Below are 57,671 nucleotides of genomic sequence, written 5' to 3' on the forward strand. Positions count from 1 at the left end.
GAACCTTTTTCTTTTTCTAACGGACCTTGAACTAAAAGACGGCTGGAGATAATTCCAATTCCTCCATTTACTTTATATTCTTCAAAATCTCCAGTTTGCTGCGTTACATCTAAAACAGAAGAAACACGTCCTCCAAATTTGGAAGGAATCCCTCCTTTATATAAATCTAAACCGTTAATCATATCGGCATTAAAAATAGAGAAGAAACCAAACATATGCGAATCGGCATAAACCGGAGCGCCATCCAAAAGAATCAAATTCTGATCGGCAGCACCACCTCTTACATTAAAACCCGAAGAAGCTTCTCCCGCATTGGTAACTCCAGGAAGAGTCAAAATTGATTTTAATGGATCTGGCTCACCCATAGCAACAGGAATTTTTTTAATTTCCTGCATCGAAAGCTTATTAACACTCATTTGAGTTGCTTTAATATCGGCAGCTTTATTGTTCATTACAATAACTTCTCCCAATTGCTGGCTATCTGGATCTATGTTGAAATTGACTTTATTGTCATCTGTAACAGAAACTCGTTTTTCTTCATTTTTAAATCCAACATAACTTACTTGAACCGTGTAATTTCCGTCAGGAACTTCAATGCTATAATTTCCATTAACATCTGTTACAACACCTGTTTCCAATTCTTTAATAAAAACATTGGCGCCAATAACGGGTTGTCTTTCATCGTCAAAAATGCGACCTGTCAGCTTATTTTTTTTTTTAGCTGTTTTTTGAGTTTGAGATTTCTGTTTGACAAAAATATTATTGCCCGAAATAGAAAACTGTACAATCGAAGTTTGATTTAATTCAGAAATAATCTTCTCAATTTCGATAGTCTTAAAAGTGCTTTTTTTCGTAAAATATTTTTTATTCGTATCAATTTGATCTGTAAAAGCAAATTTAAAATCGGTTTGATTTTCAATCTGCTTGAAGAACTCTTTTAATGTCGTATTTTGATCTACAGTTATGGTAACGCTCTGAGCGGACATACATAAACTGAATAAAAAAAAGCATGCTGAAATTATATGCTTCATGAAATTTTGTATTTTTGAATATTATTAAATGGAATAACCTCGTGTTATCCTGAATATTAGGAGGATGTGGAGTTTCGCGGCTTACATCCTTTCTTGTTTTTTATTGAAAAGTGATCTGTTTTAAATCTTCATTTATTTCAAAATTTAGGTTATACATTTCTGATATTAATTGTAAAATTGTTTTTAAATCCTCTTTTTTATTGATTCGGATTGTAATTTTCTGATCAAGATTTTCTTTCGGAATATTGACTTTATAGCCATAGTTTTCTTCAATGTATTGACTGATAATCGACAGTTTTTCGTTATCAAAATCTATAAATCTGCTAAATTCTGTTACTGAAGCCGTTTGGTTTCCGTAGGTAAATTTATCACCAGGTTTCAAAATCCATTTTTGATTTTGGCCTTTTACATTCATTTGAACGCTTCCTTCAAAAAGTTCAACGGTCACTTCTTCATTTTCAGATTCTTTAACCGTAAAAGAAGTTCCTAAAACGGTAGTTGTCGTTTCATCGCAGAAAACCTGAAAAGGATGCTGTTTGTCTTTTTTAACTTTAAAATAAGCCTCACCATCAATTTGAATTTTTCTGTTCAAGGCAAAATTCTGCCCAAAAGAAATTTTAGAATTCGGACCTAATTCTACTTTTGAACTATCTGGCAAAACAACATACTTTATGGCTGAGGTAGTATTTTCGATTACATTTTCGGCAAGAACTATATTTTCAGCAGCAGTTTCCTGGTTGAAATAAATTCCAGTTCCAATAAGTGTAAAAAGTAAAACAGAAGCCGCCGCATAAAGATGCCAAGGTTTAAATTTCCTTTTCTTCTCAGAAAATGTTTTAGCATGGAATTGTTCCCACGAAGCTTGTTTTTCGCTGTCCGAATGAGAAAGGGGAGACTCTTCCCATAACTTTTTAAATTCCTCGTCAAATTTTTCCTGATCCATTTTTTTAGGTGTAAATGATTTGACAATGAAATCCTTGTTTGTTAAAAACACCGTAAACCATTTCTTTAATGTCTCGATTAGTTTCGATTTTAAGGATATTTTCTTGTCCTTGACGATCAAAATTTATGATACAATCAGAAATAATAAACTGTAAATAAGCTACAAGTAAACTTGCATCTTTCTTTGTTTTTACATTAGTTTTATACGCTTCGATATGCATTTTTAGTTCTTGTTTTTTAGTATAACAAACGAGAACTAAAAAGTTCCTAATGGTTTTCGATTTTTTTTCGAATAAATTTACTGGCGAGATAAATATGATTGGCAATGGTCTTTTCAGAAAGATCCGTTATTTCTGCAATCTCCTTATAGCTAAGGTTTTCCAGTTTGTGTAAAGTGAATATTTTTTGCTGCTGCTCGGGCAGCTGATTTATGAAATTTTGTAGTTTTTCTTGTCTTTCTTCAAAAATTCCAGTGTCAGTTTCTTCATCTAGCATTTCAACTTGAGAAGGATCAAGCTGTATTATTTTATTTTCTCTATTAACATGATTGATAATGATGTTCTTGCAGATAGTAAAGATCTGTTTATCGAACAGTACCTCTTCGTTAAGCAGTTCTCTTTTATTGTATAATCTTATGAAGGTTTCCTGAACAAAATCTTCGGGAGTAAGTACAGAAGAATGGAATCGTTTGGCAATATTTATAAGTTTATCGTAATAGTTGAAGTAGACTTCTTTGAAAGCTGCTTCATTACCTTTTTTTAAACTTAAAATAAATTTTTTATTGTCCATAACGAAAATATCGTGACTAGCTTCCTAGTTCTAAACTCATTGGAGTCAATATTATTGTATTCAGAAATTGAGTTGTCCCAAGTGAGAATGTAATAAGTTACAAAGAACCGTAATTTAATTTAAGATTTGACGCTTTTGCATAATAAATGTTACAATTTATACGCTTCTTTTTTTATGTATAAAAACAAATTAGCAAAGGAAAAGCAATGTTAGTATTGGTGTTTTTCGAGCCATTACTGCGATAAACCGATTTTTATCCTTAAATTGTTGGTTACAAAAATTAACTGCTATGACTTTGCAAAGACTTTTAGTTTTAATCCTTATTCCTTTTTTGATTTCCTGTGATAATAAAAAAGAACAAGAACTCACACAAAGAGAAAACGCGCTTCTGGAACGCGAACAGAAATTTGCCGACAAAGAAGCCGAATATGAATTATTGTTGAAGATGAAAGACAGTCTTCAATTGGCTGTACAGATAAAAGATTCGGTGCCCAAGATTCAGACTTGGCCAGATAGCCTAAAGATTAAATGGAACAGTAAAATGATTTGCCGAGAATCCAATTGCAGTAATTATGTTATTGGAGATCAGCGTACAGAAGTCTGGGAATTTGCATCAGATTCTACAGGAATGTACGCGAATGTATTGAGCAATAATCAGATTAAGAGAGTTTTTAGAGGACAATATTTAGTCAATAAAATAGTACTCGATTCAGCCAAAGAGAGTTCTGCTAAAAGCAATATAAAAATTAATGTTGTATTGGACGATATCAAAAAAAATGTCATTAAAGGAACGCAGACCATAACTGGACAAGACAATTGCACTACAAAATTCTCGGTCGAACTTACGCCATCTAAAAAATAATTTATGTTTTTGAGTATACATCATATAACTCTCCCAATAGAAGATCCGCTTTTAAAATTTCTTATCGAAATTATCATCATCTTGTGCATTCCTCTTTTATTGAATAAAATTAAGGTGCCACATTTGCTTGGGCTTATCATTGCTGGAGCTGTTGTTGGTCCTAACGGTTTTGGATTGCTTTCAAGAGACAGCAGCGTTGTGGTGACGGGTACAACAGGATTGTTGTATATTATGTTTTTGGCTGGATTGGAAATTGATATGGCCGATTTCAAAAAAAATAAATGGAAGAGCATCACCTTTTCTCTTTACACTTTTGCCGTTCCTTTTATTTTAGGACTTGTTGGTGGTTATTATATTTTAGGTTTTTCGTTACTGACTTCGGTGCTTTTTGCCAGTTTGTTTTCATCGCATACTTTAATTGTATATCCAATGATCAGCAGTTTAGGAATTGCTAAAAATCTTGCGGTCAATGTAACGGTAGGCGGAACCATGATAACAGATGTTCTTTCTCTTCTTGTTTTGGCTGTTGTAGTCGGAATGTCGCAAGGAGAAGTTGGAACAGCGTTTTGGCTGAAACTTTCCATTTCGATGGTTCTATTCACTTTGATTGTTTTATTAGTGTTTCCCATAATTGCCCGATGGTTTTTTAAGAATGTAGAAGATAAAATTTCGCAGTATCTTTTTGTTATTGTAATGATTTACCTTGCCGCGCTTCTAGCTGAACTTGCTGGAATTGAATCGATAATTGGAGCATTTTTTGCCGGATTGGCGTTAAACAGACTGATTCCGCATACTTCCTCTTTAATGAATAGGGTAGAATTTGTAGGGAATGCCATTTTTATTCCTTTCTTCTTGATAAGTGTGGGAATGCTTATTGATTTTAGTGCTTTTATACAAAGTTGGGAAACCTTGTGGGTAGCTGCAATTATGCTGATTGCTTCAATTGGCGGAAAATATTTTGCAGCAATCTTAACTCAGAAAACATTTAAATTGACCAATGATGAAGGTAAACTGATTTTTGGAATGAGTTCGGCTTCTGCTGCGGCAACTTTAGCATCAGTGATGGTTGGGTACAATATCATTATTGGAGAAAATGATGCAGGCGAACCAATAAGACTTTTAAACGATCATGTTTTAAATGGCAGCATACTTCTGATTTTGATTTCCTGTACTGTATCTTCTTTCGTTTCTATGGCAACTGCCCAGCGTATAGCAGATGCAGATAAAGACAATAAAGTATCGGGAAATAGTGAAGAAAAAGAAAATATACTTTTGGCGCTTAACCATGAAGATACCGTAGATAAAATGGTCAATCTGGGACTTATGGTAAAAACTTCGACCAACACAGATCGAATTTTTGCTGTAAATGTTATTAATGAAGAAGAAAATGAATCGTCGGTGAAAAATGCAGAAAAAATTCTAGAATCGGCAGTTAAGGCGGCTTCGGCGGCCGATGTTAAACTAAATCCCATTACGCGCCATGATAATGATACCGCCAGCGGAATAAGTAATGTTGTTAAAGAAAAAGAAATTACCGATCTTATTGTAGGACTGCAGGGCGGAAAAGGTTTTTCGGCTTCTTTTGTATACAATTTGTACAACGGATACCTTCGAAATAAAAATATAAATCTCATGGTGTATCATGCAGTTCAGCCGGTATCGACAATTAAAAAATATGCTGTGCTGATACCTGAAAATGCAGAAATGGATGCTGGATTTTTTCATTCGATGTTAAGGATCTGGAATATCGGACGTAATTCTGGTGCGAAAATGAGTTTCTACGGAAAAGACAAAACCATGCTCATTTTAAAAAGAATTGTAAAAAAAGCATCAATTGAAGCTACATTTGAAACCATTGGTTCTTGGCAAGAAGCTCAAGAAATTGCTTTCGATTTAGGACAAGACGTTGGATTGATAATTATGATGGCCGATAAAGGAATGCGTTCTTATGTTCCGCATATGAAGGATGTGCCAGATCTGCTTAATAGTAGAGCGAGCAATAATAATTATATACTCATTTATCCTTTTAGCAAAACAGAAATAAATACTACAGAAAAAAGAGCTGTAAGCAGTCACGACGATTTTGTGGAGATTGGTAAAGTCATTCGAAATATTTTTAAATAAGGATAAAAATAAAACCCCTTAAACACAGATAGATTTAAGGGGTTTTGTTTTTTTGGGATATTTAAGAATTCAGCGTAAGCATCATTTGAATATCTACTCTGTCGTAAGATGACGAAATGCCTGTTATTTCTTTAAAACCTAGTTTTTCATACAATTTAATAGCGGGTTTCAGTTTGGTGTTGCTTTCCAGATAGATTTTAGAAGCGCCTTGTTCTATAGCCCATTTTATTGCCGATTCAGCCAATAATAGTCCAACACCTTTTCCTTGCGCTTTCGGACTTACAGCCATTTTGGCCAATTCGTAATCATACTCTTTTCCATCACTTTTGATTAAGGAGCAAACGCCCAAAACTTCATCATTTAAAATGGCAGAAAATATTTCTCCGCCTTTATTTATAATATATTCTTCGGCATGATCTAGTGCTTTTACGTCATTAGGTTCAACTACAAAATAAGTCGAAATCCACTCTATGTTTAAATCCTTAAAACTTTTTTGATACTTCGGGTTATAAGTAACTATTTCTACATGGTCTTTATTCTTCATAATGCTATTAAATACTGTTTTTTATTATTCTGCCCAATTTTTCCAAATCAGAATCGACGCGTTCATTCCATTCTAAAACATACGTTAATCTCATGCAGTTGTTGTATTGATTGTACTGCGAAAAAATTCTTCCCGGCGCAAAGACGATTTTTTGGGTTAGGGCAGTGTTGTATAATTCTGTTGTAGAAATTCTTTCATCTAATTCTAGCCATAACATAAAACCTCCTTTTGGTTGTGCTATTTTAGTGTTGTCCGGGAAATAAGATTCTACAGCTCGGTTAATCTGGAGATAATTAGCATAAAGCTTATTTCTAAATGTTCTAAGATGATGATCGTAACGTCCGTGTTCTAAGAAATCTGCAATAACATCTGAGTATAAAGAGGAATTACAAACTGTTTGAACCAGCTTTTGACGTATAATTTTGTCTTTAAATTTTCCAGGAGCAATCCAACCAACACGATAACCAGGCGCAAGAGTTTTAGAAACAGATCCGATCCACAAAACCAAACCAGCTTCATCATAAAATTTACAAGGTTTCGGGCGCTCTGAACCAAAGTAAAGATTACCGTAAATATCATCTTCAATTAACGGAATGTTGTATTGAGTAATTAGCCTTACCAATTCCCGTTTGTTTTCATCAGGCATTTGAAATCCCATTGGATTATTGAAATTGGTAACAAAACAACAAGCCTTAATCTCAGGCAGTACTTTTTTCAAGGCATCAAGATCTAATCCATACAAAGGATGGGTTGGAATTTCAACAGCTTTAAGGCCTAATGCCTTAATTGCTTGAAGTATTCCAAAATAGGCTGGACTTTCTACCGCAACGCTATCTCCAGGAGATGTAACGGCCATAAGGGCATTGTACATTGCGTGCATGGCGCCAGAAGTAATTACAAGATCATCTTCCGTAATTTTTCCTTCCATAACCAATGCCCATTTTGCAATGGCTCGTCGAAGTTCTTCAGATCCCTGAACAGGTTCGTAGGCGGTTCCTGCATCGCCTCTATTACGAACAGCATTGATGATTCCTTTATTAAGTTTAGCAACTGGAAGAAAATTCTTTCCGGGTAATCCGAGTGCAAATTGTGTTACATCGGTTTGATTGATGGTGCCGAAAACTTTATCAATAAGATCTTCAGGGGTGTTTTTTGTTTCGTGATTGTTTATACTCGCAATTGTGGGAAGTGCCGTCGTTCGCTGCGAACTTTTACTCACATAATATCCTGTTTTTGGGCGAGATTCTATAAGCGAACGGCTCTCCAATTCCAAATACGCTTGCTTAATGGTGTTTAAACTAACATTATACAGCTTTTGTGCACTTCTAACAGAAGGCAGTTTGTCGCCAAGCGAAAGAGTCTCATTGTGAATTTGATCCTCAATAATTTTGGCAATTTTAAAATATAATGTTTCGTGATTTTTCATTTTTTCTTTTCCGTTAAGCGTCTAAAAGCTCAGGCAGTGAACAAAATGTTCTGTGCTTTGCCTTAATTGTTCGGCGTTATTGAAATTTGCATTCCTCTTTTTCTTTAAAAAATTCAGAATGTATTCATTAAATATTATTCTGTCTTCATTAGTCAGACTTCCGTCATCATATATTTGAAATATGATTTCGTTCTTTTCATCCAATATTAAACTAGCAAACGAATTAATTTTATTGTCTTTTTCGCAAAGAAGAAAAGGAATTCCAAAAAGCATTTTATCTTCAGCTTTCACATTACTATTTTTATTGAAGATGTTTTGTAAAATCTCCATGTCAAATATATATACCTCTCTAAAAGTTATTTTTTTCTGTGTAGCTGCTTTAGATTCCATATCTTTTTTTAGCAAAATTATTGCTCTTAAAGATTTGGGTACAGATACAGAAAAATATTTTTTTAAGGGTACAGATAAAATTACTGTTTTTATTCGAGTCGGTACAAACTGTTTGCAGACTTTTTACAGTAGGAGGAATTAATTGGGAATTACAGTTGGATTTGAAGTTATTTTATCCATCCTGTTTTTCTTCTCCATTCAAGTGCTTCTTGTTTTCGTTTTTCGAAATCTTCGGGAGGTAATTGATTTTCTTGTATTATTCGATTTCGAATAATTTCGGTTTGTTCTTCTAGAGAGTTGAGTCCGATAGATTGTCTTCTTTGATTTACCATTTGTAAGTCATCGAATAAATTTGGACTTAAATTTCCTTTTTCATCCCAATCAAATTGAGTTCCGTAAAGTTGTGGATTTACTTCCAAGGTGGCTATTCTATCTGTTAAATAGGCAAGATTAATAGGGTCTGCTTGATTTTCTTTGACTGCATTTTGCAATTGCTCCGCACATCGTTTCATAAAATCTGGAGATCCAATAGAATGCTGTATGATTAGCCAAGCAGCTTCGCTGGCTTCTTTCCCAACTTTATCAATCGTCGGATAACCGATTGTGTTTATGATTTCATTTAAGATTATTGCATTTTGTTTATGCAGCTTTTCCATTTCTTCATCATATCCTTCAAAAAGTTTTTTGTTTTCAATAAGCTTGTTCCTCAATTTGAGATCAGCATTTTTTAACTCAATTATTCTTTCGGAAATGATTTTGTTATCCATTTGATATTGGTTAAAAGGATTAACTGGGAATGGTTTTTAATTTGAAAAAAGGGTCTCCGAATAAAATTAATTATCCTCCATTTCCAAATCTGCTGCAGAAATCTGATCTAATATATTGGTTTGATTTGGCGAAATGTAGTTTTTGTTTTCGCTAATTTGCTCTTTCTTAAAAAGAAGATCTAATGCATTGTAAAGTTTTAATAAAACATCTTTGTCTTCTTTGGCAATATCTAAAGCAGTATTGAAATTAAAAACATAATTATTAGAATTACGTACTTCTACTTTTATAGTTTTAGATGTGATCTTAAATTTTACTATGTCCATATGTTATAAATTACCTCTGCAAAATAACTATTTTAATGGCAGTTTTTATGGTTATTTTTTGATTTTTTAATTACAAAGAATTTTTATTTTCTTCTTTCAATTTCAGAAGTACATCCATTGCTTTCAGAGCGTCATTTTCGTCAACAAATATGTGGTCGTGTAAGTATGCTGCGACAACATTGCAACTAATATTGGAATTTCCTAGTGCCTGAGAAAACACAGCGGTCAAACCCACAGCGGCTAAAGAAGAATGAACTTCTAAAGTAATCCAAGAAGCAATATAAGAGAAATGAAGATTAAGCTCTTCTGCAAAATGTTTTTCTAATACTACAGTAATGCATTCTTTTTCTTTAAATAGAAATAAAATTTTTGAAAAAGGAACCTGTTCTAGAGAATCTACTTTTGTAAAAACATATTTTCCTTCATTAAGAACAGGATTAAGATTCTCCAAAATAGTATTTAAATTTATTTCGCCTTCCATAAAATGAGGAGTGTTTTTTATTTAAAGATAATGAAAAAAAAACCTTAAATGTTTCTGTCTAAAGGTTTTACCTTTTAGTAGCGAGGACGGGAGTTGAACCCGTGTCCGCGTTGGCGGATAAGAATCCTGCTGTAGTTGTTGCTGAATCAATTTTTTTATGAACTCTCTTCCCATCCCAGTTTTTAGAAATTTCTCTCTTTTCATCGCATCATTCTTTGAATTGAAAAACTCAACATAGATTATTTCCCAAGGTCTAAACTTGATAGTGTAACCTTTTTTTGCCAAAAGATTGTGAGATTTAAATCTCTCTATCAAGTTGGAAGTGAATCCAGTATAGTTCTTTCCGAATTTTTTAGAATAAAGTATGTAAACTACAAATTCTTCCATAACTTTTAAGATGGTAATGGTAAAAAAAAACACCACTTCGAAAAATGGTGTTTACCTGTAGCGAGGACGGGAGTTGAACCCGTGACCTCAGGGTTATGAATCCTGCGCTCTAACCAACTGAGCTACCTCGCCTGGACTGCTATCATGAATTCCTGATTGCGGGTGCAAAGATATAAATATTATTAAAGCATACAAGCATAAAATGAAGAAAAAAAAATATTTTTAAAAATGCATTGTTTTTGGACATATATTCTTATATTTCGAAAAAAATTAAAGTAGCACATGGATTCAAAAATACGTTACGAAATAGAGTTTCCGATCAATTCTTCGCCGCAATTATTGTATCAATATATATCAACTCCGTCAGGTTTACAAGAATGGTTTGCTGACAATGTTAATTCAAGAGGTGAATTTTTTACATTTATGTGGAATGATTCACAAGAAAAAGCGCGTCTAGCATCAAAAAAATCTGGAGAAAAAGTAAAATTCAAATGGGTTGATGATAGCAGTAAAGATACTGAGTACTTTTTTGAACTTCATATTTTAGTCGATGAGTTGACTAAAGATGTATCGCTAATGGTAGTCGATTTTGCCGATAAAGATGAATTAGGCGAAGCTAAACAATTGTGGGAGAATCAGATCTCAGATCTAAAACATCTTATAGGATCTGTTTAGCAAAAGTCTATTTTATACCTTATATTTGCCCTGAACAAAATTCAGGGTTTTTTTATGATTAATTTTAACGGAAATATAGCGCAGGAAGACAATATGTTAACTCTAAATCGCGCTTTTTTGTATGGTGACGGAATATTCGAAACAGTAAAAATTGTCAATGGGAAAATCTTGTTCCTTGAAGATCATTATTTTAGATTAATGGCTTCAATGCGTGTGGTTAGAATGATGATTCCGATGGATTTTACAATGGAGTATTTTGAAGAACAGATTCTTAGTTTGGTAAAAGAACAGGGAATTGAGGCTTCAGCACGAGCAAGAATTACAGTTTTTAGAAACGATGGCGGTTTATATCTTCCAAAAAGCAATGATATTTCATTCTTAATCAACGCCATTTCTCTTGGAAATAAATCCTATAGCGTAAATGCAAACGAATACGAAGTAGATTTGTATAAAGACTTCTACGTGACAAAACAATTATTATCGTCTCTTAAAACGACCAATAAGATAATTAATATTACAGGAAGTATTTACGCGAGTGAAAATGATTTGGCAAATTGTATCTTACTGAATGATAGTAAAAATGTTGTAGAAGCCCTTCAGGGAAATATTTTTATGGTAATGGGTAACAAGCTTATTACGCCTCCGGTTTCAGAAGGTGCTTTAAACGGAATTATGCGTAAACAGATTTTAGCTCTAGCTAAAAAAATAGAAGGTATAGAGGTGTCAGAAGAAATAATTTCGCCGTTTGATCTTCAAAAAGCAGACGAATTATTTCTAACTAATGTAATCATGGGAATACAGCCGATAACTAAATATCGAAAAAAGGAGTTTACAACAAATCTGGCTCATTTATTAGTGCAGCGACTAAATGAATCCATCTCTGAAAATTAATTCAGATATGGATTTTCAGGTGCGTTAGACCAAATAAGATAATCGCCGCCAAGCTCAATAATCTGCTCTTTCCAAAAATGGGTAGTAGATTTTCCGATAATTTTATTTTTGTAATTATTATCAGCAATAATCCAAGAGTTTCCCTGCATTTCATTCTCAAGCTGATTTTCTTCCCAACCAGTGTAACCTAAGAAAAAACGAATATTATTTTTGCTAATAGATCCGTTGTTTATTAAGTCCTTGGTTGACTCAAAATCGCCACCCCAATAAATCCCGTTTGAAATCTCAACACTATTTGGGATTAACTCAGGAATATTGTGAATAAAATAAAGGTTGTCTTGTTCTACAGGGCCGCCGTTATATATCTTAAAGTTAGCATCAATCTCGGGTATTAAGTCATTAATAGTATATTTTAATGGCTTATTAATTATAAAACCTATTGATCCTTCTTTGTTATGGTCTGCTAATAAAATTACCGATCTATTAAAAGATAAATCTCCAATTATTGAAGGCTCGGCAATAAGCAGGTGTCCTTTTTTTAATTTTTCTGAAATCATACGGTTACAATTTTTATTAAATTTAATCATAAAAAAATTAAAATCACAAAAAAAATCGTTAAACCGCATAAAAAAACCTTCCAGAAGGAAGGTTTTAATTATATTATAAGTTTAGAGAACTTTCTTACTTAGTTCACTGCACCTTCTAATTCAGCACCAGCTTTAAATTTTACAACGTTTTTAGCTGCGATTTTGATAGTTTTTCCTGTTTGAGGGTTTCTACCGTCTCTAGCAGCTCTTGAAGACACTGACCATGATCCGAAACCTACTAATGAAACTCTTCCACCTTTTTTCAAAGTAGTTCCTACATTACCTAAAAAAGACTCTAAAGCTAATTTCGCCGCAGCTTTTGTAATTCCTGCATCAGCAGCGATAGCATCGATTAATTCTGATTTGTTCATAATAATTAGTTATTAATTGTTGGTTAAAAAAAATTGTTAATACACAAATTTAGTAGGAAATCCGTTGCGTGCAAGTGTTTTCTTTATTTTTAGCAAAAATTGTTAATAACTTGCTTTTTTTGTTCATAAAGAGTGTTGTTCATCGATGAAAAACAGGTACAAACCCCTGTTTTACTGACCTTAATACACTTTTGCAGCTTCTGAAAAACTCACCCCATTTAATAATTCTGAAGCAAGCATTCTCTTTTTTCCTGGAAATTGTAGACTTAATAACTGAATAAAGCCTTCTTTTATTGCAATCTTGATTTCTTTTTTAGTGCTAATTAGCTTTCCAATCTCATAAGAGTGTGATTCTGAGACTAGTTTGGCTTCGTAAATTTTGATGTTTAATTCTTCATTTTGATCTTTTAAAAAACACCAAGATGCAGGATACGGACTTAATCCTCGAATTAGGTTATTAATCTCTGCACCAGATTTTGTCCAGTCGATTTTGCAGTTTTCTTTATTTAATTTATAAGCGGTTTTAATATCGTCGTTGTCTTCTTGGATTGTTGTGGTAACATTTCCGCTTTCAATAACTTTTAAAGTGTCAATTACAGTAGTGCTTCCTAATTCCATTAAACGATCGTGCAATTGACCTGCCGTTTCTTCTGGCTCAATATTGATCTCCGAATTTAAAATCATGGCACCGGTATCAATTTTATCATCAATAAAGAAAGTCGTAACTCCAGTTTTAGTTTCGCCATTAATAATAGCCCAGTTAATAGGAGCGGCCCCACGATAATTTGGCAATAAAGAAGCATGAAGATTAAAAGTTCCTAAACTCGGCATTTCCCAAACTACTTTTGGCAGCATTCTAAAAGCAACTACAATTTGTAAATTGGCATTTAAAGCTTTTAGTTCGGCTAAGAAACTTTCGTCTTTTAAATTGGTTGGCTGTAACAAAGTAAGATTGTTAGCGAGTGCATATTCTTTTACAGCCGAATATTTTATTTTTTGTCCGCGTCCTGCTGGTTTATCTGCAGCAGTAATTACGCCAACAACATCATAGTTATTTTTAATAATGGTATCCAAAATGCCAACGGCAAATTCTGGCGTTCCCATAAATATAATTCTCAATTTCTCCATTATGATTTTAAAGTGTATTTATTATTCGCTTGTATAATGATATGATTGTTTTCGAGCAATTCCTGAAGAACCGATAAAATGTCTTTTGTGTCCATTTTTATCTGATTTTCTATTTCTCTAGAAGTCAGAGAAGCGGTTCTGAGTAAAGATAAAATCTTATCTGCAATGGAATCGGCCTCGGTAATTTTTCCTTTTAGTGTAATGCAGTACGAACAGATGCCACAGTTTTCTTTTGTTTCTTCTCCAAAATAATCCAAAACCAATCTGTTTTTGCAGGTTTTATTGTCTTTTATATAATGAAGAACCGATAAAAGCTGTTCTTTTTTAACTTCATTCTGTTTTTCTAAATATTTCGAAACTCTATTTATAGTATGGTCATCTTCACGGACTTCATTAAACAAAATTGTAGCGTCGTTATTTTTAGATTTATATTCAATAATTTCTTTTTCTTTTAATTTTTCTAAAACAGCAAGAACCTGTTCTTCAGAACGATTTGATTTTTTAGCAATCAATCCCAGGTTTAAGTTAGATTTTACCTCATAAACTCCCGGGTAAGTTCTTAGAATGGCCAAAATGATTTCTTCGTCATTTGGGTTTAAACTCATGTATCGAATGACTTCTTTAGATTCGATCAAAAACTGAATATTGATTTTTTCTGAAAACTCCTGAGACATGGTAATAATTCCCTGCTGATTCAGAAACTGTAAAGCATTATAGGTTTTAAGAGTAGGGAAGTCGTATTTGTTGCAAAAATGATTCAGTTTGAAAGAAAAAGTTTCGTCTAAACCTTCTCCGTAAGCAATCTGAAAGTAGTTGCAAAGTTTGTTGTACATCGTTTTCAGAAACTTTTTGTCTGGCAAAATATTTAAAAATTGCTGCTCGGTCTGAATAGAATCTGAATTGTTATACAAAAGAACCGAAAAAGCTTTTGCGCCATTTCGTCCTGCGCGCCCAGATTCTTGATAATAATTTTCTAAGTTTTCTGGAAGTTGTGTATGAATAACGGTTTTTACATTGTCTTTGTCAATTCCCATTCCAAACGCATTCGTGGCAACAATAACTTGCGCCTGCTCAGACATCCACAACTGCATGTTTTTGTCTTTTTCTTTAGATGAAAGTCCGCCGTGATAGTAAGTTGATGTAAAACCTAACGATTGCAATTGCGAAGACATGTTTAAACACCCTTTGCGATTTCGCACATATATAATAGAAGGCTGCGGATTTTTTTTAAGAATCTGTTCGGTGCGGTATAATTTATCTTCCACTTCAAAAACCATGTAAGCGATATTTTTTCGCTCAAACGACTGCTGAAAGTGTCTTGGATTTTTTAATTCTAACTGCGTTCTAATATCTTCAATAACTCTCGGAGTTGCTGTAGCGGTCAAAGCTAAAAACGGAATTTTCGGAAAGAACTTTTTCAATTCCGAAATTTTAAGATACGCAGGCCTAAAATCATGACCCCACTGCGAAACACAATGCGCTTCGTCAATAGCAATTAAATTGATAGGCAGGTTTTTAATACGTTCCAGAATCCAATCCGATTGCAAACGCTCTGGCGATAAGTAGAGGAATTTATAATTTCCGTACTGGCAATTATCCAAAAGATCAATCAATTCTTCGGTATGAATTCCGCCCGTAAGCGCAATTGCTTTGATGTCTCTTTTCTGCAGATTCATCACCTGGTCTTTCATTAAGGCAATCAAAGGCGAAATAACGAGACAGATTCCTTCTTGCATCATGGCCGGAACCTGAAAACAAATTGATTTTCCGCCGCCCGTAGGAAGTACGGCAAAAGTATCCTGTCCTTCCAGAACCGAATCGATAATTTCTTTTTGCAACGGTCTAAAACTGTCGTGTTTCCAGTATTTTAGAAGAATATCCTGTGCTCCGAGCATTGCTTTGGTTTTAAAGTTAAAAATTTAGAAAACAGTTTCTAGTTTTGCAACTTTAAACCATACCGCTAAATTTTGTCTAAGATATAAAGAATTCTGTTTTCAACTGTATCTTTAGGAACTTCAATCAGTTCGTAACCATATTTTTTGTAAGTTTCAACAAGGTGCTCTTGGATTTTTACTGCCTGATCAAAATTTTCATAACGTTCAGAATCACTTTGGTAAATTTCTTCCCAAGGCGGTAAAATAAAAGTTTTAGAATATTTATAATCTTCGCATGCTTTAACGAAACTTTCCGGATATTCATCGCCAATATAATCCATATAAGCTACCACATCTGGAATTCCTCTGTCAATAAAAACCACATTATCAGGTTCTTCAAGAGCATTTTTATATTGATCGATACGACCTTCCAATAGCATTTCGCTAAACAAAAGAGGCTGTTCTAGAAACAACTGCTCAATGCCTTGTTCTTGCGCTTTCATGGTAACCTGTCTAGAGATTTCTGGATAGCAGCAAAAGCCACGAGCTACCAATTCGTTAATAAGTGTTGATTTTCCAGTACCAGGTCCGCCAAGCAAGACTATAATTTCTTTTTGCACTATTCTAAAAATAAAGCGCAAATTTACCTAAACTTATTTATAATTAAAAAGAATATTTGCTTGAAGCGAAAGATTTGGCATTTTTTCTAGTCATGGGTTCCTGCTGTACGCTGCAATCTTTTGCTTTTTAAAGGAAAAAGCAAAAGGATTTCCGCTTCCATCAGGGCTAAAAAGGAGAGATGGTTTTGTTTTTGGAATTATTTTGTGTTTTTTTCTCTTGCAAGGTTTTTAAAACCTTGTAGGTTTCTAAATATGACTTATTAATAGGTGAAAAGAGAAAAATAATACCTACAAGGTTTTGAAAACCTTGCAGGAAATCAAGAAAAAATTTGCATTACAAATATAAAACTTCAGCGGAGCGACAAACTTTTAGTAATTTATATGTCGCTCCTCCGGAGCTTTTTGATATGTGGTAAAAATTGTATTTTCAATAAATATTTTGCTCCGTTGGAGCAATTTTTATTTGAATTGCCGTGGGTTTTAACCAACGGGTTGAATGATTTGTAGATCTTGGCTTTAGCCAAATATCTGTATCTATTTCTTTCTTATTGTTTTGGGATGTCTTCTAATAATTTTCCATCAAAATCAAGAATATATCTATTAGATTCAAAATCTACTAAAAGTATAACATTATCTTTAATAGTAAGCTCTTCACTGCCTTCAGGATTTACCCAAATATCTCTTCCTCCAAAACTCCAAATAATCTCTCCATTTTTTGTTATTCTGAAAATTTCCAATTCTCCATGAATAAGGAAATCTTCTTCAAGTTTGTAAAGACAAAAGTTGGTGAATTGATCAAACTCTTTTTGCCATATAATTTCTAATGAAGGAATCTTTAAACAGTAAATTTTATTGGAAACTAGAATCCATATTTTATCATCTTCAATAATGCATGAGTTTTCATGTATTCCTGTTGCGCCCTCAGTTTCACAAATTATCGCACTTGAAATCTCGATTCCATGTTCTTTAATAATGACAGCGTGCTTACTACTAGAGCGAAATTCATTTTCTTCACAATAAACTTTTTGATATTGATGTAAATTATTGCTTGAATTTAAAATATAATTTTTATCGTCAATAACTTCAATTTCAAAATTTTTATAAGAAACATTCATTGTCTTTATTTTTAGAATTACTCACAAAACAAATACTTCTCAGAACTTTTTCCATTTTTAGAAGGCATAATCAAATGTGATTGGAATTTTTTGCCCTTCAGAACGTCATTCACAAAATCTAAAACATATTGTTGTCCTTCGTGAAAAAGATAGCCGGAAAATTCATGTCCGCCACCGCAGAAAGTAATCAGTTCGATGTCTTTATGCAAATCGTTCATTTGATTATAAACGGCATAAGAACCAAAAAGAATCAACCAGCCAGAAGCATTTGTTGGACAAGAGCGATGTGAACCTGCAGCGTATGGAACCGTATCATCATTGCTTCCGTGCGCCAATAACATCGGAATTGCTTTTTCTTTTGTAATCAAATTAATATCCTGAATCGCTCCCGAACCTCCAATGAAACCTTTGTATTTAAAGTTATCAGGCAGATTGCTTTTGTATAGATTCATTAATTTATAATCCCAGAACGAAGCGTGAAAACCAATTTCTGCCCCAGCGCTAATTCCAGAAATAAAGATTTTTGAAGTGTCAAGATTATATTTGTCAGCATTCTCAACTAAGAAAGCTGTCGCCTGCCACATGTCGCTCACACCAATTTGTATTGCTTTTATTTTTTCGATTAAAGTTCCTTTGCATCCAAAATCTTTTCCTTTCATATATAAACTGTACGAAATACTGGCAACGGCATAACCGTTTTGAGCCATAAATTTTCCGAATTCTTTTTCGCTTGTTCGTTCTCCGCCAGAAAATCCACCACCGAAAGCGAACATGATCAACGGAATTTTTTCGCCAGCTTTTTTCTTAGGCAGATATAGATCTAAATCCAGTTTTAAAGTGTCATTTTGGAAATAGGTTAAGGTTTTGACTTCTTGTGCTTGAATTGAATTTATTGTTAAAGCGATAAAAAGTAAAAGGAGTTTTTTCATTGTAGTATTTTTTAATCTCGCAAAGTCGCAGAGACGCAAAGTAATTTCTTAAAAGCTTAATTAGTAAAAAAAAACTTTGCGACTCTGCGACTTTGCGAGAGATTTCTGTGGATTATTTTCTCAAATATAAGCGTAAATTTTACAAAGAAATAATCTTCGAATACTTTTTTCTATGCACCTTTGAGCCTTTGTAACTTTGTCCCTTTAAAACAAAGTTTTAACCCCGAAAAAATTCTAAAATCTAAACTCAGAAATCTAAAATCAAAAACCGTATATTTGCGTTTATTTTTAATTACAAATGGAGAACGATAAAGAAAAAAATACAGCCGAATTTTACGAAAGATTAAAAGTGGAGCTTGATAACGCAAACACTTGGCCGGCAGAATATTTGTACAAATTTATTGTACCTTCTGTAGCAGATAATGTAGAGCGTGTTGAAAAAGCTTTCGATAGAATGGGAGCGGTGATTAAAACAACAAAATCAAAAACTGGTAAATTTACCAGCGTTTCTGTAGATGTTACTATGCACAGCTCAGATGATGTAATCAGTAAATACAAAGAAGTTTCTACAATAGAAGGTATAGTTTCATTATAAACTTATGATCGAAAAATATAAAAGAGAAGCCGCAAGTGACGTTGTTTTCAATTTAGAATACAATTCTGAAAGACAGCGTTTAATTATTCCGGAGTACGGTCGTCATTTGCAAAAATTGATTGATCAGGCAACTGCAATCGAAGATGATGAAACGCGCAATAAAGCCGCAAAATACATCATTCAGGTTATGGGAAGTCTGAATCCGCATTTGCGTGATGTTCCAGATTTTCAGCATAAACTTTGGGATCAGCTTTTTATTATGTCTGATTTTAAACTTAATGTAGAATCACCATACCCGATTCCGTCAAGAGAAGTTTTGGAGCTAAAACCAGATGCTTTGCAGTATCCGCAGAACTTTCCAAAATATAGATTTTATGGTAATAATATCAAATATATGATTGATGTTGCCAATAAATGGGAAGAAGGCGAAATGAAAAATGCACTGATCATGGTAATCGCCAACCACATGAAAAAATCGTTTTTGAGCTGGAACAAAGACACCGTAAAAGACGATGTAATTTTTGAACATTTATATGAATTATCGGGAGGCAAAATCAATTTATTGCACAGTACTGAAGAACTGTTAAACACTACAGATTTAATGCGTACCAATAAACGCATGTCTAATAAAACAGCTTCTGGTATACAGCCGAAAACTCAGAATAACAAAAACAATAATAAAGGCGGTCAAAAAAAGACATTTCAAAAAAATAATAATCAAAAGTAAAAAAAGGTGCTAAGAGGCTAAGCCCCTAAGTTGCTAAGTTTTTTTACTTAGATGCTTAAAAAATAAACAAAAACAAAAATATAAAAAAAGCTGCTAAGCTACTAAGCTACTAAGTTGCTGAGTTTTTTTACTTAGAATCTTAGAATCTCAGAATCTTAGAAACTTTGAAAGAACCTAAACAAGATCTATGGGAATTTTTAAAATCGAAGGAGGAACTCCTTTAAAAGGAGAAATCACTCCGCAAGGAGCAAAAAATGAGGCATTACAAATTTTATGTGCCGTGCTTCTAACAGGAGAGAAAGTAAAAATTAATAACATTCCTGACATTATAGACATCAATAAATTAATCACTTTGTTGGGTAATTTAGGGGTAAAAATTCAACGTAACGAACCAGGTTCGATCACTTTTCAAGCTGACGAAGTTAATGTTGGATATTTAGAAACTGAAGCTTTTAAAAAAGAAGGAGGAGCGCTTCGTGGTTCTATTATGATTGTTGGTCCGCTTTTGGCTCGTTTCGGAAAAGGATATATTCCAAAACCAGGAGGAGATAAAATCGGTCGTCGTAGATTAGATACACACTTTGAAGGTTTTATTAACCTTGGAGCAAAATTTAGATATAACAGAGAAGATCATTTTTACGGAGTAGAATCTCCAAAAGAGGGATTAACTGGAACAGATATGCTTTTAGACGAAGCTTCTGTAACTGGAACTGCAAATATTGTAATGGCAGCAGTTTTAGCAAAAGGAACAACTACAGTTTACAACGCTGCTTGTGAGCCATATTTACAGCAATTGTGTAAAATGCTAAACTCTATGGGAGCAAAAATCACTGGAGTAGGATCTAACTTATTGACTATCGAAGGTGTTGAAAGCCTTGGAGGTTGCGAGCACAGAATTTTACCAGATATGATCGAAATTGGTTCTTGGATTGGTCTTGCAGCTATGACAAAAAGCGAAATCACAATCAAAAATGTAAGCTGGGAAAATTTAGGTTTGATTCCGAATACTTTCAGAAAATTGGGTATCACAATCGAAAAACGTAACGACGATATTTACATTCCTGCTCACAAAGATGGATATGAAGTGAAAACAGATATCGACGGTTCTATCTTAACTATTGCTGATGCTCCATGGCCAGGATTTACACCTGACTTATTAAGTATCGTTTTAGTCGTGGCAACGCAAGCAAAAGGAGACGTTTTAATTCACCAAAAAATGTTCGAAAGCCGTTTGTTCTTCGTGGATAAATTAATCGATATGGGAGCAAAAATTATGTTATGTGATCCGCACAGAGCTGTGGTTATGGGGCATAATTTCGAATCTCAATTGAAAGCAACTACAATGTCTTCTCCTGATATTCGTGCAGGAATCTCATTATTGATTGCGGCGCTTTCTGCAAAAGGAACAAGCACGATCCAGAATATCGAACAAATCGACCGTGGATACGAGCGTATCGACGAGCGTTTGAGAGCAATCGGCGCAAAAATCGTGAGAGCTTAAAAAGTTGATAGCCTTGAATTCACAAATTTTTATTTTCAAAGATTATAAAAAATAATTCGAGAATTCGTGGCGAAAAAAAAATAGTCTAAATGACAAACGAACAAAAAGCTATAAAAGCTACTATCTTTAGTATAGTTGGAAACACCTGCTTGGCCCTTGTAAAAGGTCTTGCAGGTTTTTTTGGCAATTCTTATGCCTTGATTGCAGATGCGATTGAATCGACGACAGATATATTTGCGTCCTTCTTGGTGCTGTTTGGAATCAAATATTCGAATAAACCGGCAGACGAAAATCATCCTTATGGTCATGGTCGCGCAGAACCTCTTATTACGTTTTTGGTTGTTGGATTTTTAATTACTTCAGCAACAATTATTGGCTACGAAAGTATTGCCAATATTGGGACTTCGCACGATTTACCGAAATCCTGGACTCTATATGTTTTAGGCGCAATTATTATCTGGAAAGAGTATTCTTTTCGTTTGGTAATGAAAAGAAGTAAGCAAACAAATAGTTCGTCTTTAGCAGCCGATGCTTGGCATCATAGAAGTGATGCCATTACTTCTGTGGCTGCTTTTATCGGAATTTCAATTGCCTTAATTATGGGCAAAGGTTACGAATCTGCAGATGATTGGGCTGCGCTTTTTGCCGCTTTTTTTATCTTATATAACAGTTATAAAATTTTCAGACCAGCGCTTGGCGAAATCATGGATGAAAATCTAAATGACGATTTAGTAGAAGAAATTCGTGTTGTCGCTTTAACTGTTCAAGGAATTCTTGGAACCGAAAAATGTTTTATTCGTAAAGCAGGAATGCGTTATCATGTTGATCTTCACGCCATAGTTTCGGCAAAAATTTCAGTAAAAGAAGGACATGATTTGTCTCATAAATTGCAAGATACTTTAAAAGAACAAATTCCGCAGTTAGGAAATGTTTTGATTCATATTGAACCAGATGATTATCATTGTTAAAGATGCTAAGGTTCTGAGATGCTAAGATGCTAAGTTTTTTTCTTTGTCAAAGTTTTAAACTTTGACAAAGATTAATTTATAAATCTGCTTAATTTACAATCTAGTTAAAACAAGATTATAAATTAAGCAGATTTTTTTTAAGATTGAAAATCTTTGCGCGGGCTTCGACTTCGCTTAGCCTGACAAAATTAATATTAAGTACTAAAAGAAAACTTAGAATCTTAGCATCTCAGAACCTTAGAACCTTAGAATCTTTTTTTTAATCTAACGCATTCAAAATCTTCAACCCAAAGACAACACCATTTTGCCGAATTCCTCCTTGATAAGAATGCACATAATCTACTCTGAATAATTTAAATTTTCCGAAACCTAAATTGTCTAAACCAACAGTGAATTCAGAATATGGTTTTTTGTCTGGAATCGCTAAAGCATGAAAACCAATATTCATAGTCGATTTTAAAAGATTCAATAACGGAATTTTATTCATGATAAAACCAGTGTCATTGTATTCAGTATGCATTTCAAAATAACTGTCATTTGTACTGTTTGAATAGTATGGCATCATATTAAAAACATTCAAATAACGTTCGCTTGTTCCTATATGGGTTTGGTTTCCGTTGAAATGTCTGTAATCGATAAACGAAATATTTTTTGCATTAAAGAACTTGCCTCCTCTAAAATTGGTTCCTAAAAGACCTTTATTTCCAAGAGATAAATCATATTGAATAGAAGCACCTATTCTTTCGTATTCGTACTTTTTTTCGCTTGTCGCGAATGCTTTTTCGAATGCTAAATAAACGGTCGGATATTTATCATCTTTAAAATTAAATCTGCCGTCTGGTCTTGAAATGTATTTGTTGCCAAAGTTGATTCTCGTTGTCACAAGCGCTTTAAACAAGTGATGCTGATCAAAAGCGGGAGTTGTAAAATCGTCTGGAGCCAACGGATTATTGGAAGAATAAAGATCCTCTTTTTTAAAGAACGAATAATCGGTGGTGTTAAAAAGTGGTTTGCGTTGTTCGTAGCCAATTTTTCCGGTAAGATTTACTCCATTCGCAATATCTTGACCGTAATTGATTTCAACAAATTCTAAGTTGTACAGCTTCATATAGTTGTCTTTAAAAAACAAAGAACTTATAGAGTTGATCAAATTAGAAATAGGTTGTGCGCTATTAAATTGCGCTGTTTTTGTTCCGCCTGAACCCCAAATTGTAGAGTAATTGATCGTGTTGAATCGATGGCTGAATTCGCCAATGGCACGAAAACGTTCATCCGAAAAGCCGTAATTAAAAGTGGTGCTTATTGAAGTGTTTGTTCCTTTTTCCTCATCCCATTTTTTAAAAGAGAAACCAGAATCGAGATTGAAACCCTGAACCGTATTAAAACTTAAAGAAGAAATATTTAGCAAACCTTTATAATCAAAAGAATATTTCTTGAAGGTGTTTTTATAATCATAACCCATTAAAACATCCCAAACTTTAAATTTATTGTTTTTTGCGTCTAGAGAATCGGTATGTTTTTTTGATTTTCTAATGGTTTGCAAACTGTCTTTTTTGGTGTAATCATTGCTTTCTTCCATAGTTAACGGAATCGGACGAATTTCATTCCAGAAAGCATCATCTTTTTTATTCGCATTGAGGTCAAAAGCCACCAGTTCGTTTCCGAAAGTTTTCTTTTCAAACGATGCTGGAAATTCATAATTCGAATAAACATAATTGAAATTTCCAGAAAACTTTACGCCAAAAATACCCGCATTAAAAGAAAGTGTCTGTGCATTTTTGGACCATATTTTATTTTTGGAGTTATAACTGAAACTCTGTTTTAGATTCATTATTTCAGTAAATTCATTTTTCATTCTATACCCTTTGATATCTAAATCGATGGCATAAATGGCAAAACTATCGTCTACAATATAAATGTAACCTTCAAAAACGGGTTCTTTATCGCGTTTCGGAATGACTTTAATTTTATTAATCTGCTGATTGTTATCGTCGTAAAAAGTGCTTTCTAATTTGTATTTGTAGTAATTAAAAGCATTGTCTGCGATAGGAGAGATGAGTTTAACATCAAAATCTAAAGCATTATCATAAAAATCATAATTGGATAATGCTGCTGTATTGTAACTGTAGCCACGGTTATTTCCAGAAATTTTAGAAGCTATAATGTTTTCTTTAAACTTGTTTGGTTTTTCAAGACTAACTTTAGATATTGTTTCAGATAAATATAAAATTCCTGCTCCTGTCGAATCTAAATTAGCACCCATATCGCTGCCCAATTCTACTTTTTTGCCTAGAATTTTTTTAGGAAGATCTTTGACTTTAAGCATTCCTTTCGAATAAAAGTCGGCGGTATATCTTCCTGTTTTATCTGAGTTTTCTTTTTTATTGGCAATGGCACTTTTTATAATTGCATTTGCGGGATTATTTTTAGGATCAATCACAACTTCATTTAATGCGAAGCTTTCTTCTTGGAGCTGAACATCCAAAATGACTGTTGTTGTTGCTGCGAGAACAATTTTCTTTTGAGTTTTATAGCCTAAATATTGAAAAATTATTGTGCTTCCCGCAATTTCTTTTACGTTAAGCTGATATTTTCCTTGTTCGTTAGAAGTGGTGCCGTGATAGGTGCCTTCTTGAAAAATAGAAACAAATGGAAGCGGATTTCCCTTTTCATCGGTTACAGTTCCTTTGATTTGAGCGAAATTAGAAATAGAAAATAATAAAAAAGCGAGTAAAGTATAGTTTCTCATGAAAGTGGTTTCTCTCACAAAAATAAAAGAAGTTGAAAATGAGGTTACTAATAATTTGTTAAATTCGATAAGAAACTACTGACTTGTTTGTCAGGCTGAGCCAAGTCGAAGCCTCATCTGGTTTCCATTAGCTTTCGACTTCGCTTAGGATGACATTTGTTTAAAAAAATTACAAAAATGACTGAATCGCTAATTCGTAACTTTTTAAACCAAATCCTAGAATAACACCTTTGGCATTTCCGGATAAATACGACTGATGTCTAAAACTTTCTCTAGCGTAAGTATTAGAAATATGAACTTCTATTACAGGAGTTGTAACGGATTTCATCGCATCTCCCAAACCAATAGAAGTATGCGTGTATGCGCCTGCATTTAGAATAATTCCATCATAACTAAAACCGCATTCTTGAATTTTACCAATTAATTCGCCTTCAATATTACTTTGATAATACGAAAGTTCGATGTTTGGGAATTTTTGTTTCAACGTTTCAAAATAATCTTCAAAAGTTTGGCTTCCGTAAACGTCTGGTTCACGTTTTCCTAAAAGATTCAAGTTGGGTCCGTTGATAATGCAGATTTTCATATGTGTATGTTTTGTTTTGAGATATTGACATTGCTATTGATTTTTGCAATTGTCATTGAGCTGTGTAAAAATAAAAAAACCGCACTAATAAATAGAGCGGTTTTTGTAAAAGTATGTGATATATTTTTTAGAACATGAATCCAGCAGAAATCTGGAATACAGAGTTTTTGATATCTGCATTTTTAGAAGCCTCTGTCAAACCTAAACCATAACGACCTTGTAAAAAGATGTTTTCAGTAAGTTTAACGCCTAAACCTGCATTTACACCGAATTCGAATGTTTCACCATTTTTAACATCGAAATCATTTCTTTCACTTACTAAGAAAGAAGCTTGCGGACCAACTTCTAAGCTGAAAGTGTTGTTTAAGTAAAATTTAGCCATTACAGGAATAGCGATATAACCTAGTTCATTTTTAACATCTTCACTCACATCGCTAAATTTATAAGATGCACCTGTAGTAGAGTACAATAGCTCTGGTTGAATAGAAAACTTGTCTAATAATTTTACTTCTGCAACTAAACCAGCGTGGTAGCTAGTGATTCCTTCTTTATCGATTTGATCTGGAAAATCTCCAGTTTGGCTTGCAAAGTTAACCCCTGCTTTTACTCCTAATTTTAGTAATTGTGCTTGTACTGCTGCTGATGTTGCTAGAAACAAAACAGCTGCTAAAAGTATTTTCTTCATAAAAAGGTTTTTAAAAATTGGTATTTTAAAATGTTATTTAAAGTTCAAAACTACATATTTAGCATTTTATTGCATTATAATTTTGATTAAATAATTACTAAAATTCCCACTCAAACTGTTTTTTCAATTTAGAAAAACTTCTTTTCTTCTTTCAAAGCTTTGATTTTCAATTGGTCTATATCGATTTTATTTTTGTCTTATTCTAATACTTTTTAAACTTATCGCGGAGCATTTTTTGTAAGTCTAATCTTAGTTTTGTCGAATATTAATCAAATAATATTTTAAAAATTATGAAAAAAATTGTTTTGGCTGCTATTGCAGTAATGACTTTCGGATGGGCAAATGCTCAAGAACAAACAGCAAAAGGAAAATGGTTAATTGAAACTAATACTTCTTTTGGAGCTACCAATGTAGGTAATACAGGATTCTCATTATCGAGTGTTGATGGAGAAACTACTTGGGGATTAGGAGCAGAAGGAGGATATTTTGTAGCTGATAATCTAGCAGTTAAAGTTGGTCTTGGCTATAATGATTTTGGACACAGTGACAATGCATTTTCTTATAAAGTAGGGGCAAAGTATTATTTATTAAATAAATTTCCTTTAGAGGCTTCTTATACTGGAGCTAGTATAAAAGGTTATGATGAAAACCCTTCTTTTGTTGGTTTACAAGGTGGCTATGCTTGGTTTCTTGGAAAAAATGTTTCTGTTGAACCAGGTCTACGTTACAATATTGGTTTGAATGACTATAAAGATGTTTTCCAATTCAACGTTGGTTTCGCTTTACACTTCTAAGTATTTAGTTAATCAAGTGTTTTTTAAAAGCCTCTTCGCTAAAATGAAGAGGCTTTTTGTATTATGGAAATTCTAATTTTTAAATTGGCTTAATTCAAAATTAACAATTACTCTAATATTTACTATTTTATTTGTTAAAAACCTAATATAGATTTATGAAGAATATTTTTATATTTGATGTGATTAATTTAACCCAAAACAAATTAAAATGAAAAAAATTATTTTATCTGCCATTGCAATTATGGCTTTTGCATTCTCAAATGCTCAGGAAACAAGATTTGGAATAAAAGGAGGTCTTAATATAACAAGTTTTGCTGGTGGTAACTATTATGATGCGAACTCTTTAGTTGGTTTTCAAATAGGAGGTTTTGCTGAAATTAAAGTTATCGAGAGATTGTCTATTCAGCCAGAGCTTTTGTTTTCTACTCAAGGTGCTAAACTTGAATTTGGCAATAGAGATTTTGATACTAAATTAAACTATATTAATGTTCCTGTTTTAGCTAAATTTTACGTTACTAAACAATTTACCGTTGAAGCTGGACCACAATTAGGATTTTTAGTTTCTGCGAAAAGCGAAGGAGAAGATGTTAAAGATGGTTTTAAATCTGTTGATACTGGGTTTAATTTTGGAGTTGGATATAACTTTACAGATAATTTTTCAGTTGGCGCTCGTTATACTGTGGGGTTATCTAATATTGCAGATAATGATGCTGACACTTGGGATGAGTATTATGATAGCCCAAAAAACAGTGTTTTAGCTATAACTGCTGCTTATAAATTCTAATCTGAATTTCAAAATATTTCAAAAGCCTTCCTTAAACAGGAAGGTTTTTTTATGCCAAAAAATTACTTACTTTGTAAATATGAATTGGAGCAGATACATAAAAGATTATCAGTCGTATTTGAGGATTGAGAGAGGTTTGTCTAAAAATACGATTGAGAACTACGGCTTTGATATCGAACGTTTGTGCCTTTTTTTAGAAACCAATCAAATAGATGTTTCGCCAATAAAAATTTCAGATGAAACATTACAGCAATTTATTTATTCGGTCGCTAAAGAAGTAAATCCGAGATCGCAGGCAAGGATAATTTCTGGACTCAAAAGTTTCTTCAATTATCTGGTTTTTGAAGATTATCGAAATGATAATCCTTTAGAATTAATTGAAGCCCCAAAAACAGGCCGTAAATTACCCGATACTTTATCGCTTCAGGAAATTGACGCTTTGATTGAAAACATCGATTTAAGCACCAACGAAGGCGAGCGAAACCGCGCCATGCTGGAAACTCTTTATGGCTGTGGACTTCGTGTTTCTGAGTTGATTTCGCTAAAAATATCAGATCTGTTTTTTGATGAAGGTTTTATTAAAATTACGGGTAAAGGAAACAAGGAAAGGTTTGTTCCGATAGGATCATTAACTCAGAAATATATTGATATTTATAGAAATGCAATTCGTTGTAATCTCAATATAAAAAAAGGAGCAGAAGATACTTTATTTTTGAATAGAAGAGGAAATCAGTTAACACGTGCGATGGTCTTTACTATCATTAAAGATCTTGCACAAAAAATGGGGTTGAAGAAGAATATAAGTCCGCATACATTACGCCATTCTTTTGCTACACATCTGCTTGAAAATGGTGCAGATTTGAGATCAATTCAATTAATGTTAGGGCATGAATCTATTACAACAACAGAAATTTATGTTCATCTGGATCGCAGTTTTTTAAAAGAGGTTATGCATAGTTTTCATCCGAGAAAATAATTTTTTATCGTATTGTGCGTTTTTTGTTTTGAAAATTTATATATTGTGTTAAAAATTTGCGTTAAAAGGAATTAAATATAGCAAAATATGATGTTTTGTTTTGCTTCTCTCGCATAAGTTCTCAATATCTTATTTACATAAAAAAGTAGTATATGGTTTTTGATTTATATGGAAATGACGATTGCTTGGAGGTAAATAATTTTTATAAAAAATTGTTGGCCGAAATGCCCGACCTGCTTTTTCAGTTTGTTAGTGATGCTGATAATAATTACACCTTTCCACTTGTAAGTAAATCGGCCGATGAAATATTTGAACTTTCAGCAGTGGATTTTAATAATGACATGAAGTTTATAGTTTACGATCGAATTCTACCACAGGATCGCGAGCTTTTTTTTCAGTCTTTAGTCAAAGCTAGAAAAGAAATAAAACCTTGGGAAATTGAGTTTAGAGCTGTTCTTCCAAAAAAAGGAATGCGTTGGTTTAGGGTTTCTTCTAAAACAGAATCTTCTGCAAATGGAAATGTAATTTTCTATGGACATGTTTCGGATATTACGGAATTGAAAGATAAAGAAGAGAAACTTAAGATTTCTGAAGAACGTTTTCAATTTGCTCTGGATGCTTCTACGGTTGGAATTTGGGACTGGGATATGGTTACTAATAGTGTTTTTTATTCCTCCTTGTCTCTTAAAATTTTAGAACTGGAATCTACCGATATTTTTGATGATCCAGAACGTTGGGATAAAATCGTTCATCCTGATGATCTACCAAAATATTACTCCGATATTCATGAACATTTTGATAATAAGATTCCGTTTTATGAAAATTATCATCGTGTAATGACTTCCAGTGGAAATTACAAATGGATTTTGGATCGGGGAAAAGTGATTAAACGGGATGAAAATGGAAAGCCTCTACGTGTAATTGGAACCCATACAGATGTGTCGGCGCAAAAAGAAAAAGAGCTGGAACTTTTAAAAACGATGAAATTGTATAGCGATCAAAACAGTCGTTTATTGAATTTTTCGCATATTGTTTCGCACAATTTAAATACACAGGCCGGGAACATAAAATCGATTTTAGATCTTATCGATGCTGATGTTAGTAAGCAAACTGTAGCTGAAATGCTGGAATACTTGCGAGCTGTTTCCAACGATCTCAATGAGACTATTTCAAATCTTACCCAAATTGTAAAAACGCAAAGCAATATTAATATTGCAGTAGTTCCGTTAAAGCTTTGTGAGTATATCGAGAAGACAATTTCGACTATTAAAGGTTATGATAAACAACGAAAAGTAACGATAATAAACAACGTTCCGAAGTATCTTACGATAAATTTTAATCCGGCGTATATGGAAAGTGTTTTGCTGAATTTTACAACAAATGCAATTAAATATGCACATCCGGATCGTGATCCGATAATTACTTTTGATTTTGCAATAGAGCCAGAAGGCTTTAAATCGCTTAAGATTTCAGATAATGGTCTAGGAATCGATTTAAAGGTTTATGGCGATTTAATATTCGGAATGTATAAAACCTTTCATAAACACGAAGAAGCTCGAGGTATCGGGTTGTATATTACAAGAAATCAAATTGAGGCTATGAAAGGAACGGTTGAAGTAGAAAGTGAAGTAGGAGTGGGTACCAGTTTTAAAATCGTTTTTAATGATATGTAAAACTTAAATAGAGATATAAAAATAAAGGCTGTCAATTGACAGCCTTTATTTTTTATATATGTTCCTAAGATTATTTAGCAATATTTACAGCTCTTGTTTCCCTAATAACTGTAACTTTTACTTGTCCAGGATATGTCATTTCTGTTTGAATTTTTTGTGAAATTTCAAAAGATAAGTTTGCTGCATTGTCGTCAGAAACTTTTTCACTTTCTACAATTACACGAAGTTCTCTACCAGCTTGAATTGCATAAGCATTTTTAACACCGCTGAATCCGTAAGCTACATCTTCAAGATCTTTAAGACGCTGGATGTAAGAATCAAGAACCTGACGTCTTGCACCTGGTCTAGCTCCAGAAATGGCATCACAAACTTGAATAATTGGAGATAACAAAGATTTCATTTCAATCTCATCGTGGTGAGCTCCGATTGCATTGCAAACCTCTTCCTTCTCACCATATTTCTCAGCCCATTGCATACCTAAAAGGGCGTGTGGTAAATCACTTTCTGTATCTGGCACTTTTCCGATATCGTGTAATAAACCAGCTCTTTTAGCTAGTTTTACGTTTAATCCTAATTCTGCAGCCATGATACCGCAAAGTTTAGAAACCTCTCTTGAGTGTTGTAATAAGTTTTGTCCGTAAGAAGAACGGTATTTCATTCTACCCACCACTTTAATTAATTCTGGGTGTAAACCGTGAATTCCTAAGTCGATTACGGTACGTTTTCCAACTTCAATAATTTCGTCATCAATTTGTTTGGCTGTTTTAGCTACAACTTCTTCGATACGTGCTGGGTGAATACGTCCGTCAGTTACCAATTTGTGTAAAGATAAACGAGCAATTTCTCTACGAACAGGATCAAAACAAGAAAGAATGATAGCTTCTGGTGTATCATCAACAATGATTTCAACTCCAGTTGCAGCTTCAAGAGCTCTAATGTTACGTCCTTCACGACCAATAATACGTCCTTTTACATCGTCAGATTCAATGTTGAAAACAGAAACACAGTTTTCAACTGCTTCTTCAGTTCCCACTCTTTGAATAGTGTTGATGATGATTTTTTTAGCTTCTTGCTGTGCAGTTAATTTTGCCTCTTCAATAGTTTCTTGAATATGAGACATTGCTTTCGTTTTAGCTTCAGCTTTTAAACCTTCTACCAATTGCTCTTTTGCTTCTTCAGCAGAAAGACCAGAAATTACTTCTAATTGCTGTAATTGACTTTTATGAAGTTTGTCAACTTCAGCTTGTTTTTTGTCTAAAACCTCAATTTTGTTGTTGTATTCGGCAGTTTTAGCCTCAAAGTCGTCGTTAACTTTTTTAGCTTTAGAAAGTTCGTTAGAAACTTGAGATTCTTTATCGCGTACACGTTTTTCTACTTCAGCAACTTTTTTGTCTCTTGCTAAAATAACTTGTTCGTGTTCTGATTTCAATTCGATAAAACGTTCTTTTGCTTGAAGAATTTTATCTTTTTTGATATTTTCAGCTTCCAAATTAGCGTCTTTTAAGATTGAAGCTGCTTCTTTTTTAGCGTTTTTAATTAGGTTTGAAATATTACTTTTCTCGATAATTTTAGCTATTGCAAAACCTGCTGCAATACCTACAATACCAATGATGATCGTTATGATGTCCATGTTTGTTAGGGTTTATATATAAAAAAAGCCTACATTAATTGCTTGTATAAACTCGTAAAGACAAGTTTTGAGCTAACTCACTGTTCAAGTTTCCCAGCCAAATGGAGGGCATACTATAGTAGCGACGATTTGCTCATTCTAAATTGTTAGTGTTGAGTTTACCAATTGTGAACTAATGTAGGCAGTATCTTAGTTTCTGTAAAGAACGTTTATTTTTCGAGATATTGATCTAAAAGCGAATTTAATCTTTTAATTCTTTCGATAGTCTCTTCTCCATCGATTGCGTTGTCAATTTGTTTTTGTTCTACTTGCGATGCAAATTGTAATGCACACATGGCTAGAACATCTTGTTTGTCACGAACCGCGTAATTTTCTTCGAACTGCTTTATCATAGCATCAATTTTTTTAGAAGCACTTCTAAGTCCTTCTTCCTGACTAGGCTCAACCGTAAGCGGATAAACGCGGTCTGCAATTGATATTTTAATTCTAAGCTTTCCGTCCATATTATTAATCTGATAGTTGTGCTATACAGTAATCAATTTCGCGAATTAATGAATTTATTTTAAGCTTTGTCTCTCTCTTGTTATTGTCGCTGCCAAGTAACGAATTGGCTATTTTAAGTGTTTCATTTTGCTTTTTCAAAGCTTCCATTTCCTCAGATTGTTTCTGGATAATTTGCGCAGCTTTGGCTAATTCTAATCGTAATACTTGATTGTTTTGCTCCAAACCTTTTGATTTCTCAAAAAGCTTTTGGGCTTTATATTCAAGAGTATCAATTATTTCTGCAATTACACTCATTATACATCCTATTCATTACTTAATCCTACAAAGTTAATATTCCTTTTTATTAATGCAATTTTTTATCGATTTTTTTACATTAAAATAGATAAATATATGTAATTCAATTAATTGTATAATTATAAGTTTTTTCTTGCTTTTATTGGTCTATTTTTCTTTATCTTAGCAAAAATGTTGCTTATGAGATTTTCTGCCTTTACCCTTTTGATTTGTAATTTTATATTTGCTCAAACGCAATATCCTAAAGACTATTTTCGTCCTCCATTAGATATTCCGATGCAACTTTCGGGTAATTTTGGAGAGTTAAGGCCTAATCATTTTCATGCTGGTTTTGATTTGAAAACCAATCAGAGAGAAGGGTTAACTGTGCATGCTATTGCTGATGGATATGTTTCGAGAATCAAAATTTCGACTTTTGGAAATGGAAAATGCATTTACATCACGCATCCAAATGGTTATACTTCTGTTTATGGACATTTGCAAACACCAACTGGTGCCATTTTGGATTATGTAAAAAAAACACATTACAAAGAAAAGGCGTATGAAATTGAAATGTTTCCAAAGCCAGGTGAACTTCCTGTTGCAAAAGGAGATATAATTGGCCTTTCTGGAAATACAGGTTCGTCTGAAGGTCCGCATCTTCATTTTGAAATAAGAGATACTAAAACGGAGTTTGTCATCAATCCGATATTCTTTGGTTTTGATCAAAATTTAAAAGATACCAAAAAGCCTACTTTGTCAAGTTTATATGCTTATCCTTTGGATAATGGTACTGTAAATCTTTCAAAACAGCCTTTGTTGGTTAATATGGTGCTTCAAAAAGATGGAACTTATTTAGCTTCTAAAGTAAAAGCTAACGGAAAAATAGGTTTCGGAATTAATGCGGTAGATACAGATGATGTCTCGCATAACAAAAATGGCGTTTTTAATGTTTCAACTTTTTTAAACGGAAATCAGAATTATAATTATCAATTTAATACCTATTCTTTTGATGAAATGCGTTACATCAATGCTCTGATAGATTATTCTCGTTATAAAAAATCTGGACAGCGTGTGCAAAAGCTTTTTATGAAAACGCCTTTTGCTTTAAGTATTATAAAAACAGATTCTCTTCGTGGTATTGTAAAAGCAGAACCTAATTTAACTTCAAATTACAAAATCGAAGTTTCTGATTATTTTGGAAACATGAATTCGGTGACCGTTCCAATTGAGTTTGATGCTGCAACACCACTTGTAGAAGCGGAGCCGGTTAACGGAAAATATTTTATTAAGTATAACAGAGATGCCAACTTTGAGAAAGATAATATGTCGGTTTTCTTTCCAGCTGGAACTTTCTATGATGATTTTAATATGAATTTTGATGTTAGAAATAACAAAGTTTTTATTCATGACGATACGGTTCCGGTGCATTCTAATTTTACAATTACTATAAAAGACGATACTTATCCAGAATCATTGCGAGACAAGCTGTATATTGGTAAAGGAACAAGTTATAATGGAACCATTAGAAAAGGAGACGTTTTTACTGCCAAGGCAAAAATATTAGGTGCATATGGTTTGGTTTTGGATACAATTGGGCCAGTGATAAAAATTGCAAAACCAGTTGAAGGAAAATGGATTAGCGATCAAAAGAAAATTGACTTTACAATAGGCGATGCTTTGTCGGGAATTAAGTCTTATAATGGATATTTAAACGGAAGTTGGGTTTTGTTTGAATACGAAAATAAAGCCAGAAGAATTACTCATACTTTTGATGATCAGTATTTGGCAGAAGGAGAAAACGTTTTAAAAATTGAGGTAGTTGATAATGTAGGAAATACTACTATCTTTGAAACTCGTTTTTTCAGAAGTCAAAAAAAATAAAACCCCAAATCTTTGAGTCAAAATAGGTTTACATTCGCTTTTCTCTTTTTATTTTTCAGCTGTATTGCATTAGCTCAAAACGCCCATATTAAAGGGCTGATTTTAGATGCAGAGAAACATCCTGTTTCGGGTGTGAATGTCTCTTGGCAGAATACTTTTGTTCATTCAGATTCGAATGGGTTTTATGAAATCATAATTCCTTCAAACAAAAAAGTTTCTTTGATTTTTACTCACGTTTCGTTAAAAATGATGAGTTTAACTGTTAGTTTGAAAACAAATGAAGTTTTTGTTTTTAATCCGATTATGAATAATTCTGAGGAGCAAATGGGAGAGGTTTTTGTTTCTTCTGGAAATAGAAAGCGAGTTCAAGGGATTACCTCTGTTGATACGGAAACCATAAAGAAAATTCCAGGCGCAAATGCCGGAATCGAAAATATTTTGAAAACGCTTCCGGGTGTTAATTCAAACAATGAGTTAAGTTCGCAATATATGGTGCGAGGCGGGAATTATGATGAAAATCTAGTTTATGTGAATGAAGTAGAAGTTTATCGTCCGTTTTTAATTCGTTCGGGACAGCAAGAAGGTTTGAGTTTTACGAATACAGATTTGGTTCAGAATGTTGAATTTTCTGCTGGCGGATTTCAGGCGAAGTTTGGAGATAAATTGTCTTCGGTTTTAGATATTACTTATCGCAAGCCAACTGAATTTGGTGCTGCTTTTGAAGCCAGTTTTCTAGGAGGAGGTGCCGCAGTCGATTTAGTATCTAAAAACAAAAAATGGTCAGCGGTAACTGGAGTGCGTTATAGAAATAATAGCCTTTTAGTAAATAGCCAAGATACAGAGACGAATTACAAACCGACTTTTGCTGACATTCAAACGAATATCAATTATGATATTTCTGAAAAATGGCAAATGAGCTTTTTAGGAAATATTTCTCAAAATAAATATTCATATGAACCTTTGGTGCGCCAAACTAATTTTGGTACAGCAGACCAGCCAATGGCACTTTCAGTATATTATGACGGGCAAGAAAAAGATCAATACGATACTTATTTTGGGGCTCTGAAAACTACTTACAAAGCATCTTCTACACTTACTTTAAAATTAATTGGTTCTTTATTTCATACTACAGAAAAGGAGCATTTTGATATTTTAGCGCAATATCGTTTAGGAAGTGTGAACGCTGAAGATCCAGAAAATGCTTCAGCTGTTGATTTTACGCGCGGAATTGGTTCTCAGCTAAATCATGCCCGTAACGATTTGGATGCCTTAATTGCAAATATTGAATTGAAAGGAATTCAGAACTGGAAAGAAAGCCAGTTAGAATTTGGTTTAAAATATACTAGAGAATCTATTCGAGATCGAGTAGTAGAATGGGAGGTAATCGATTCTGCTGGATTTTCTATAAATCCGCCTTTGCTTATTCTTCCAAAAAATAATCAACCCTATACTCCTTATACTGGGCCGCTTTTGCCGTATCAAGATATTCGTGCTACAAATTTTAATACCATAAATAGATTTTCTGGTTATGCGCAGTGGAACAAACAATCAGAAATTGGTTCAAGTCAGATTTGGTATCATTTAGGAGCGCGTTTTCAAGGATGGAATGTTTTGGGAGCAATAGAAGAAGGAAAAACACAATTTGTAGTAAGTCCGCGTGCGCAATTTGCAATAAAACCAGATTGGGATCGCGATATGGTTTTTAGAATTTCTGGAGGATTGTATCATCAGCCGCCATTTTATAGAGAACTTCGAGATCTGGAAGGAGTTGTAAACCCAAATGTAAAAGCGCAAAAAGCGATTCATGTTGTTTTGGGTAACGACTATAATTTTAAAATGTGGAATCGCCCCTTTAAATGGGTAACGGAACTTTATTATAAATCACTTTCAGATGTAAACGTATATTCTATTGATAATGTTCGTATTCGTTATGTTGCCAATAACAATGCAAAAGCATATGCGCAAGGTTTAGATTTTAGATTAAACGGCGAATTTGTACCAGGAACCGAATCTTGGATGAGTTTTGGATACATGAAAACGGAAGAAAATTATGAAAACAAAGGATATATTGCCCGTCCGACGGATCAGAGATTAAAGCTTGCGATGTTGTTTCAGGATTATATGCCCAACATTCCAAGTGTGAAAGTATATTTAAATTTAGTCTACAATACAGGCTTGCCAGGTGGTGCGCCAGCTTACACAGATCCATACTTGTATCAAAATAGATTGAATGATTATAGAAGAGCAGATATTGGTTTTGCAAAAGTTTTTGTAGACAGCAGTACGCAGAACACAAAAACGGGCTGGCTAAAAAACTTTAAAGAATTGTCTTTGGGGTTAGAAATTTTTAATCTCTTTAATAATCAAAATGCTATTACAAATACTTGGGTTCGTGATGTGTATTCGAAAAATCAATATGCAATTCCAAATTATATGACTTCGAGGGTTTTTAACGTTAAAATTAATGCGAGGCTTTAATCTAGCTTCGTGATCGGTTATAAAATTCAATAAAACTCAAAAATACAATCAAAAATAGTATATTTGATAATCGTATATAATCATTGTAGATGAAAAAGTATTTTAAATATATCGCCCTTATACTTATCGGAACAGTCATAAGCTGCCGAGAAGAAGTTCAAAAACCAAAAGTAAGTTACGGTGCTTCAAATAAAGTGAGCATTACTAAAACCGATACAACCCAGATTGAAATCGCCGATTTGCCAATTCAATTGGAAGGAACCAATTATTTAATTCATCCAGTTGGAGATTTAAGAGTTTTTGAAAGAGGATCTAAGGCAAGATTTGGTTCTTCGAGCGTTAATGATGTAAGTTTTACGATTTCTAATTTAGGAGAATATGAAATTACAGGATATCTTCAGAATTTAAAATTCCAAAAAGTAGATTCAGATTCTATCCGACCTTTATCAGATAAACCAGTTCTAATTTTAACAGCTACTTTTCTGAAAACCGTTGCAGATAAAACGCATAATAATGTTATGGTTTATACATTAACAGATTCAGATACTAATAAAGACGGAAAAATTGATACAAGCGATATTAAAACTTTGTACTTAAGTGATATCAGTGGAGAAAATTTTACAAAAGTTTCAGCAGATCTTCAAGAGTTGGTAGATTGGAGTTTAATTGAATCTAAAAACCGTTTGTACTTTAGAACAATCGAAGACACGAACCAAAACGGACAGTTTGATAAAAATGATGTTCTGCACTACAATTATATAGATTTGGCTTCTAAAAAATGGGAAGTGAAGAGTTATAAGCCTATCTAAGGTGCTAAGGTTCTGAGATGCTAAGATTCTAAGTTTTTTTGCCACAGATTAAAGGATTAAAAAGATTTATAAAAAGAGAGGCTGTTTCAATAAGTTGAAACAGCCTCTCTTTTTTAAATTGCTTTTATTAATGAAAACAGCGTTTTTTATTTTGATACATCAAGCCGTCATTCCGTAGGAATGTCTGGTCGGTAGAAAAAAAATGATGACAAATCGATTTACGTTCCGTAGGAACGTTTGATGCGTTGCATTGTTTTAAAAAAAAATATACCAAAAATCAAACGTTCCTACGGAACGTAATTAACCAAAACAATATAATTTTTTCTACCGATGAAATATTCCTACGGAACATAATCAAATCAGAAACGGGGAAAAAATCTTTGTAATCCTTTAATCTGTGGCAAGAAAAAAACTTAGAATCTTAGCATCTCAGCACCTTAGCATCTTTAAATCAATATATCGCTTTCAAGATCTGATTTTTCGATTTCGAAACCAAATCCTAAACGTTCAACCAATTCTATTACCAGTTTTTTGTACCAGTTTTCAGATTTTGGGTGAATGTAGATTTTTTCGATCAATTGATTAATGTCGACGTTGATCTTTAAGCCGTCGTTTAATTTAATATCGCTTTTGGAAGTATCACTCAGAATTCGGACTTCCCTCTCGTATTGAAAACTTTTTCTTTTAAATAAAAACGGAAAGAATAAATCATCAAACGGAATATATTCTTTTTTATAATCGATGTAATTTACTTCGCCAATAAACTGGTCGAAATTGTTTTCTGGTTTTACTGCTTTTTGCAACCTTCCAATTGTAGATTGAATAGCTAAGCCTTCGTTGTTTTTGGTAAAAATCTGCCACATGGCAAAAGATTCATATTCATTGATGTGCCAGCTGCTTATGGCTACTTTTTCGCGATGTGTTTTGTAGTAATTTAAAAATTCAGGGTTATCTGCCGCTAGCTTTTTAATTTCTTCGTAAGTCGGTTCGCTAAAAGTGCCTTCGTACTGATCTTCAAACTTGTCAGAGCGCGACATGAATAGTTTTTTAGAAAGTAAAAGGTCTAGAAATTTAGATAAATCAAGATATTTCCACACAATAGTATCAGAGTCATCTGGAAGTTTTATGTTGGGGTTTTTAAGATACATTTTTGGTAGAGTTACAAGATTTGTTCTTAATCAACCTAAAGTTATAAAAATAAACACAGATTAAAGAAATTAAACTGAGTTTTAATATTTCCTTAATCTGTGTAAATTAATCTGGTGTTTGATGTGTTCTTACGATTCGAAAGACTGCATGGTTACCAGTTTATTGTAAGTTCCGTTGTGGGCAATTAATTCTTCATGAGTTCCTTGTTCAACGATTTTTCCTTTTTGCATTACGACAATCACATCTGCTTTCTGAATAGTCGAAAGTCGGTGTGCAATTACAATCGACGTTCTGTTCTGCATCATGTTTTCTAATGCTACCTGAACAAATTTTTCGCTTTCTGTATCCAAAGCCGATGTTGCTTCATCCAGAATCATAATCGGAGGGTTTTTCAATACGGCACGAGCAATAGATAAACGCTGTTTTTGACCTCCAGAAAGCTTGTTTCCGCTGTCGCCTATATTTGTGTAGATTCCTTGCGGAAGATCCTTTACAAACTCAAAAGCATTCGCAATTTTAAGCGCTTCGATAATCTCGTCATCAGTAGCGTCCAATTTTCCTAAAGCGATATTTGCTTTAATGGTATCATTGAATAAGATACTGTCTTGTGTTACCAATCCCATTAAGCTACGAAGTGATTGCAGGTTCATGTCTTTAATGTTGATGCCGTCAATAGAAATCGAACCATCGTTAACATCGTAAAAGCGAGTCAATAAATTTGCAATTGTACTTTTTCCGCTTCCAGATTGTCCTACAAGAGCAACAGTTTGTCCCTTTTTTATTTGAAGAGAAAAATCTTTTAAAACTGTTTCTTCTTCGTATTTGAAGTTTACATTTTGAACAGTGATATTATCATCAAAAGAAGTTTTTTCAACAGCATTTTCTTTAGAAACGATAGTATTTTCTTGTTCTAAAATTTCAAGTACACGTTCTGCTGCGGCATTTCCTCTTTTTACTCCATAAGAAGCTTTAGAAATTGCTTTTGCAGGAGTTAGAATGTTGTAAGCTAATCCCATGTAAGCAATAAACGCAGCGCCTTCTAGTGTTTTGTCAATCAAAACCATCTGACCGCCGTACCAAAGTAAAATAGCAATTACGGTAATTCCCATAAATTCACTTGCTGGAGAAGCTAAGTTTTGGCGGTTTCCAATACTATTTGATAAAGTGAAAAAACGCTCTGTCGAGTTTTGAAAAACTTTATTAAAGTAATTTTCAGAATTATATCCTTTTACAACTTTCAATCCGCCAATTGTTTCTTCGATCGTAGAAAGGAATCTTCCTTGCTCTTCTTGGGCTTTGGTTGATTGTTTTTTAAGCTGTTTTCCAATCAATGAAATAATATATCCAGAAACAGGAATAAAAATGAAAACAAACAAAGTTAGCTTAGCGCTAATGATAAGCATTGTGGTTATGGTAAAGATAATCGTTAAAGGTTCTTTTACAATAAGTTCCAAGATGGCTAAGAAAGAGTTTTGAACCTCGTTTACGTCAGCTGAAATTCTAGAAATTACGTCTCCTTTTCTTTTTTCAGAATAAAAGGCCAAAGGGAGTTCTAGTGTTTTTTTGTACAAAGCATTTCGCATATCCTTTAATACTCCATTTCTAAGGAAATTAATAAAAAACATCGCCAAATAATCGGCTAAGTTTTTAAGTAAAAAGATCGAAATGATAATAGCGACCATTACCGATAAAACATAACCAGGTTCATGGTTTTTTTGTGCGGTGGTAATGTAGTAAGCCAGGTAATCTTCGGCATATTCTTTTATTTTAAAAATGCCTTCGTAAACTGGCTCTATTTCTACTCTTTTTCCTTTTTCAAATAAAACCTGAAGCATTGGTATTAAAGCAACAAACGAAAGTGTGCTGAAAAGCGCATACAAAACATTGAAAAAGATATTTAAGAATGCGTATTTTTTATACGGATATATAAAAGGAACTATTTTTTTGAAATTACTCATTTATTTTTCTTGATGTTATTTTCTTTTGGTTGGTCAGCTCTTTTGGGTTTTAGTATTTATTTTGAGCATGTAATTTTCAATGCACAAAATTAATCCAATTGAGGTGTTTTCAATTTCTTTTTAGTTTTTTTTATAAAAAAAACTCTGATTTACTTTCAAGATTGTAAACCAGAGTTCAAAGATATCGAACTTGTTAATTCTGCATGCAATTTGCAAAATTGTGTAATTGAGAAATGCAGGTTTAGTTTAACTGCATGTCTGCAATGATATTTTGTATTTTGCTATCTAAGAATTTCTCTGCTTCATCAAAATCAGAAACCGATGCGATTTCAGCATTTACACTAATGTAGAATTTAATTTTAGGTTCCGTTCCACTAGGTCTAGCGCAAATTTTTGATCCGTCTTCTGTATAATAAATCAATACATTCGATTTTGGGATTTCCATTGTCGATTCTGAACCGTCTAATAAATTTAAAGCAATAGACGATTGGTAATCCTCAACCATAATAACTCTTTGTCCGTTGATTTCTTTCAAAGGATTCTCGCGTAAATCAATCATCATTTGGTTGATTTCTTGTAAACCTTCCATTCCTTTTTTAGTCAGCGAAACTAAGAATTCTTTGTAGAAACCATTTTCAACATAAAGCTGTAAAAGTTCTTTATAAACAGAGCTTCCTGCAGCTTTAGCTTGAGCAGCAACTTCGCATATTAATAAGGTAGCAGCAACAGCATCTTTGTCTCTAACGGCATCGCCAACCATAAATCCGAAACTTTCTTCACCACCACCGATAAATTCAAGCTCAGGAAAATCTTTGATCATTTTTGCGATCCATTTAAAACCAGTCAATCCTACTTTGCATTCAACACCATAACTTGTTGCCAATTCCATCATCATTGGAGTAGAAACGATTGTTGAACCTACGAATTGTTTTCCGTTTAGTTTACCTGCTTTTTTCCATTGTTTCAATAAGAAAGAAGTCATTAAAACCATAGTCTGATTTCCGTTCAATAAAATCATTTTACCATCGTTGTTGCGAACAGCAACTCCCAAACGGTCGCAGTCAGGATCTGTACCCACTACAATGTCAGAATTTGTTTTATCTGCTAGAGCCAAAGCCATTGTTAACGCTTCTGGTTCTTCTGGGTTCGGAGATTTTACTGTTGGAAAATTTCCATCTGGAATAGCCTGTTCAGGAACAATATGAACATTTTTGTATCCAGCTTGCGATAAAGTATCTGGAATTGATTTTATAGAAGTTCCGTGCAATGAAGTAAAAACGATATGAAGGTTGTCTTTAGCTTCAGCTGGAGTATTAAAACTTGCATTTTCAATAGACGATTTTATAAATGCTTTGTCTATTTCAGTATCAATGTATTCAATCAAATCTTCGTTTGCATTGAATTTGATTTTATCGTAACCCAAACTTTCAATTACATTGACAATTTCTTTGTCTTGAGGCGGAACAATTTGCCCACCATCTTGCCAGTAAACTTTGTAGCCGTTATATTCTGGTGGATTGTGAGAAGCTGTTAAAACAATTCCGCACTGGCATTTTAAATATTTAAGTGCAAAAGATAATTCTGGAGTTGGCCTTAAATCAGAAAACAAATACACTTGAATTCCGTTTGCCGAGAAAACATCAGCTACCACTTTTGCCAAAGTGTTGCTATTATGGCGACAGTCGTAAGCAATAGCTACTTTTAAAGGTTCGTTTGGAAAAACTTGATGCATGTAATCAGATAATCCCTGAGTATTTTTTCCAAGCGTATATTTATTGATTCGGTTATTTCCGATTCCCATAACACCGCGCATTCCTCCAGTTCCAAACTCTAGGTTCTTGTAAAAACTTTCTTCAAGTTCTTTAGGAGAAGTTGTCATTAATTCCTTAACAGCAGCTTGCGTTTCTTGATCGAATGTTGGTGTCAACCATTCGTTTACAGCGTTTAATATATTTGGTGCAATGTTCATATGTTTTTTTTAAGTTTTAATTAAAGATAAGGCCTTTTTCAGGAGCTAATCCTGCTGTCCACTATATCTTTTGTGGTGAACCCCACCACAAAAGGATGCCGTTCCCATCAGGGCTAGGGCGCTTCGTTAAAAATTAACCTCTCGGGCTACTTTGTAACGTGCTTCATTGCTTTTAGTTCTTAAGATAATTTCGCCTAAGAAACCTGCTAAAAATAATTGAGTACCAAGAATCATAGTGGTTAAAGCAATGTAAAACCACGGATTGTTGGTAACCAAAGTATATTTCATTCCAGTATACATGTGGTATAGTTTGGAAACACCAATGTATCCGGCAGATAAAAATCCGATAATAAACATTAGAGAACCCATTGCGCCAAATAAGTGCATAGGTCTTTTTCCGAATCTTGATAAAAACCAAATCGTAATCAAATCCAAGAAACCGTTTATAAAACGTTCCATTCCGAATTTTGTTTCACCATATTTTCTAGCTTGGTGAATGACTACTTTTTCGCCAATTTTTCCAAATCCAGCATTTTTAGCCAAAACAGGAATATAGCGGTGCATTTCGCCAGAAACTTCAATGTTTTTTACCACGACATTTTTGTAGGCTTTCAATCCGCAGTTAAAATCGTTTAGCTCAACGCCAGAAGTTTTTCTAGCCGCCCAGTTAAATAATTTTGAAGGAAGATTTTTGGCCACAACAGAATCGTAACGTTTCTTTTTCCATCCAGAAACCAAATCGTATTTCTGATTTATAATCATTTCATACAATTCAGGAATTTCGTCTGGGCTGTCTTGCAAGTCAGCATCCATGGTAATAATAACATCACCTTTTGCTTTTGCAAAACCAGCATGTAAAGCCTGAGATTTTCCAAAGTTTTTCATGAAACGAATCCCTTTTACACTAGGGTTTTCGTTAGAGAAACTTTCAATAATCTGCCAAGAATTATCTGTACTACCATCATCTACAAAAATGATTTCATAAGAGTAATTGTTAGACTGCATCACTTTAATGATCCATGTGTAGAGTTCTTTAAGTGATTCCTCCTCGTTTAGAAGCGGTATAAGTATAGATAAATTCATTTATATTTTTATTCTTGTGTAGATTTGCTTTTAAAAAATGCTGCTAAAATTAATCCTAAGATTGAATAGCCAATAATGCTGAAAATAAGAGCTTTTAATTGTTCAACAGTTGAGAAAGGATTATTTTCTTTCATTTTAGCTAATGCTTCGTTTATTTTAGCGGCTGGAGTTCCAAATTTCTGTAATGTTTCAGCCATGTATTTAACCAATAATTCGCTTATAGTTGTTTTTGCTTCAGGATCAATTACATTAAATAATAGGATGCTGAACAAAGTAGAAATTGCAAGAGCAATTATTGTAGTTATAAAGAAGGTTGTAAAAGCGTCTTTGAAAGAGAAAAAACCATTGATGTCTTTTTTTGTTTTAGTAAGTAATACGATTCCAATTACTACATAAATAACAAAAGTTAAACCGCCAATCCAGCCTGAAACAAATAATTTTAAATCTACGGCATAGATAGTTGCTGTAATTAATGCCAGAATAATTCCTAAGATGATTCCGTAAGTAACGCCGTTCTTTTTTATAACTTCATTAATCATATTTTAATAGGTTTAAAATTAATCCACAAATATAGTAATTCCCACTATAATCGGATATAAAAAAAGCTTTTCGAAATAAACTAAAAAAAAGTAAGCTAACTGTTTGTTTATTAAAAAAGAATTGTAAATTTGCACACTCAAAAATAATTAAATTTTTAAACAAAAAAGAGTATTGTTTGTTTATACCTTTTTCTAACCATGAAAAAGCTTCAAAATGAAGATGCTCTATTAACAATAAATAAAAAGACAAGATGAAAAAAGGAGTTCACCCAGAAAATTACAGATTAGTTGCATTTAAAGACATGTCTAATGATGACGTTTTTATCACTAAATCTACTGCAGATACAAAAGAAACAATTGAAGTTGACGGAGTTGAGTATCCAGTTGTAAAAATGGAGATTTCTAGAACATCTCACCCTTTTTATACTGGTAAATCTAAACTTATCGATACTGCAGGACGTATTGATAAATTCAAAACTAAATACGCTAAACACGCTAAAAAATAATAGCTGTTTTATATTATACAAAAGCCTTCCAATTCTGGAAGGCTTTTTTTATGCGTTAAATATTACTTTTCGTTAAAATGGTTTTTTACTAAACCGGTAAAATATTTGTAACTTTGGTGCCAGGTAACCAAATCAAATTTTAACAAACACTCAATTATTTATGAACTACATTCTTTTCGACGGTCCCGTTCGGAATGCTTTATTACCCTTTACTTTTACACGTCCAGTAGCTGATATTTTGGTAGGAATCATGACAATACGCCAGAAATGGGAAAAATATCTTGGTTCGACAATCACGACTATAACAGAGGAATATTTATCAGAGAAATTCCCAATGGTTGAAATGGAGGAAAATGTAATAATCAATGCAGCGTATTTGCCAAATGATACTCTTGCAGAGATGGTTTCTAATTTAACAGAAAACCAAGCAATCTTTAAAGGTGAAGATGTAATTGCATTTTTTGCAAACGAAAACCAAGAAGAAGTCGATTTTGATTCTTATGAAATTATTCAGTACAATGAAGATTGTATTACGATAGAGCATACTTGGGATATTTTCTCAAAAAACGATGCAGCGATTCGTCAAGATTTTAAATACTTGACAGAGGATCGTACTTCGCAACCCATTCCTAAAAGCGTTAATGTAATTGCTCCAGAAAATATTTTTATTGAAGAAGGTGCAAAACTAGAGTTTGTAACTTTAAACGCTTCAAACGGCCCTATATATATAGGTAAGAATACCGAAATTATGGAAGGCACGGTTATTCGCGGACCTTTTGCTTTATGTGAAAATGCAATGGTAAAAATGTCGGCGAAGGTTTATGGTGCAACGACTGTTGGGCCAGGATCGAGAATAGGCGGAGAAGTTAAAAACTCAGTTCTTTTTGCCAATTCAAATAAAGGGCATGAAGGATTTTTAGGAGATTCTGTTCTAGGGGAATGGTGTAACATTGGAGCAGATTCTAATAACTCAAACCTAAAAAACAATTACGAAGAAGTAAAATTATGGAGCTATGAAACAGAAGGTTTTGCTAAAACCGGACTTCAGTTTTGTGGTTTAATGATGGGAGATCATAGTAAATGCGGAATCAATACGATGTTTAATACAGGAACTGTTGTTGGTGTAAGCGCTAATATTTTTGGTTCTGGATTTCCTCGTAATTTTGTTCCTAGTTTTTCTTGGGGAGGAGCAGCTGGTTTTACAACTTACGTAACTAAAAAAGCTTTTGAAACAGCGAGGTTAGTGATGAGCCGAAGAAATATAGAATTCGATGCAACGGAAGTTGCAATTATGGAGCACATTTTTGAAGAAACAAAAAAATGGAGAAAAGACTAATTTAATTAGATAATTATAGCAAACCCGACAGGTTTTTAAAACCTGTCGGGTTTTGTTATTTTAAGGTTTTAGAGAATTTTCTAATTTCCTAATTGACATATTTTCTAATTTTACTTATTTATCAATCTTAGTAAAATCCCCTTTTAAGTTGAATTTTAATTCTAAACCATTGGTTAATTTTGTTTCATATCCAGAAGAACCAATTTCTATTTTGGTTACGTCTTCTTTAGGGAAATTTGCTTTTATGTAAGAAGCAATTTTTTTTGGGATAATAGATTTTGGAACTTTTCCAGTTTTAGCATCCACTTCTTTCCAGTTTCCTTTTTTGTCAAATTCAATTTCTGTTTGATTGCTAAATTGAACTTTGTATTCTGTAGATAGAATTTCTTTGTCTTCTAATATATAGCTAGGTTTCTTAGATCCAAAATGTGTTTTTAAGAATGTTTGTGCGTTTCCCGGTAAAGCCTCTTTTTTAATTACAGTTTTTTGTGCATTTGTAGTAAGTCCAAATAGTAATCCCGTAATTAAGCAGATTGTCAGTTTTAATTTCGTTCTCATATTTTGCTGATTTTTAAAATTATAGTACAAGTTAAGACTAAAATTTTGAAATATTAAAAAATGATTGGGGTTTCGTTCTTTGCGATTAAGACATTATTTTATTTGTAAATTATCTGGACAACACATTTTCATAATTATCTAATTTTCAAATTGCCTAATTATCTAATTAATCTATCTTTGCAGCACGAAAAAAAATGGGTAGTCAGATAAACGATTAACCGATTAAACAAATTAACAAACACAAATGATTACAGTTAACGATATTTCGGTTCAGTTTGGTGGAACTACACTTTTTAGCGATGTTTCTTTTGCTATTAATGAAAATGACAAAATTGCCCTTATGGGTAAAAATGGTGCGGGAAAATCTACACTTTTAAAGATAATTGCAGGTGCAAACAAACCTTCAACCGGAAGTATTTCTGCTCCAAAAGAAGCTGTAATCGCTTACTTGCCACAGCATTTGCTTACCGAAGATGGTGCAACGGTTATGGAAGAAGCATCAAAAGCTTTCAGTGAGATTTTTACAATGAAAGCCGAAATCGATGATATTAATGAGCAATTGACAGTTCGTACAGATTATGAAAGTGACGAATACATGAAATTGATCGAAAGAGTTTCTGACTTAAGTGAAAAATTTTATGCAATTGAAGAAGTAAACTACGAAGCTGAAGTTGAAAAAATTTTGGTTGGTTTAGGTTTTGAACGTGAAGATTTTGGACGTCAAACTTCTGAATTTTCAGGAGGATGGAGAATGCGTATTGAATTGGCTAAAATCCTATTGAGAAAACCTGATTTGATTTTGCTAGATGAGCCAACGAATCATATGGATATTGAAAGTATTCAGTGGTTAGAGGAATTTTTGCTAAACCAAGCTAAAGCCGTAGTGGTAATCTCGCACGATAGAGCTTTTGTTGATAATATCACCAATCGTACTATTGAGGTTACAATGGGAAGGATTTATGATTATAAAGCAAAATATACTCATTATTTAGAATTAAGAAAAGATCGTAGAATCCACCAGCAAAAAGCATATGATGAGCAGCAAAAAATGATTGCAGAAAACCGTGCTTTTATTGACCGTTTCAAAGGAACATTCTCTAAAACAGATGCCGTTCAGTCTCGTGTAAAAATGCTTGAAAAATTGGAAATTGTTCAGGTTGATGAAGTAGACACATCGGCTTTACGATTAAAATTCCCGCCAGCAGCACGTTCTGGGCAATATCCTGTTATTGTAAAAGAAATGTCTAAAGCTTACGGAGATCACGTAGTATTTAAAGATGCAAATATTGTAATCGAGCGCGGACAAAAAGTGGCTTTTGTTGGAAAAAATGGTGAAGGAAAATCGACAATGATTAAAGCCATTATGAAAGAAATCGGCGTTGATTCTGGAAGCGTAGAAATTGGTCATAATGCACAAATCGGATATTTTGCTCAAAATCAAGCGGCTTTATTAGATGAAAATGCTACCATTTTTGAAACAATCGATAGTATTGCCGTTGGTGATATCAGAACGCAAATCAAAAATATTTTAGGAGCTTTTATGTTTCAAGGTGACGATATTACTAAAAAAGTAAAAGTGCTTTCTGGAGGAGAGAAAACTCGTTTGGCAATGATTAAATTATTGTTGGAGCCAGTTAACTTGTTAATTCTAGATGAGCCTTCGAATCACTTGGATATGAAAACCAAAGACATTATTAAAGATGCTTTACGCGATTTCGACGGAACTTTGATTCTGGTTTCTCACGACCGTGATTTCCTTGACGGATTAGCGACGAAAGTTTTTGAATTTGGAAATAAAAGAGTGAAGGAACACTTTGAAGATGTGGCTGGTTTCTTAGCGCATAAGAAAATGGATTCTATGAGAGAGATAGAGAAATAATATTTTTTCAATATAATTTTTAAAGGGCATAAGTTTATTCTTATGCCCTTTTTCTTTGTTGCAATATTCGTAACAGTATTTTAATGCAATTTTTTTTACATAAAATATCTTTTTTTGTTACTTTAGTATTCCTATTTCGTGTTGACTATAAGTAATTAAGTTTTTTGATCAAGAATAGAACGCTGATTTTTAAATCACTATATAAGCATTGCTGTTTCATTTAATTTAAGCCTATGAGTAAAAGTCTACTATCGCCATTTTTTTTCCTTTTTTTTATAACGCCATTTTTTTTCTACGCCCAAGGAGATGTGAATCAAGGAGCTGATAAAAAAGAGAGTGAAGAAGTAAAATATCCGCAATTTCAATTAAAAGGGCTTCTTCAAGCAAGATATCTAGAGAGTTTTGGAGATAATGTAGACGTTTTAGGAACTCATCATTCAACGGGAGATGCAGTTCAAAGTTCTTTTGATATAAAAAGAATGCGTATGGGTTTAAATACAAAGTTAAGCGAGACTACAGAAATTGTAATTCTGGTCAATTTAGCCGATTTTAAATCTGATCCAAAGGGAAAAGTTCTTGAAAATGCCTACGGGAAATATACTTTTAATAAATATATAGCTTTAACAGGAGGGCAATTTCGTCCAGCATTTGGTCTAGAGGAGCTTGTTCCGGTAGATATTATTAAATCTTTTGATTTTTCGAATCAGTATTATGAATTTGGAAAAAATGGATGGACAAGTTTTCAAATTGGAGCATCAGCGACAGGAGGTTTTGATATTGGAAAAATTCCGGTGAATTATGCGGTTTCTATTTTAAACGGAAATGGGAAAAATGTAGAAATGGATAAAGATAACGGAAAACAATATTCGTCAAGATGGGTTTTTGGTTTGTCAAAAGAGCATAAAATTAATCTGGGTTTAAACGGAGGTTTTGGAAAAGTCTTTAAGGAAGATGTTTTTGCATTAGGAGCAGATATTACCAGTGATTTTAAAATAACCGATAAACTAAGTTTCGATTTGCAGATAGAATATAAGCAAGGAACAAACCATAATTTATATTATTCTTTGCCAATTGCTAGCCGTACAGATAATGTTGCAGATTATCAAATGCGCGGAATCTATTTTCTGCCGAATTTTAGATATGAAGTAGATTATAAAAAACTCACCGCATTTGAAATTTCTTGTCGCTACGAAACTTTTGATCCGAGCTACAAAATCGATTCAAATGTGCGCACCACTTACACTCCAATGGTTAGTTTGGAATTCGGAAAATCGTATACAGGACGTATCGAGATGGGATTTGAAATTGACAGATTTGATAAGAGTATTTCAGATACGTCAACCTACAACGATAATTTATTTTTAATTCAGTTACAGCTCAGAATTTAATTCACTTAATCTTTGTTTTTATGAAAGAAGTAAAAATTCCACAGACCCTAATTACGCTGGCAGTTTTGGTTGCCATTTGGTTTGTTCCGGCTCCAGAAGGAGTTGTAACAGAAGCTTGGCATTTATTTGCCATTTTCGTAGCTACTATTTTAGGAATTATCTTAAAAGCGGCTCCGATGGGAACAATGTGTATGATTGCAATTGCTTTAACGGCGATGTCTCAGGTTTTGGCTCCAGGAGATCCTGGAAAATCAATCACATTAGCGCTAAAAGGATTTGGTGATAAAGTAATCTGGCTGATCGGAATTTCATTTTTTATAGCAAGAGGATTTATAAAAACAGGTCTGGGAAACAGAATTGCTTTTTTATTTATAAAAATATTCGGAAAAAGTTCTTTAGGACTCGCGTATGGTTTAGGATTGGCAGATTTGGTTTTAGCGCCAGCTGTTCCAAGTAATACGGCTAGAGGAGGAGGAATTGTTTATCCGATCATGAAATCAATGTCGATGAGTTTTGGTTCAATGCCTGACAAACCTGAAACGCATAGGAAATTAGGGGCTTATTTAACTTTAAATAGTTATAATATGAACCTGATTGCTTCTTCGATGTTTTTAACAGGAACAGCGAGTAATCCGATGTGTCAGAAGTTTGCACTTAATTTAGGAATAAAAATTAGCTGGATGTCTTGGGCGGCGGCGGCAATTGTTCCGGGGTTATGTGCTTTTATTGTAATTCCGTTCGTTCTTTATAAAATTTATCCTCCAGAATTAAAAAAGACTGGGGATGCACCGCAGATTGCAACACAGAAATTGAAAGAAATGGGGGCAATAACTAGAGATGAATGGATGATGTTGCTGACCTTTTTTATTCTGCTTTTTCTTTGGATGACAGGAGATCTGCTTTCTATCGATGCAACAACAACAGCTTTTATCGGATTGGTAATTTTACTTTTAACTTCAGTTTTGACTTGGGATGATGTAAAAGCCGAAAAAGGAGCTTGGGATACCATTGTGTGGTTTTCTGTTCTAGTAATGATGGCCAGTTCGCTTAATGAATTAGGTTTTATCGCGTGGTTTAGCGATTTAGTAAAAGCAGAAATTGGCGGATTAAGCTGGCAGATGGCTTTTCCAATTATTATATTGGTATACTTCTTTAGTCATTATCTTTTTGCAAGTGCAACTGCGCACGTTGCAGCAATGTACGCAGCCTTGCTTGGTGTTGGTGTTTCGCTCGGAATTCCGGGATTATTGCTAGCATTTATGCTTGGTTTTGTCGGATCTCTTTACGGAACTTTAACGCACTATGGTCATGGTCCGGCACCCGTATTTTTCGGGAGCGGTTACGTTGACCTAAAGAGTTGGTGGGTCAAAGGGCTTATAACTGGTTTGGTTATGCTCTTTATCTATATGGTAATAGGAGGATTGTGGCTCCGAGTAATTGGATATTTTTAGATTCTAATTCCTGGAGGAAGCAATTCTTTATATCTAGGATTTTTTTTGAAAAACGAAACAATCTTTGGGTGAATAGGAACTACTCTGTAATTTTTTTCAGAACTTAAATCTAATATATTTTTAAGCAGCATATTGATCGTTTCTTCGTTCTCGTATGAATCTGGTTTATTGATCTTGGTTAAAAAGATTTTTTTTTCTTGAAATGAATACTCAACTGCTAACATTCCTTCGGGGATGACAGTTTCAAATTGGCGTGCAAAAGTGTTGTCTTTGATTTCCATAGTTACAGAAGATTCCATAGTAATTTCTTGTTAGGTTATTGGTAAATAGTGAATTTGGGACTCGAAATTTTATTGAAAGAAAATTCTTTATAAGTTTTAAATTCAAGAAATATTTCGAATTGCAAAGGTAATCATTTGATTTTCAATATTAAATTATTTTTTGCAGCTATAAACTTTAAGTTTTTGTTTTGAACTTGGATTTTTTTTGAATTGCTATAAAATAGGTCTGAAATTTGATTATCATGACATTAAAAAAAGTAACTTTATTTTTTAGAATAAAGGTTTTAATGGTAATTTCATTTTAATATTATGAGTAAAATTCCAGTTTATTTTATGCCAGGTTTGGCTGCGAGTTCATCTATTTTTGAAAGAATAAAATTGGATGAAGATACTTTTGAAATGCATCTTTTGGAATGGGAAATTCCAAATCCGAAAGAATCTTTATCAGATTATGCACTTCGAATTAGTAAAAATATAAAACACGAAAATCCTGTGTTAGTCGGAGTTTCTTTTGGAGGAATCCTAGTTCAGGAAATTTCGAAACATATAAAAGCACGAAAAGTTATTATTATATCGAGTGTAAGAAGCAATTTGGAGTTCCCGAGAAGAATGAAAATAGGGAAGAGGACAAAAGCTTACAAACTAATTCCGATGCAGTTAATTCTGAATGTTGAGAAATTGGCTAAATTTTCATTTGGCGAAAAAGTCAATAAGCGAATTAAATTGTATGAGAAATTTTTATCTGTCCGTGATTTAGGATATCTGCAATGGGCGGTAGAAAGTGTAATTTTATGGGAGCGAGATAAAATTGATGAAAATGTAGTGCATATCCACGGAGATAAAGATGATGTTTTTCCGATTAAATATATTGATAAATGTATTTTAGTCAAAGGAGGAACTCATATTATGATCTTGAATAAGTATAAATGGCTGAATGAGAATTTGCCTTCTATTATACTTGAGTGAAATTCCAATTTTAAAAATTCCAAATTCCAATACTTTGAGGATTTTTAATCTTTGTCAAAGTTTTAAACTTTGACAAAGATGCATTTAAGAAAATTTGCACGCAATCTTGTCATTTCGACCTTAGGGAGAAATCTTCGCAAGTAACTCCATAAAGTAATTCAAGAAAAAAAGTGAGAATCAGTATAATCGTTTTGGTGTTAATTTTAGTAGGATGTAAATCCTCAAAGAGAGACTGCGATTTTACATTTTTTAAATGGAATATCCATGAATCTTATTATTTGAAGTTTAATTCTTCTGATACGCTCTATTGTATAGATACTTATGGATTTAAAAAAGAAACGACTTTTACAATTTTAAATAAAGACGAGAAAGAAAGGATTCAAAATATATTAGATACTATTACTTTTCCTAAAAATGAAACTTTTGAAAATAATGATATGGATGATGGAACAACTTACGGTTTCATTCTACAAGATCAAAAGCGGTCAAAGAAACTTAAAATTCATGGAAATGCTGGTCCTCAACAATTTTGGTATTTTGGTGAAGTTCTAGAAAAAATTAAACTGAATCTTCAGTTTGCTAAAACAAATAAGAAGATAGATTTGAAAGAAATTAATAAAATGGTCATATTTGAAATACCGCCTACATTTACCATTGATACTGTAGGATTAGAAAAATAAATTTTACTGGTTTTTTCTTTGTCAAAGAAACACACAAAGAAACACACAAAGAATTACTCACAACCTTGTCATTCTGAGGAACGAAGGATCGCGCTCGTAACTCTACAAAGATTGGCGATTCTCTGTATGGATTTTCTAGTGTGATCCTTCGTTCCTCAGGATGACAAACTAAAGAAAGTCTTTAGTAGAAAATCTAAAATCTAAACTCAACAATCTAAAATAAAAAAATCCCAAACTCTTTTGGAATTTGGGATTTATAATATTGTAATTTAGAAAATTAGATTTTCTTCATTTGTTCTTTCATCATAGAGATTTGCTCTTTCAGCATTCCCTGTTTGTCTAATTTTTTAGCTTCGTTTAATAAATTAGTCGCTTCCAATTTTCTTCTGCGAGACATCGCAACTCCAGCAAGGTTTAATTTAGCTACAGCCAAATCCATATCCATTGATAATCCAAGTTCGATTGCTTTTTTGAAATGTTTCTCCGCTTGGTTGATATTGGTTTGAGATAACATAATACCTTGTAAGTAATTTAAGTATCCTTGTTGTTTTCTTACTAATGCACCTTCTGGATTTTTGATATATGATAACCATTTATTAGCACCTTCGAAGTCTTGTTTTCTTAATTTAAGGAAGGCTAAAAGGATAAATTCGTTTTTAAAATAAAGAAAAATTGGAATTGCAGTCAATAAGATAAGGAATATACCATTCCCGATATTACTTTCTGTAAATTGCCAAATGCCCGCCACTACAAGAAGTCCGGCCAAAATAAGTTTAATATTCTTGTGAAACATAATTATTGTAAATTTGTGATTGCAAAGATAGTAAAAGGAATTAAAAATATTTTTATAAAAGTACTTGCCAGAAAAAAAAGTCTTTGTATATTTGCACTCGGTTTTTGAACAACGATATCCAAAACCAAATAAACGAGTTAATAGATACCATTTTTAAAGATACAAAGCAATGAGCAAAAGAACGTTTCAACCATCGAAAAGAAAAAGAAGAAATAAGCACGGATTTATGGACAGAATGGCTTCTGCGAATGGAAGAAAAGTTCTAGCGCGTAGAAGAGCAAAAGGAAGACATAAATTAACTGTTTCTAGCGAGCCTAGACACAAAAAATAATGTTTGTATAAACATACATAAGGCGATTACTTTTTTAGTATCGCCTTTTTTTATACCTTGTCGGTAAAAAATCTCTCAACTTTCTAGTTTATAGTGCACTAGAAAAGTTTTTTTAAATCGTAAATAACTACACAATACATACAAAATGCCTAAAGACACATCAATAAAATCAGTTTTAATAATAGGTTCAGGACCTATTGTTATTGGCCAAGCTTGCGAATTCGATTATGCGGGATCTCAATCTGCGCGCTCGATTCGTGAAGAAGGAATTGAGGTTATCTTGATTAACTCGAATCCAGCGACGATTATGACCGACCCATCTATGGCCGATCATATTTATTTGAAACCTTTAACGACAAAATCGATTATTGAAATTCTTAAGGAACATCCACAAATTGATGCTGTTTTACCAACAATGGGAGGGCAAACAGCCTTAAACTTGTGTTTGGAAGCTGAAGAAAAAGGAATCTGGCAAGATTTCGGAGTGAGATTAATCGGTGTTGATGTAAATGCTATTAATATTACAGAAGACAGAGAGCAGTTTAAGCAGCTTTTAGAAAGAATTAATGTACCAACTGCACCTGCAAAAACAGCCACTTCTTACCTTGAAGGAAAAGAAATCGCTCAGGAATTTGGTTTCCCGCTTGTAATTCGTCCTTCGTTTACACTAGGAGGAACTGGAGCAGCTGTGGTTTACAAAAAAGAAGATTTTGATGAGCTTTTAACTCGCGGACTTGAAGCTTCTCCAATTCACGAAGTTTTAATTGATAAAGCTTTAATGGGATGGAAAGAATATGAGTTAGAGCTTTTAAGAGATAAAAATGACAATGTTGTAATTATCTGTTCTATCGAAAATATGGATCCAATGGGAATCCATACGGGAGATTCGATTACAGTGGCGCCAGCGATGACATTATCTGATACCACTTTTCAAAAATTACGTGATTACGCTATCTTAATGATGAGAAGTATCGGAAATTTTGCTGGAGGATGTAACGTACAATTTGCAGTTTCACCAGACGAAAAAGAAGATATCGTAGCAATCGAGATCAATCCTCGTGTATCTCGTTCTTCTGCTTTAGCATCAAAAGCAACTGGATATCCAATTGCAAAAATTGCTTCTAAATTAGCTTTAGGATACAACTTAGATGAGTTGCAAAACCAGATTACAAAATCTACTTCGGCTCTTTTTGAACCAACTTTAGATTATGTAATCGTAAAAATACCACGTTGGAACTTCGATAAATTTGAAGGTTCAGACAGAACTTTAGGTCTTCAGATGAAATCTGTAGGTGAGGTTATGGGAATTGGACGTTCTTTCCAAGAAGCACTTCACAAAGCGACTCAATCTTTAGAGATTAAGAGAAATGGCTTAGGAGCAGACGGAAAAGGATATAAAGATTACGAATTGATTATCGATAAACTGACTCACGCAAGCTGGGACAGAGTTTTCGTAATTTACGATGCAATTGCAATGGGAATTCCGTTGAGTACAATTCACGAAATTACAAGAATCGATATGTGGTTCTTAAAACAATACGAAGAGCTTTATACTTTAGAAAAAGAAATCTCAAACTACAAAGTTTCTGATCTTCCTAAAGAATTATTGCTTGAAGCAAAGCAAAAAGGTTTTGCTGACAGACAATTGGCTCACATGATGAACTGTTTGGAAAGTGAAGTGCATACTTTGCGTATGGAGAAAAACATCAACCGTGTGTTCAAATTGGTTGATACTTGTGCAGCTGAATTTAAAGCTAAAACACCTTATTACTACTCAACTTTTGAGGCAGAAATCGAAAAAGCAAATGGAGAGCGTTATGTAGATAACGAAAGTGTTCTTACAGATAAAAAGAAAGTAATCGTTCTTGGTTCTGGACCAAACAGAATTGGTCAGGGAATCGAATTTGATTACTCTTGTGTACACGGAGTTTTAGCAGCTAAAGAATGTGGTTACGAAACGATCATGATTAACTGTAACCCTGAAACGGTTTCTACAGATTTTGATACTGCTGATAAATTATACTTCGAACCAGTTTTCTGGGAGCACATTTATGACATTATCCAACACGAAAAACCAGAAGGTGTAATTGTGCAGTTGGGAGGTCAGACAGCTCTTAAATTAGCAGATAAATTGTCTAAATACGGAGTAAAAATCATCGGAACTAGTTTTGATGCACTTGACTTAGCAGAAGACAGAGGAAGATTCTCAGATTTATTGACTGAATTGCATATTCCTTTCCCAAGATTCGGAATCGCTGAAACGGCTGACGAAGCTTCAAAATTGGCAGATACTTTAGATTTCCCACTTTTAATTCGTCCTTCTTATGTATTAGGAGGTCAGGGAATGAAGATTGTAATCAACAAAAAAGAGTTGGAAGAGCACGTTATCGATTTGTTGAAAGCAATTCCAGGAAACAAATTACTTTTAGATCATTACTTAGCAGGAGCAATCGAAGCTGAGGCTGATGCAATTTGTGATGCTGATGGAAATGTTTACATCATCGGAATTATGGAGCACATTGAGCCTTGTGGAGTTCACTCTGGAGATAGTAACGCAACATTGCCTCCTTTCAACTTAGGAGAATTTGTAATGCAGCAAATTAAAGATCATACGCATAAAATTGCGAGAGCTTTAAAAACTGTTGGTTTAATCAACATTCAGTTTGCAATTAAAGATGATACAGTTTACATCATCGAGGCAAATCCTAGAGCTTCAAGAACGGTTCCGTTTATTGCAAAAGCTTATGGGGAACCTTATGTAAACTACGCTACAAAAGTAATGTTAGGTCACAATAAAGTAACTGACTTTGATTTCAATCCGCAATTAAAAGGATACGCAATCAAACAACCGGTTTTCTCTTTCAGTAAATTCCCGAATGTAAATAAAGCGTTAGGGCCAGAAATGAAATCGACAGGAGAAAGCATCTTGTTTAT

General features: G+C 33.4%; 56 protein-coding genes and 1 tRNA gene (2 of these 57 cut by a window edge). 24 read left to right on the forward strand and 33 right to left on the reverse strand.

The window, feature by feature from the left end; genetic code table 11:
• The 4 genes from SOM12_RS09070 to SOM12_RS09085 all read right to left on the reverse strand — a co-directional run.
• Window positions 1–1,031, reverse strand: the start of a protein-coding gene (locus SOM12_RS09070) for a carboxypeptidase-like regulatory domain-containing protein (protein WP_320493142.1). Its footprint begins 1,588 nt before the window's first position; 1,031 of the gene's 2,619 nt are visible here — the first part of the coding sequence; its start codon is at window positions 1,029–1,031; its stop codon lies beyond the left edge, outside the window.
• 100 nt (window positions 1,032–1,131) lie between these two features.
• A complete protein-coding gene (locus tag SOM12_RS09075) occupies window positions 1,132–1,974 on the reverse strand; it encodes a FecR family protein (RefSeq protein ID WP_320493143.1) in 843 nt (280 codons plus the stop codon).
• 4 nt (window positions 1,975–1,978) lie between these two features.
• The gene (locus SOM12_RS09080; protein ID WP_250837282.1) at window positions 1,979–2,194 is read right to left on the reverse strand and encodes a hypothetical protein; all 216 of its coding nucleotides are present in this window, start codon (window positions 2,192–2,194) and stop codon (window positions 1,979–1,981) included.
• Window positions 2,195–2,240: 46 nt separating this feature from the next.
• Window positions 2,241–2,762, reverse strand: a complete 522-nt coding sequence (locus SOM12_RS09085) for an RNA polymerase sigma factor (protein WP_320493144.1) — start codon at window positions 2,760–2,762, stop codon at window positions 2,241–2,243.
• Window positions 2,763–3,051: 289 nt separating this feature from the next.
• Here SOM12_RS09085 and SOM12_RS09090 point away from each other — a divergent pair, with 289 nt between their 5' ends.
• Together SOM12_RS09090 and SOM12_RS09095 are read left to right on the forward strand one after the other, a co-directional pair.
• Window positions 3,052–3,624: a hypothetical protein gene (locus tag SOM12_RS09090; RefSeq protein WP_320493145.1), complete on the forward strand. Its 573-nt coding sequence runs from the start codon at window positions 3,052–3,054 to the stop codon at window positions 3,622–3,624.
• Between the two features lie 3 nt (window positions 3,625–3,627).
• Complete coding sequence (locus tag SOM12_RS09095; RefSeq protein ID WP_320493146.1) at window positions 3,628–5,748, forward strand: cation:proton antiporter; 2,121 nt, start codon at window positions 3,628–3,630, stop codon at window positions 5,746–5,748.
• Window positions 5,749–5,809: 61 nt separating this feature from the next.
• Here the strand turns inward: SOM12_RS09095 and SOM12_RS09100 are convergent, their stop codons facing one another.
• The 8 genes from SOM12_RS09100 to SOM12_RS09135 all read right to left on the reverse strand — a co-directional run bounded on the left by SOM12_RS09100 (window position 5,810) and on the right by SOM12_RS09135 (window position 10,199).
• Window positions 5,810–6,292 carry a GNAT family N-acetyltransferase gene (locus tag SOM12_RS09100; RefSeq protein ID WP_320493147.1) on the reverse strand — a complete coding sequence of 161 codons (483 nt, stop codon included), beginning with the start codon at window positions 6,290–6,292 and terminating at the stop codon, window positions 5,810–5,812.
• Between the two features lie 7 nt (window positions 6,293–6,299).
• The gene (locus SOM12_RS09105; RefSeq protein WP_320493148.1) at window positions 6,300–7,718 is read right to left on the reverse strand and encodes a PLP-dependent aminotransferase family protein; all 1,419 of its coding nucleotides are present in this window, start codon (window positions 7,716–7,718) and stop codon (window positions 6,300–6,302) included.
• Window positions 7,719–7,739: 21 nt separating this feature from the next.
• Window positions 7,740–8,108 carry a hypothetical protein gene (locus SOM12_RS09110; RefSeq protein ID WP_320493149.1) on the reverse strand — a complete coding sequence of 123 codons (369 nt, stop codon included), beginning with the start codon at window positions 8,106–8,108 and terminating at the stop codon, window positions 7,740–7,742.
• A 167-nt stretch (window positions 8,109–8,275) separates the two neighbouring features.
• Window positions 8,276–8,875, reverse strand: coding sequence for a DUF6624 domain-containing protein (locus tag SOM12_RS09115; RefSeq protein ID WP_320493150.1), 600 nt, complete (start codon window positions 8,873–8,875; stop codon window positions 8,276–8,278).
• Between the two features lie 66 nt (window positions 8,876–8,941).
• Window positions 8,942–9,199 (reverse strand): hypothetical protein, encoded by a 258-nt coding sequence (locus tag SOM12_RS09120; protein WP_320493151.1) that lies wholly within the window; start codon window positions 9,197–9,199, stop codon window positions 8,942–8,944.
• Between the two features lie 70 nt (window positions 9,200–9,269).
• Window positions 9,270–9,680, reverse strand: coding sequence for an ACT domain-containing protein (locus tag SOM12_RS09125; protein WP_320493152.1), 411 nt, complete (start codon window positions 9,678–9,680; stop codon window positions 9,270–9,272).
• A gap of 21 nt (window positions 9,681–9,701) precedes the next feature.
• The gene (locus tag SOM12_RS09130; RefSeq protein ID WP_320493153.1) at window positions 9,702–10,067 is read right to left on the reverse strand and encodes a GIY-YIG nuclease family protein; all 366 of its coding nucleotides are present in this window, start codon (window positions 10,065–10,067) and stop codon (window positions 9,702–9,704) included.
• 58 nt (window positions 10,068–10,125) lie between these two features.
• Window positions 10,126–10,199 (reverse strand) — tRNA-Met (locus SOM12_RS09135).
• Window positions 10,200–10,349: 150 nt separating this feature from the next.
• Between SOM12_RS09135 and SOM12_RS09140 the strand changes: the two genes are divergently transcribed.
• Together SOM12_RS09140 and SOM12_RS09145 are read left to right on the forward strand one after the other, a co-directional pair.
• Window positions 10,350–10,742, forward strand: a complete 393-nt coding sequence (locus SOM12_RS09140; protein ID WP_095929482.1) for an START-like domain-containing protein — start codon at window positions 10,350–10,352, stop codon at window positions 10,740–10,742.
• Window positions 10,743–10,796: 54 nt separating this feature from the next.
• Window positions 10,797–11,633, forward strand: a complete 837-nt coding sequence (locus SOM12_RS09145; protein WP_320493154.1) for an aminotransferase class IV — start codon at window positions 10,797–10,799, stop codon at window positions 11,631–11,633.
• Here SOM12_RS09145 and SOM12_RS09150 read toward each other — a convergent pair.
• The 7 genes from SOM12_RS09150 to SOM12_RS09180 all read right to left on the reverse strand — a co-directional run bounded on the left by SOM12_RS09150 (window position 11,630) and on the right by SOM12_RS09180 (window position 18,257).
• Complete coding sequence (locus tag SOM12_RS09150) at window positions 11,630–12,190, reverse strand: YqgE/AlgH family protein (protein ID WP_008464759.1); 561 nt, start codon at window positions 12,188–12,190, stop codon at window positions 11,630–11,632. The two genes, SOM12_RS09145 and SOM12_RS09150, sit on opposite strands and share 4 nt — an antisense overlap.
• A 128-nt stretch (window positions 12,191–12,318) precedes the next feature.
• Window positions 12,319–12,591 (reverse strand): HU family DNA-binding protein, encoded by a 273-nt coding sequence (locus SOM12_RS09155; protein ID WP_008464760.1) that lies wholly within the window; start codon window positions 12,589–12,591, stop codon window positions 12,319–12,321.
• A 180-nt stretch (window positions 12,592–12,771) separates the two neighbouring features.
• Entirely contained in the window at window positions 12,772–13,719 is a 948-nt protein-coding gene (gene fmt / locus SOM12_RS09160) for a methionyl-tRNA formyltransferase (RefSeq protein WP_320493155.1), read from the reverse strand.
• The gene (locus SOM12_RS09165; protein ID WP_320493156.1) at window positions 13,719–15,614 is read right to left on the reverse strand and encodes an ATP-dependent DNA helicase RecQ; all 1,896 of its coding nucleotides are present in this window, start codon (window positions 15,612–15,614) and stop codon (window positions 13,719–13,721) included. The genes fmt and SOM12_RS09165 overlap by 1 nt, the downstream gene beginning before the upstream one ends.
• A 65-nt stretch (window positions 15,615–15,679) precedes the next feature.
• Complete coding sequence (locus tag SOM12_RS09170; protein WP_250837272.1) at window positions 15,680–16,213, reverse strand: AAA family ATPase; 534 nt, start codon at window positions 16,211–16,213, stop codon at window positions 15,680–15,682.
• A 545-nt stretch (window positions 16,214–16,758) separates the two neighbouring features.
• Window positions 16,759–17,328, reverse strand: a complete 570-nt coding sequence (locus tag SOM12_RS09175) for a hypothetical protein (protein WP_320493157.1) — start codon at window positions 17,326–17,328, stop codon at window positions 16,759–16,761.
• 17 nt (window positions 17,329–17,345) lie between these two features.
• Window positions 17,346–18,257: an alpha/beta hydrolase gene (locus tag SOM12_RS09180; RefSeq protein ID WP_320493158.1), complete on the reverse strand. Its 912-nt coding sequence runs from the start codon at window positions 18,255–18,257 to the stop codon at window positions 17,346–17,348.
• Between the two features lie 298 nt (window positions 18,258–18,555).
• On the opposite strand from SOM12_RS09180, the gene SOM12_RS09185 reads away from it, so the two are divergent.
• The 4 genes from SOM12_RS09185 (at window position 18,556) to SOM12_RS09200 (ending at window position 22,048) form a co-directional block, all read left to right on the forward strand.
• On the forward strand, window positions 18,556–18,852 hold the full coding sequence (locus SOM12_RS09185) for a DUF493 family protein (RefSeq protein WP_066033683.1): 297 nt from the start codon (window positions 18,556–18,558) through the stop codon (window positions 18,850–18,852).
• Between the two features lie 4 nt (window positions 18,853–18,856).
• Window positions 18,857–19,579 (forward strand): DUF4290 domain-containing protein, encoded by a 723-nt coding sequence (locus tag SOM12_RS09190; protein ID WP_095929489.1) that lies wholly within the window; start codon window positions 18,857–18,859, stop codon window positions 19,577–19,579.
• 187 nt (window positions 19,580–19,766) lie between these two features.
• A complete protein-coding gene (gene murA / locus SOM12_RS09195; RefSeq protein ID WP_095929490.1) occupies window positions 19,767–21,080 on the forward strand; it encodes a UDP-N-acetylglucosamine 1-carboxyvinyltransferase in 1,314 nt (437 codons plus the stop codon).
• An 89-nt stretch (window positions 21,081–21,169) separates the two neighbouring features.
• Entirely contained in the window at window positions 21,170–22,048 is an 879-nt protein-coding gene (locus SOM12_RS09200; protein WP_095929491.1) for a cation diffusion facilitator family transporter, read from the forward strand.
• Between the two features lie 259 nt (window positions 22,049–22,307).
• On the opposite strand, the gene SOM12_RS09205 is transcribed toward SOM12_RS09200, so the two are convergent.
• From SOM12_RS09205 to SOM12_RS09215, 3 genes are all read right to left on the reverse strand, one after another.
• Window positions 22,308–24,797, reverse strand: a complete 2,490-nt coding sequence (locus tag SOM12_RS09205; protein ID WP_320493159.1) for a DUF5686 and carboxypeptidase regulatory-like domain-containing protein — start codon at window positions 24,795–24,797, stop codon at window positions 22,308–22,310.
• 169 nt (window positions 24,798–24,966) lie between these two features.
• Window positions 24,967–25,380, reverse strand: a complete 414-nt coding sequence (gene aroQ / locus SOM12_RS09210) for a type II 3-dehydroquinate dehydratase (protein ID WP_320493160.1) — start codon at window positions 25,378–25,380, stop codon at window positions 24,967–24,969.
• A gap of 127 nt (window positions 25,381–25,507) precedes the next feature.
• Complete coding sequence (locus SOM12_RS09215; RefSeq protein ID WP_095929494.1) at window positions 25,508–26,065, reverse strand: porin family protein; 558 nt, start codon at window positions 26,063–26,065, stop codon at window positions 25,508–25,510.
• A 290-nt stretch (window positions 26,066–26,355) separates the two neighbouring features.
• Here SOM12_RS09215 and SOM12_RS09220 point away from each other — a divergent pair, with 290 nt between their 5' ends.
• The 4 genes from SOM12_RS09220 (at window position 26,356) to SOM12_RS09235 (ending at window position 30,292) form a co-directional block, all read left to right on the forward strand.
• On the forward strand, window positions 26,356–26,859 hold the full coding sequence (locus SOM12_RS09220; protein ID WP_320493161.1) for a hypothetical protein: 504 nt from the start codon (window positions 26,356–26,358) through the stop codon (window positions 26,857–26,859).
• Between the two features lie 208 nt (window positions 26,860–27,067).
• Window positions 27,068–27,643: a porin family protein gene (locus SOM12_RS09225; RefSeq protein ID WP_320493162.1), complete on the forward strand. Its 576-nt coding sequence runs from the start codon at window positions 27,068–27,070 to the stop codon at window positions 27,641–27,643.
• Window positions 27,644–27,722: 79 nt separating this feature from the next.
• Window positions 27,723–28,619: a site-specific tyrosine recombinase XerD gene (gene xerD, locus SOM12_RS09230; RefSeq protein ID WP_320493163.1), complete on the forward strand. Its 897-nt coding sequence runs from the start codon at window positions 27,723–27,725 to the stop codon at window positions 28,617–28,619.
• A 152-nt stretch (window positions 28,620–28,771) separates the two neighbouring features.
• Complete coding sequence (locus SOM12_RS09235) at window positions 28,772–30,292, forward strand: sensor histidine kinase (protein ID WP_320493164.1); 1,521 nt, start codon at window positions 28,772–28,774, stop codon at window positions 30,290–30,292.
• 70 nt (window positions 30,293–30,362) lie between these two features.
• Here the strand turns inward: SOM12_RS09235 and rny are convergent, their stop codons facing one another.
• The 3 genes from rny to SOM12_RS09250 form a co-directional block, all read right to left on the reverse strand.
• Window positions 30,363–31,922: a ribonuclease Y gene (rny, locus tag SOM12_RS09240; RefSeq protein ID WP_091497308.1), complete on the reverse strand. Its 1,560-nt coding sequence runs from the start codon at window positions 31,920–31,922 to the stop codon at window positions 30,363–30,365.
• Window positions 31,923–32,131: 209 nt separating this feature from the next.
• The gene (locus tag SOM12_RS09245) at window positions 32,132–32,425 is read right to left on the reverse strand and encodes a cell division protein ZapA (protein ID WP_250837260.1); all 294 of its coding nucleotides are present in this window, start codon (window positions 32,423–32,425) and stop codon (window positions 32,132–32,134) included.
• 4 nt (window positions 32,426–32,429) lie between these two features.
• Window positions 32,430–32,720: a hypothetical protein gene (locus SOM12_RS09250; protein WP_095929500.1), complete on the reverse strand. Its 291-nt coding sequence runs from the start codon at window positions 32,718–32,720 to the stop codon at window positions 32,430–32,432.
• A gap of 180 nt (window positions 32,721–32,900) precedes the next feature.
• On the opposite strand from SOM12_RS09250, the gene SOM12_RS09255 reads away from it, so the two are divergent.
• From SOM12_RS09255 to SOM12_RS09265, 3 genes are all read left to right on the forward strand, one after another.
• The gene (locus SOM12_RS09255) at window positions 32,901–34,583 is read left to right on the forward strand and encodes a M23 family metallopeptidase (protein WP_320493165.1); all 1,683 of its coding nucleotides are present in this window, start codon (window positions 32,901–32,903) and stop codon (window positions 34,581–34,583) included.
• A gap of 12 nt (window positions 34,584–34,595) precedes the next feature.
• Window positions 34,596–37,061 carry a carboxypeptidase-like regulatory domain-containing protein gene (locus SOM12_RS09260; RefSeq protein WP_320493166.1) on the forward strand — a complete coding sequence of 822 codons (2,466 nt, stop codon included), beginning with the start codon at window positions 34,596–34,598 and terminating at the stop codon, window positions 37,059–37,061.
• Between the two features lie 89 nt (window positions 37,062–37,150).
• Window positions 37,151–37,870, forward strand: a complete 720-nt coding sequence (locus tag SOM12_RS09265; protein WP_320493167.1) for a hypothetical protein — start codon at window positions 37,151–37,153, stop codon at window positions 37,868–37,870.
• Between the two features lie 446 nt (window positions 37,871–38,316).
• Here SOM12_RS09265 and SOM12_RS09270 read toward each other — a convergent pair whose 3' ends face one another.
• From SOM12_RS09270 to SOM12_RS09290, 5 genes are all read right to left on the reverse strand, one after another.
• Complete coding sequence (locus SOM12_RS09270; RefSeq protein ID WP_095929503.1) at window positions 38,317–39,018, reverse strand: hypothetical protein; 702 nt, start codon at window positions 39,016–39,018, stop codon at window positions 38,317–38,319.
• 129 nt (window positions 39,019–39,147) lie between these two features.
• Window positions 39,148–40,977, reverse strand: a complete 1,830-nt coding sequence (locus tag SOM12_RS09275; protein ID WP_320493168.1) for an ABC transporter ATP-binding protein — start codon at window positions 40,975–40,977, stop codon at window positions 39,148–39,150.
• 241 nt (window positions 40,978–41,218) lie between these two features.
• Entirely contained in the window at window positions 41,219–42,946 is a 1,728-nt protein-coding gene (locus SOM12_RS09280; RefSeq protein ID WP_320493169.1) for a phospho-sugar mutase, read from the reverse strand.
• Between the two features lie 126 nt (window positions 42,947–43,072).
• Window positions 43,073–44,029, reverse strand: coding sequence for a glycosyltransferase family 2 protein (locus tag SOM12_RS09285; RefSeq protein WP_095929506.1), 957 nt, complete (start codon window positions 44,027–44,029; stop codon window positions 43,073–43,075).
• Window positions 44,030–44,037: 8 nt separating this feature from the next.
• On the reverse strand, window positions 44,038–44,568 hold the full coding sequence (locus SOM12_RS09290) for a DUF4199 domain-containing protein (protein WP_095929507.1): 531 nt from the start codon (window positions 44,566–44,568) through the stop codon (window positions 44,038–44,040).
• 251 nt (window positions 44,569–44,819) lie between these two features.
• Here SOM12_RS09290 and SOM12_RS09295 point away from each other — a divergent pair, with 251 nt between their 5' ends.
• Both SOM12_RS09295 and SOM12_RS09300 read left to right on the forward strand, forming a co-directional pair.
• Window positions 44,820–45,074 (forward strand): type B 50S ribosomal protein L31, encoded by a 255-nt coding sequence (locus SOM12_RS09295; protein WP_007804523.1) that lies wholly within the window; start codon window positions 44,820–44,822, stop codon window positions 45,072–45,074.
• Between the two features lie 160 nt (window positions 45,075–45,234).
• The gene (locus SOM12_RS09300; RefSeq protein ID WP_320493170.1) at window positions 45,235–46,410 is read left to right on the forward strand and encodes a GlmU family protein; all 1,176 of its coding nucleotides are present in this window, start codon (window positions 45,235–45,237) and stop codon (window positions 46,408–46,410) included.
• A 114-nt stretch (window positions 46,411–46,524) separates the two neighbouring features.
• Here SOM12_RS09300 and SOM12_RS09305 read toward each other — a convergent pair whose 3' ends face one another.
• Window positions 46,525–46,968, reverse strand: a complete 444-nt coding sequence (locus SOM12_RS09305) for a PepSY-like domain-containing protein (RefSeq protein WP_095929510.1) — start codon at window positions 46,966–46,968, stop codon at window positions 46,525–46,527.
• A 244-nt stretch (window positions 46,969–47,212) separates the two neighbouring features.
• Here SOM12_RS09305 and SOM12_RS09310 point away from each other — a divergent pair, with 244 nt between their 5' ends.
• The 3 genes from SOM12_RS09310 (at window position 47,213) to SOM12_RS09320 (ending at window position 51,686) form a co-directional block, all read left to right on the forward strand.
• A complete protein-coding gene (locus tag SOM12_RS09310) occupies window positions 47,213–48,847 on the forward strand; it encodes an ABC-F family ATP-binding cassette domain-containing protein (protein WP_095929511.1) in 1,635 nt (544 codons plus the stop codon).
• Window positions 48,848–49,080: 233 nt separating this feature from the next.
• Window positions 49,081–50,235 (forward strand): porin, encoded by a 1,155-nt coding sequence (locus SOM12_RS09315; protein ID WP_320493171.1) that lies wholly within the window; start codon window positions 49,081–49,083, stop codon window positions 50,233–50,235.
• Between the two features lie 20 nt (window positions 50,236–50,255).
• A complete protein-coding gene (locus tag SOM12_RS09320; RefSeq protein ID WP_250837247.1) occupies window positions 50,256–51,686 on the forward strand; it encodes an anion permease in 1,431 nt (476 codons plus the stop codon).
• On the opposite strand, the gene SOM12_RS09325 is transcribed toward SOM12_RS09320, so the two are convergent.
• Window positions 51,683–51,985, reverse strand: a complete 303-nt coding sequence (locus SOM12_RS09325; protein ID WP_250837246.1) for a GNAT family N-acetyltransferase — start codon at window positions 51,983–51,985, stop codon at window positions 51,683–51,685. The two genes, SOM12_RS09320 and SOM12_RS09325, sit on opposite strands and share 4 nt — an antisense overlap.
• Window positions 51,986–52,276: 291 nt before the next feature.
• Between SOM12_RS09325 and SOM12_RS09330 the strand changes: the two genes are divergently transcribed.
• Complete coding sequence (locus tag SOM12_RS09330) at window positions 52,277–52,933, forward strand: alpha/beta hydrolase (RefSeq protein WP_320493172.1); 657 nt, start codon at window positions 52,277–52,279, stop codon at window positions 52,931–52,933.
• Window positions 52,934–53,211: 278 nt separating this feature from the next.
• Entirely contained in the window at window positions 53,212–53,613 is a 402-nt protein-coding gene (locus SOM12_RS09335) for a hypothetical protein (protein WP_320493173.1), read from the forward strand.
• 277 nt (window positions 53,614–53,890) lie between these two features.
• Here SOM12_RS09335 and SOM12_RS09340 read toward each other — a convergent pair whose 3' ends face one another.
• The gene (locus SOM12_RS09340; RefSeq protein WP_011921618.1) at window positions 53,891–54,406 is read right to left on the reverse strand and encodes a hypothetical protein; all 516 of its coding nucleotides are present in this window, start codon (window positions 54,404–54,406) and stop codon (window positions 53,891–53,893) included.
• A 169-nt stretch (window positions 54,407–54,575) separates the two neighbouring features.
• Between SOM12_RS09340 and rpmH the strand changes: the two genes are divergently transcribed.
• Together rpmH and carB are read left to right on the forward strand one after the other, a co-directional pair.
• The gene (gene rpmH, locus SOM12_RS09345; protein WP_008464848.1) at window positions 54,576–54,737 is read left to right on the forward strand and encodes a 50S ribosomal protein L34; all 162 of its coding nucleotides are present in this window, start codon (window positions 54,576–54,578) and stop codon (window positions 54,735–54,737) included.
• Between the two features lie 145 nt (window positions 54,738–54,882).
• Window positions 54,883–57,671, forward strand: partial view of a carbamoyl-phosphate synthase large subunit gene (carB, locus tag SOM12_RS09350; protein WP_320493185.1) — the 5' portion only. 67 nt of this gene lie beyond the right edge of the window; the window shows 2,789 of its 2,856 coding nt (coding positions 1–2,789); its start codon is at window positions 54,883–54,885; its stop codon lies off the right edge, out of view.

This window comes from Flavobacterium sp. CFBP9031 (genome assembly GCF_034044945.1).
Taxonomy (GTDB): Bacteria; Bacteroidota; Bacteroidia; order Flavobacteriales; family Flavobacteriaceae; genus Flavobacterium.

What these genes read in the sequence shown, in the direction of transcription:
- SOM12_RS09245 (WP_250837260.1), bottom strand. Translation starts at nt 32,425, where the DNA reads ATGGACGGAAAGCTTAGAATTAAAATATCAATTGCAGACCGCGTTTAT.
- SOM12_RS09130 (WP_320493153.1), bottom strand. Translation starts at nt 10,067, where the DNA reads ATGGAAGAATTTGTAGTTTACATACTTTATTCTAAAAAATTCGGAAAG.
- SOM12_RS09255 (WP_320493165.1), top strand. Translation starts at nt 32,901, where the DNA reads ATGAGATTTTCTGCCTTTACCCTTTTGATTTGTAATTTTATATTTGCT.
- SOM12_RS09150 (WP_008464759.1), bottom strand. Translation starts at nt 12,190, where the DNA reads ATGATTTCAGAAAAATTAAAAAAAGGACACCTGCTTATTGCCGAGCCT.
- SOM12_RS09215 (WP_095929494.1), bottom strand. Translation starts at nt 26,065, where the DNA reads ATGAAGAAAATACTTTTAGCAGCTGTTTTGTTTCTAGCAACATCAGCA.
- SOM12_RS09320 (WP_250837247.1), top strand. Translation starts at nt 50,256, where the DNA reads ATGAAAGAAGTAAAAATTCCACAGACCCTAATTACGCTGGCAGTTTTG.
- SOM12_RS09285 (WP_095929506.1), bottom strand. Translation starts at nt 44,029, where the DNA reads ATGAATTTATCTATACTTATACCGCTTCTAAACGAGGAGGAATCACTT.
- SOM12_RS09325 (WP_250837246.1), bottom strand. Translation starts at nt 51,985, where the DNA reads ATGGAATCTTCTGTAACTATGGAAATCAAAGACAACACTTTTGCACGC.
- SOM12_RS09275 (WP_320493168.1), bottom strand. Translation starts at nt 40,977, where the DNA reads ATGAGTAATTTCAAAAAAATAGTTCCTTTTATATATCCGTATAAAAAA.
- SOM12_RS09270 (WP_095929503.1), bottom strand. Translation starts at nt 39,018, where the DNA reads ATGTATCTTAAAAACCCCAACATAAAACTTCCAGATGACTCTGATACT.
- SOM12_RS09180 (WP_320493158.1), bottom strand. Translation starts at nt 18,257, where the DNA reads ATGAAAAAACTCCTTTTACTTTTTATCGCTTTAACAATAAATTCAATT.
- SOM12_RS09100 (WP_320493147.1), bottom strand. Translation starts at nt 6,292, where the DNA reads ATGAAGAATAAAGACCATGTAGAAATAGTTACTTATAACCCGAAGTAT.
- SOM12_RS09250 (WP_095929500.1), bottom strand. Translation starts at nt 32,720, where the DNA reads ATGAGTGTAATTGCAGAAATAATTGATACTCTTGAATATAAAGCCCAA.
- SOM12_RS09265 (WP_320493167.1), top strand. Translation starts at nt 37,151, where the DNA reads ATGAAAAAGTATTTTAAATATATCGCCCTTATACTTATCGGAACAGTC.
- SOM12_RS09120 (WP_320493151.1), bottom strand. Translation starts at nt 9,199, where the DNA reads ATGGACATAGTAAAATTTAAGATCACATCTAAAACTATAAAAGTAGAA.
- SOM12_RS09085 (WP_320493144.1), bottom strand. Translation starts at nt 2,762, where the DNA reads ATGGACAATAAAAAATTTATTTTAAGTTTAAAAAAAGGTAATGAAGCA.
- SOM12_RS09140 (WP_095929482.1), top strand. Translation starts at nt 10,350, where the DNA reads ATGGATTCAAAAATACGTTACGAAATAGAGTTTCCGATCAATTCTTCG.
- fmt (WP_320493155.1), bottom strand. Translation starts at nt 13,719, where the DNA reads ATGGAGAAATTGAGAATTATATTTATGGGAACGCCAGAATTTGCCGTT.
- SOM12_RS09220 (WP_320493161.1), top strand. Translation starts at nt 26,356, where the DNA reads ATGAAAAAAATTGTTTTGGCTGCTATTGCAGTAATGACTTTCGGATGG.
- SOM12_RS09125 (WP_320493152.1), bottom strand. Translation starts at nt 9,680, where the DNA reads ATGGAAGGCGAAATAAATTTAAATACTATTTTGGAGAATCTTAATCCT.
- SOM12_RS09315 (WP_320493171.1), top strand. Translation starts at nt 49,081, where the DNA reads ATGAGTAAAAGTCTACTATCGCCATTTTTTTTCCTTTTTTTTATAACG.
- SOM12_RS09090 (WP_320493145.1), top strand. Translation starts at nt 3,052, where the DNA reads ATGACTTTGCAAAGACTTTTAGTTTTAATCCTTATTCCTTTTTTGATT.
- SOM12_RS09300 (WP_320493170.1), top strand. Translation starts at nt 45,235, where the DNA reads ATGAACTACATTCTTTTCGACGGTCCCGTTCGGAATGCTTTATTACCC.
- SOM12_RS09115 (WP_320493150.1), bottom strand. Translation starts at nt 8,875, where the DNA reads ATGGATAACAAAATCATTTCCGAAAGAATAATTGAGTTAAAAAATGCT.
- SOM12_RS09330 (WP_320493172.1), top strand. Translation starts at nt 52,277, where the DNA reads ATGAGTAAAATTCCAGTTTATTTTATGCCAGGTTTGGCTGCGAGTTCA.
- aroQ (WP_320493160.1), bottom strand. Translation starts at nt 25,380, where the DNA reads ATGAAAATCTGCATTATCAACGGACCCAACTTGAATCTTTTAGGAAAA.
- SOM12_RS09145 (WP_320493154.1), top strand. Translation starts at nt 10,797, where the DNA reads ATGATTAATTTTAACGGAAATATAGCGCAGGAAGACAATATGTTAACT.
- SOM12_RS09075 (WP_320493143.1), bottom strand. Translation starts at nt 1,974, where the DNA reads ATGGATCAGGAAAAATTTGACGAGGAATTTAAAAAGTTATGGGAAGAG.
- SOM12_RS09205 (WP_320493159.1), bottom strand. Translation starts at nt 24,797, where the DNA reads ATGAGAAACTATACTTTACTCGCTTTTTTATTATTTTCTATTTCTAAT.
- xerD (WP_320493163.1), top strand. Translation starts at nt 27,723, where the DNA reads ATGAATTGGAGCAGATACATAAAAGATTATCAGTCGTATTTGAGGATT.
- SOM12_RS09305 (WP_095929510.1), bottom strand. Translation starts at nt 46,968, where the DNA reads ATGAGAACGAAATTAAAACTGACAATCTGCTTAATTACGGGATTACTA.
- rpmH (WP_008464848.1), top strand. Translation starts at nt 54,576, where the DNA reads ATGAGCAAAAGAACGTTTCAACCATCGAAAAGAAAAAGAAGAAATAAG.
- SOM12_RS09110 (WP_320493149.1), bottom strand. Translation starts at nt 8,108, where the DNA reads ATGGAATCTAAAGCAGCTACACAGAAAAAAATAACTTTTAGAGAGGTA.
- SOM12_RS09105 (WP_320493148.1), bottom strand. Translation starts at nt 7,718, where the DNA reads ATGAAAAATCACGAAACATTATATTTTAAAATTGCCAAAATTATTGAG.
- SOM12_RS09200 (WP_095929491.1), top strand. Translation starts at nt 21,170, where the DNA reads ATGACAAACGAACAAAAAGCTATAAAAGCTACTATCTTTAGTATAGTT.
- SOM12_RS09295 (WP_007804523.1), top strand. Translation starts at nt 44,820, where the DNA reads ATGAAAAAAGGAGTTCACCCAGAAAATTACAGATTAGTTGCATTTAAA.
- SOM12_RS09280 (WP_320493169.1), bottom strand. Translation starts at nt 42,946, where the DNA reads ATGAACATTGCACCAAATATATTAAACGCTGTAAACGAATGGTTGACA.
- SOM12_RS09095 (WP_320493146.1), top strand. Translation starts at nt 3,628, where the DNA reads ATGTTTTTGAGTATACATCATATAACTCTCCCAATAGAAGATCCGCTT.
- SOM12_RS09080 (WP_250837282.1), bottom strand. Translation starts at nt 2,194, where the DNA reads ATGCATATCGAAGCGTATAAAACTAATGTAAAAACAAAGAAAGATGCA.
- SOM12_RS09155 (WP_008464760.1), bottom strand. Translation starts at nt 12,591, where the DNA reads ATGAACAAATCAGAATTAATCGATGCTATCGCTGCTGATGCAGGAATT.
- SOM12_RS09340 (WP_011921618.1), bottom strand. Translation starts at nt 54,406, where the DNA reads ATGTTTCACAAGAATATTAAACTTATTTTGGCCGGACTTCTTGTAGTG.
- SOM12_RS09190 (WP_095929489.1), top strand. Translation starts at nt 18,857, where the DNA reads ATGATCGAAAAATATAAAAGAGAAGCCGCAAGTGACGTTGTTTTCAAT.
- SOM12_RS09175 (WP_320493157.1), bottom strand. Translation starts at nt 17,328, where the DNA reads ATGAATGTTTCTTATAAAAATTTTGAAATTGAAGTTATTGACGATAAA.
- SOM12_RS09185 (WP_066033683.1), top strand. Translation starts at nt 18,556, where the DNA reads ATGGAGAACGATAAAGAAAAAAATACAGCCGAATTTTACGAAAGATTA.
- SOM12_RS09165 (WP_320493156.1), bottom strand. Translation starts at nt 15,614, where the DNA reads ATGCTCGGAGCACAGGATATTCTTCTAAAATACTGGAAACACGACAGT.
- rny (WP_091497308.1), bottom strand. Translation starts at nt 31,922, where the DNA reads ATGGACATCATAACGATCATCATTGGTATTGTAGGTATTGCAGCAGGT.
- SOM12_RS09235 (WP_320493164.1), top strand. Translation starts at nt 28,772, where the DNA reads ATGGTTTTTGATTTATATGGAAATGACGATTGCTTGGAGGTAAATAAT.
- SOM12_RS09225 (WP_320493162.1), top strand. Translation starts at nt 27,068, where the DNA reads ATGAAAAAAATTATTTTATCTGCCATTGCAATTATGGCTTTTGCATTC.
- SOM12_RS09310 (WP_095929511.1), top strand. Translation starts at nt 47,213, where the DNA reads ATGATTACAGTTAACGATATTTCGGTTCAGTTTGGTGGAACTACACTT.
- murA (WP_095929490.1), top strand. Translation starts at nt 19,767, where the DNA reads ATGGGAATTTTTAAAATCGAAGGAGGAACTCCTTTAAAAGGAGAAATC.
- SOM12_RS09290 (WP_095929507.1), bottom strand. Translation starts at nt 44,568, where the DNA reads ATGATTAATGAAGTTATAAAAAAGAACGGCGTTACTTACGGAATCATC.